We start from the raw sequence: 55091 nt of genomic DNA on the forward strand, positions 1-55091 counted from the left end.
CAAGTCTCCAATTTATGGGACAAGAATCCAGCTGCCCGAGGGCGGTACGATAAGCTGGTTTATTCACTGCGGTGAGCATTCGCCTGTAAGCGATTTTTACCAAGCATTTCACACAAGTCATTTAGTGGAAGAGTTGCCGGAAGTCGTGAAGTATCTATTTCTGCCCGAGGGGGCAAAGTTCATTATCGACAGGCAGGGTTATGAGGATGTCTGGATGGCGGAGTCGGAATGAACGACATCTGTTCGGTTTTTTGAAACTATTTCACTAACGGATATTGGTTGGGTATGAAAGACATCATTCGCCTTGGCGACTCCACCAGTCATGGTGGAGTGGTGCTAGAGGCCTTCTCTCAAACCGATCTCAATGGTAAACCCATTGCCGGTGTCGGCCATAAGGTCAGCTGTCCCCTCTGCAAGGGCGTTTTTCCCATCGCCGAAGGCAGTAGCACTTACACAGTGGATGGAGTCGCTGTAGCGTTGGACGGTATGAAAACCGCCTGTGGTGCCAGCCTGATTGCCAGTGGTCCAAAGGGGGCTGTGATTAGCTAGTCGAATGAGATCTCACCCAATAGCGGAGGCTGCTTTCGGCCGATTCTGTTGAAAAAGTCGGCCATGGTTTGCGTATCAGAAAAGTACGCGTCCGAGATTGAAATCTTTACTTTTTGCAGTGGCTTCCGGACTCAGATTTCACGTAGCAGCGTGCAAAAAAGGTGTTTTCACCAGTCAATGATCAGGCAGTTTGGGTAGACCGACTTTTTCAACAGAATCGGCCAATAGCAGACGTTGAAGTGCTGTCTCCCACGCAGATGAATCAGGTCCGGGAAGCAAGCAAATCAATAAATGTACATGTCGATAGCTATCACAATGTCATTTTAGCTGCTCTATCAGTGTCGCTGAAACTTAGCGGTGCCCTTCTATATCACACGATTGAAAACCGTCTCCGATAATCACTCGGCCCCACCCCGAGACGCCGTATGAATGCCCTTCTGAATCCATCGGTATTGGCATAGCCGACGGTATCGGCCAGGCGCTTGAGTGATACATCTGAGTCTTCGATCAGGCGCTTGGCCGCGTCGATGCGGGCAAGCTCGACAAACTCGGCCGGGGTGGAGCCGGCTTCCGCCTTGAAGGTTCGGGCAAAGTTTCGTTCGCTCATGCCAGCACGACCAGCCAATACGGGTACGCTCAGGTCGGCCTTGAGGTGCTGTAATACATACTCCTGCACCTCTCTGATCACACTGCGTTCAACTGTCTGCGCGGCCAATTGCGCGCTGAATTGCGATTGCCCGCCAGGACGCTTTAAGAACATCACCATTTCACGGGCGACGCTTAGCGCCAGTTCCCTGCCGTGATCCTCTTCTACCAGCGCCAACGCCAGATCCATGCCTGCCGTGACCCCGGCCGAGGTGTAGATATTGCCGTCCTTGATGAAAATGCTGTCGGGTTCGACGCGGGTTTGCGGATGTTCCCTGGCGAGTTTTGCACTGGAGTTCCAGTGAGTCGTAACACGGCGCCCGTCGAGCAGGCCAGCGGCGGCCAGCACGAAAGCACCGCTGCAGACCGAGCCGATACGCCGCGCGGTTTTGGCCTGCTGGCGCAGCCACTCCTGCAACGCAGGGTTCAGGGCAATTTCGTCGATGTTCGGGCTGCCGGCCACGAGCAATGTGTCAATCCTGCCCTTATAGGTCTCGAAGGTCTTATCGATGCCAAGCTGCAAACCGCTTGAGCCTTTAATCATGCCCTTGTCGGTACCGATGACTTCGACCCGATAGGCCCGTTGATTACCCAGCTGTTTAGCCGCTTCGGCGAAGACGTCGGCTGGGCCGACGATGTCCAGTAGTTGCACGCGGGGGAATGCCAGGAGGGTTATGCGCATGATGTCTGTCCTCGTCGAATCATTGGCTGAATACGTCGTAACCTGCCTATTTCAGCCAAAACCCATTGGACCGAAAATAGCCCCAACAGCACATTCAGTCCAGCAGGAGACGACCATGAACACTGCATACATCCCCACCGTCGCTGCAGCTCAGTCGATACCAGCCAGCACGGCGTCCATTAAAAACCTGCCCATCAATCTGTTCGGTTCAGTGATGGGGTTGGCCGGCCTGGGACTGGCCTGGCGCTTGAGTGGTCAGTATTTCGGTATCGGCGGCATGTTGGGTGAAGCAATTGGCGCACTGGCCGGTCTGGTATTCGTTCTGCTGACCCTCGGTTACCTGGGCAAATGGCTGAAACACCCGGGTGCGGTGAAGACCGAGTTCAACCATCCAATTGCCAGCAACTTTTTTGGCACCGTCACCATCGCACTGTTACTGCTGTCGGCCGTCGCGGCGCCTCACAGTGAAATGCTCGGTCAGGCGCTCTGGATTCTGGGCAGCGCACTGACCGTGTTGCTTGCAGGCCTGGTGGTTTCCCGTCTGTTGTCGGGCAATCAGGACTCGTTGAATGCCGTACCTGCCTGGCTGATTCCAGGTGTTGCCACCCTCGATATCGCGGTCACCGGCGCGCACATGTCTATGCCATGGGTGGCGGAGTTCAACCTGTTTGCCCTCGCGGTGGGTGCGGTGTTGGCGCTGGTTTTCTTCACCCGGATTTTTTCGCGGTTGGTGCACGAGGCCCCCCTGGCCAAAGGTATGGTGCCTTCGTTGATGGTCCTCATTGCACCCTTTGAAGTAGGTTTTCTGGCGTATATCAACGTGTTCGGCGAGATCGACCGGTTTGCCAGCGTTTTGTTCTTCTTCGGCCTGTTTCTGTTCGTAGTGTTGAGCTTCAAAGTGTTCCGTCGCGATGTGCCTTTTGCCCCTTCGTGGTGGGCAATCAGCTTCCCCATCGCAGCCCTGAGCAATGCGGCGCTGAAATACGCACATGCTCAGGACAACATCCTGCTGATGATCATCGCTGCCGTGATTCTGCTGTTCCTCACTGTGGCACTGACCGTGCTGTTGGTGAAAACCCTGATCAGCCTGTTCAGCGGAAAACTGCTGGCCAACTGACCTTTTACCTCCCTTTGGCGAGCCTTCACCGGCTCGCTTTTTTTTTGCCCATACAGGTTTTATCGAATGACATACAACACATCGTGGCTACTGCTTATCGTTGCCGGATTCCTGGAGGTTTTCTTTGCAATCGGGTTGAAATCTGCAAATGGCCTTGAACGGCCCTGGCTGCTGGTCGGCACGGTCATCGTGTTGGCCGGCAGTTTGTGCTTGTTGACGATGGCGTTGCGGGTGTTGCCCGTAGGAACTGCCTATGCAGTCTGGACCGGAATCGGCGCCGCCGGCACAGCCATTGTCGGAATATATTGGTTGGGTGATGCGGTATCGCTCTGGAAGCTTGTCTGGATCGGCTTGATACTGTTGAGTGTCGCCGGCCTACGCTGGGCAGCCTAATCAGGGCGAGCCAACCCCCATGTTTTGAACTGTGAGAAATAGGAACATAGACGAAGATTGCTTTGAAATGTCAGCAACGGTTCATACTTTAAAAAGACAGCTTTGTGTCGATTTCTGCCTGTGGTGACCGGTAACTATGAGTCAGAAGTGGTCGGTCGCGAATAGCTGCTTTCGATAGCTGCCCGTCGCGACTGACAAAAATCGGCCAAGTGCGGACTGACGGATTCCGTCCATTAGCGCGAACCGACGAACCGCTCCGTAACAACCGCGGCACCTAACGACTTTCTTAGATAGGTTGCCGTTGCAGGACACAAATGCTTGAACTGGACGGTTTGACTGATAGCGACCGGCGCTTCACCCCTATTGAAAATTTCATACCCGTTGGCTGTAAAAAATCCAGTCGCGCTTTGAGTTAACAAGTGCAACCGATGCACCCCCAGGAAGGCAGCATATTGTTCCAGCTCTGACAGCACAGCTTTGCCAAGCCCTTTCCCACGATGCGAATCACTAACGACTAGTGAGCGAAGCAGCATGTCTTGACCAGAACCCTCCAGCCCGCCGTACGCGATCCATTTTCCGTCCATCTCAAAACGGAAAAACTGCCTACCCGGTTCGTTTAAATCATCAAAGGGCAATGCGGCTTGACTCAGAGCCTCACGGAGCTGACTCAATCCGTTCGCCTCGATTTTAAACATCTGCATTATCGGTGCCTTCTATAGCTCCCAAAGCACTCAACGTTAGCAGACTTAGCCGTTTTTGGCCTTGTCGCCGGTCGACACGGTATTGGACCCTTTGGGGTCGATTTCTGCCAGTCATGACAGGCAGAAATCGGTCGATTCTGTTGAAAAAGTCGGTCTGCCCAAACGGCCTGATCATTGACTGGTGAAAACGCCTTGTTTGCACGCTGCTACGTGAAATCCGAGTCCGGAAGCCTCTGCCAAAAGTAAAGATTTCAATCTCGGGCACGTACTTTTTTGATGCGCAAACCATGGCTGACTTTTTCAACAGAATCGGCCGAATGCGGTCGCCGCAACAGCGAGAGCTTCGTTCCGCAATTTTTTGAGAGGCCCTGATTTTATTGGCTTTCAACGGTGGCGAAATTCACAATATGCGGAAAAATAAACCCTGTAACTAGCTGATTTTAAATAAGAAGTACTTGGACTTAAAATCCCCCGCTCGTAAGGGCGTGCCGGTTCGATTCCGGCTTCGGCACCATCTAAAATCAAGGGTTTGCAGGCGAAAGCTAATGCAAGCCCTTGTTTGTTTCTGGTCCGCAATTCACTAAAAGTGATGGCCTTCACGATCAATTCAGTTGTGGTGCGATCACGCTCGAGCTTGGCGTACTCCATGATCACCGTAATCGCTGCCAGAGGGATTTCTTTTCGGTCCTTTCGTCAGTGTCGTAATAATAGAAGACCCGCCCGCTGGCTTTCTTACGCTCTCGCAGCCGGGCTTGAGCCGGATTTACTTGGTCGTCGTCCCATGTCAGCTGGCCTTACGTGTTTCATACGGTTTTTTCCGCTTCAAGCGTACCGACTGCGGTCACTGCCATCGCGGTAACACTTGGCCAGCCGTTCACTTTGGTCGTGTGTTGGACGTCATTCTTCTTCAAGTTGAGGATCTGATGACCTGCCTTCGTCCGCGCGCCGGTAAGCTCGCAAACCTCCTCGTGGGATAGAAACTGGATGTTCATGAGCTGCTCCGTACCGCGCGTGGCGGCAGAAGGCGGTTGTCATGCTGGCCAGCCAAGAGGAAGACTGTTCTCGCGTACCAGGTGGGGCGGCAGGTCCTCCTGCATGCCTGGCTTATGCTGTTCTTCTTCACGCGTTTCAGCACGTTGAGCCGCTCGACCTCTTTGTTGATGGCATCGATATCGCTTTCGATATTGCGGCGCAGCATGACGATGTTGTCGGCCTTCATCTCGAACTCACCCAGGATTGCATCTACGGTGTCTTGCAAGGCCTCTTTCAGGCCCTCGTCGTCGGTGTCGGCCATGGCTTGAAGTTCGGCCATCCGGTCGGTGAGCTTGCCCTCTTTGCCCATATACCAACGCTCAATCTTCACCGTGTGCAGCTTGGCGTTAATGAGCAGCGCGCCGGGCCATTCTTTTGTGGGGGCCTGGAGCGGTGCACCCTCGTCGAAGCGCTCCTCAATCAGGCATTGACAGATCCCGATCCGGCCTAACAAGGAGCTGGCCATGAGTAATATCGACTGGTCCCAACTGATTGCCGTCGAGATGAAGGCTGCTGCCGCCGCGCTGCACCTGGTGGAAGCCAAGGCCGAATTGGCTGCAAAGAACGCTGTCGCGGTAACGCAGATCACGCGAATTCAAGATCGCATCGACACGCCTGGTTACGGCATCGACGCCGGCGAGGCGACCGAAGAGGACGAGGCTGAGCAGGCCGCGCTACTGGTGAACCTTAAAGCCTGGAAGGCCTATAAGTTCGCCGTGGGCAAGGTAACCACGAAGCCAGGCTGGAATGCCTCGCCGGTTTGGCCGATTGTTCCAGCCGTACCGGTGATTGTTGCGGGCCCTGAGTCTCGATCAGCCGAATCCTTGTAGTGGCTTGCGCCGTTAATTCAGGATGGCTGGTGTCAGCTTCTCGGCAAACATCGCGGAGCCTTCTTCGGTAAGGTGGGCTATGTCGAAGGCTGCCGGAGTGCCGTCAGGTGTTGTCAGCGGGCACTTGTACCCCGGGCACATGATGTCCATGACCGATATAAATTTGACGTCCTGTCGATTTGAGAAGCGTGGACGCATCACGTTATTGGAGTTGTCGAGAAAGGCGTGCTCGAGTTCTTCGCTCGAAAGAAAGTCCTCACGGCCTGCCTTGATTCTTTCTGCAACCATTGCTGGCACGTTGAGCTTGTAAAGCGGAGCCTCGCCAAGGATTACCAGCTTTATGCCGGTGTCTGACAGCCTGCGAATGGTTAGCTCCAATAGATCCATGGTCACGTCATTGGCTACCCAGTTTGCAGCCATAATGATTATTTCCGGTTTCTCCTTGAGGATAACCGGCAAAGCCATTTCATTAAAAGCACCGCATCTTGGGTTTGATAGAACCGTGACGCCCATGATTGGCGGGCATGATTGGGCCGTAAGAAAGCCAAGAGAATAACCTTGCTGTTTTAAAGTTTTTGATAGTCCAGAAATATACTGTGCTGCGTGACTATCGCCCCATAGCATTACCTTTTTAGTGTTGCCGCTAGGTAGGCAAGAGCTTATATCAACAATTCCTGGGGCTTGATCTGCGGTTTGAAAGCAAGTGCCGGACTTATATAGGATCTTTGTGTTGTAATTGAGATATGAGAGTGCCTTTTTGACGCGGTGGTCAGCCCCTCCAGCAAACCCTCCCTTGTAAACGGTCAGCCCTGAGATAAGCACTACAGAAGCAAGCGCCACAAAAGATACGCCAAGGACTTTTTTCGGGCGCTGTATCGAGCTACGACCTCTAAACGGCCGCTCGATGTATCGGAAATTTAGGTAAGCAAGGAGCACCGAGACAGCAAATGCTGCCGCCGCGAATGTGTACTGATCAGCATACGGAAATGCCCTTTTGCCGAAAACGATAACAGGCCAATGGACCAAATAAAGCGAATAGGAAATTCTGCCTATGGACGCAAGAACTTCATTCCCCAGGACCCTTTGGGACAGGGTGTTTTTCTGCTCGCCGGCATAGATTATCAGCGCTGCTCCGATGCATGGGAGGAGCGCGGCAAGGCCTGGGAATAGGGTTGCCTTGTCATAGCCAAAAACTGCAACGCAAATGCAGATCAAGCCGAAAGCACAAGCCAAAACTGAGATGGTCTTGCTCGGCGTACTACGGCGTCCTGGCAGTGCAAGTGCGCTACCAATTAGCATCTCAAAAGCCCTGAATGGCAGAAGGTAGAACGCTGCGGATGGGTCTGTCGCCAGAAGCCATGCTGACGACGCCATGGATGCTAGCAGGAGCAAGAAAATAACGACTCGAAGGTTTCTAGACGATGCGGCCATGGTAATGGCGAGCAAAGGAAACAGGATGTAAAACTGCTCTTCCACGCCGAGCGACCAAAGATGCAGCAGCGGAATCTCAGCGGCCGAAGGGCCGAAATAATTCAATGTCGCATAGAAATATATATTTGCCGAAAACAATGCGGTTGAAATTACAGACTTCGCATAGCTGACAAGCTCACTCGGGTAAAGAAGATATCCTGCGCAAATCGAGCAAGCCACAAGCACCGATAACAGTCCCGGCAAAATTCTACGAGCGCGCCGCACATAGAAATTAGTTATCGAAAAAGACCCTGCGAATGTTTCCGTGTAGATGATCTTGCTGATTAAGAAGCCAGATATCACAAAGAACACATCCACGCCTACGAAACCGCCGGGGAATAAGCCAAGCCCAAGATGAAAAATCACAACGCTCAAAACTGCAATGGCGCGCAGACCGTCAATATCTGATCGGTACTTTAAGTGATGAGGCGTTTGTTTTAGCGAGCTTAGTTTTGAGTTGGCAATAGATGTCATCGCTGGAAATTCCATGTGTTCAGGTCTGTCTCCTGGGCGCGCACATCCTACCCGATCGAAGAATTACCGGCGACACCTTGCCGCACAACGTTTATTTATTTCGGAGAAAGCCATGCCCATCACCGCGCAGCAACTGCTGCAGATCCTCCCGAACGCCGGCAAACAAGCCGGCGTTTTTGCGTCTGCGTTGAATTTGGCGATGGACCGCTACCAGATCAACACCAGGTTGCGGATGGCAGCCTTCATTGCCCAGGTCGGGCATGAATCCGGCCAGTTCAACTGGGTGAAGGAGCTGGGCGGCGATCAGTACCTGAGCAAGTACGACACCGGGCCGCTGGCCAAGCGACTGGGCAATACGCCCGAGGCTGATGGCGACGGGCAGAAGTACCGCGGGCGCGGTCTGATCCAGATCACCGGGCACGACAACTACCTGGTGTGCAGCAAGGCGCTGTTCGGGGATGACCGGTTGTTGCGTACGCCTGAGCTGCTCGAGCAGGCCGAGTGGGCGTGCAAGTCGGCGGCCTGGTACTGGAATTCGCGAAACATCAACGCACCAGCCGATGCCGGGGATTTCGAACTGGTTACCCGGCGTATCAATGGCGGGCTGAACGGGCTGGATGAGCGCAAGGCCTTCTATGAGACTGCGCTGAAGGTGCTGGCATGACTTCCATCTGGCTGCGGCTCCTTCCTTATATAGCGGCGGTGCTGCTGGTGGCTGGCGCGCTGTTTGGCGCTTATCACCACGGGCTGACGGTGAAGGATGCCGAATGGCAATCGGCCTGGAATGAACGCAACACACAGGACGCCCAAGCCAAGGCATCAAACGAGGCCGCCGAGCGTGCCAAAGAGCAAGCCCGTCAACTCTCCATCAACAAGGCGATTCAAGATGGCCAACAGATCATTGACCAAGCAACTGCTGATGCTGCCGCTGCTCGCGCTTCTGCTGACAGCCTGCGCGGGGCAGCCGACGCCCTTGCCGCTCGACTCACAGCCAGTCAAGACCGCGGCAATTCCTGCACTGCCGCCGCAAGCCAGGCAGCTGCCCGCGCCGCAATGGTGCTTGCCGACGTGCTCAAGCGCGCTGACCAGCGAGCGGGCGAATTGGCTGAAGTTGCTGACCAAGCCAGAGCCCGGGGTGTGACATGCGAGCAGGCGTATGATGGCCTGGGTAAGTGATCGGGTGGCAGTCCAGCAATACCAAAAAAGTACACTGGATAGCACGTCAAGATCGCGCCACTGCACTTGTCGCCAATAAATATTGGGGATTTGTAGGTAAATTAGGTTCCGGCTTCGGGCACCATCTAAAATCAAGGGTTTGCAGGCGAAAGCTAATGCAAGCCCTTGTTTGTTTCTGGTCCGCTATTTTGGATTTGGTCCGCAATTCACTTGGTAGGAGTGGCTTTCTTGCCCATGCGGTTCCGGATGTACTTCTCTGTCATTACCACAGCCTTATGCCCAAGTTGATCTCTCGCCTGCAAGATATCACCGCTGGACTCGGCCTTATCTGTGCCTGCCTTGGCGCGTAAATCCCGCATCTGAAATTCAGATTTCTGGACACCGGCCGCTTCCCTGGCCAAATCAAACCTTCTCCGCAATATCGCCACTGTCATTGGTGTGCCATCCGCTATAGCGATCAGTCGTGTCGAGCGGACCTTGTGTTCTGACTTTCGGGACATGATTCGATCAATCAAAACCTTCTACCCGCAAGCGTTTCCGCGAAGAGACGGCAGAGATCCCGATCGCTAACAGGGCGTTCCGGCTGCGAACGCTTGGCCGCATGGCTGCTTGTCAGGCGTACGTCCTGCAGGTCACCGCTGGAAGATAAGTTGATAGATCTGCAATCGAGCAGAAGTCGGATGGAGGGTCAATGAACTGCCGAGGATCTAGGAACTGGAACGTGATCAAATTTGGAAATCTCTTTGATCCAGAAGCGACGATATTTAGTTTGGTCTGGCGGCAGCGGTTTGTGATTTGACCAGGGGTGCTCAGTTTTCAAGCTGGCGCGGTATGCCTCCCACTCCTTTTCCTCAGCCACTTCCTTGGCCCTTTTCTCATCATCGAACCAGCCAAGCACATAAACTTCGCCCTGATCCATACCATGTTCGATCAGTAGATAGATATCTTTCATAAGCTTGAGCCTGCTACTCCACATTCTAAAATCCCCTAATGCTGGGGCATCGTTTTGACTATCGGCAGACACTTTCGATTATTGAGTTTTATCGTTCAAAGGGGAGATTAGCTTCTGCTCCTGATTGCGCACGTTATCCACTCATGGTCAGGTTCTCCTGACCGTGCTCGGGACTTTAAATCGCCCGCTCGCAAGGGCGTGCGGTTCGACTCCGGCTTTGGGCACCTTGAATATCAAGGGTTTGCATGAGATACCTCACGCAAGCCCTTATTTTTTTGCGCCGCAAAAATCTATCTCTGCTCCCGCAATTCGCTATCACTGGTCATTTTTTGGGCGTGACTTTCATCCCTTTACGCATTCGAATGTACTTCTCTGTCATGCCTACGGTGGTGTGCCCAAGTTGATCGCGTGCAGCACGAATGTTGCGTGTCGATTCTTCCTTATCCGTCGCGGCCTTCGTCCGTACGCGCATTTGAAAATCAGCCTTGGGAATGCCGGCAAACTTCGGGGCATTATCAAACCACTTCCGGAGCATGCTCGGCGTCATCGGCTACACCGCCAAGGTCGGCATTGCTGGATGATCTCGGCCGTGGCGCGGATGATGCTGCAATGGCCATTGCTTCAATGAAGTGATGACTTTATCGAAGATTGTTTTTGTTAATGGGAATCAGTGTTAATTACGAATGGTTTTGTATAGCATGCGCCGCAGTTTTTGGCGGTTTCACTCCCTGCATTGGCCTATTCGTAAAGGTTTTTCTCTTCATGCGTCGAACCCTGCTTTCCATTTGTGTGCTGCAAGCATTGTCGTCTACCTCATGGGCTGAACAAACGGAGGTGTCACCCTCAACGCTTGAGCTGGACGCAACCGATGTTATCGGTACTGCGAATTACGAAAGGGCGGACGGCCCGGTGCAGGGTTATCTGGCTACGCGCTCGGCCAGCGCCACACGCACCGACACGTCGATCCACGAAACCCCGCAATCGATCAGTGTGGTCTCGAAAGATGCGGTCGAGGATCTGGGAGCCACCCGTTTGCAGGACGCGTTGGACTACGCTGGGGGCGTGGGGCGGGCGAACAATTTTGGTGGACAGGGTCTGACCACGTTTACCGTTCGTGGCTTTACCACTGGCGAGTTTTATCGCAACGGTTTTCCGATCAACCGCGGCTATCCGAACATGCCGGATGCCAACACTATCGAGCGACTCGAAGTGCTACGCGGTCCGGCAACCATGCTCTACGGTCGGGGTGATCCTGGTGGCACGTTCAACGTGATTTCCAAACAGCCATTGCCCGAGCGCACCGTCACCTTGGGCAGTCAACTGAACGATCAGGGCATGAAGCGTGGCACGCTGGATGCTTCCGGCCCGCTCGACGAAGAAGGGCGCCTGGCCTATCGACTGAACGTGGTGGGCGAGGGCGGCGACACCTTCCGCGATCACGTCGAAACCGAGCGCTACGGTATCACGCCGGTGCTCACGTGGCAGGCAACCGACGCGACCAAGCTGATTTTCGAAGGCGATTTCATGCGTAACAACGCGCCTCTGGATCGAGGTGTTACACGTTACCCGAGGCAGACGGGTACCGCCTCTCGCGACAGTTTTTTCGGCGAAAAAGACGCTGGCAAACTGCATAACGACAACGACATGGCGCAGCTGCGTTTCGAGCACATGCTCAATGACGACTGGACGCTGGGTGGTGGCTTCCAGTGGCTCGATGGTTCGCTCAAGGGCAACGCAGTCGAGGCCAACGGTATTGCCGCTGACGGCCGCACCTTGGGGCGCAACTTCAACTATCGCAAGCTGGAGTGGACCGACAAGGATACCCAGCTCAATCTGACCGGCCATTTCGATACCGCTGGTTTGCAGCACACGTTGCTCACCGGTATCGAGTACGAAGATTATGACTACAAGTCGATCATTCAACGCTCCAGCGGTGCTGTCGATGCGTATCCGATCGACATCTTCGATCCGGTGTACGGCCAGTCGCGTCCAGCACTGACTCGCACGCCGACCCACGACAAGGAAAACCTCAAAACTTATGCCGCGTTTGTGCAGGATCAATTGGCACTGACCGACAAACTGAAGGTGCTGGCAGGGGCGCGTTTCGAACGCTTCGAACATGACTACGAAACCTTTGTCCCGGGTGGCAAGAGTTGGCAGGCGAGTGACAACGCAGTAACTCCGCGCATCGGCGTGACCTACGATTTGACCGAGACATTAGCGGTTTATGCCGACACCGCGCGCTCGTTCAAGCCCAACACCGGCGCAAGCCGCCTCGGCGGAGGGTTTGCGCCGGAGAAGGGCAAGTCGTACGAAATGGGTATCAAGTGGGAAGCACTGGATCAGCGGTTGAGTGTCGATGCGGCGATCTATCAGATCGAGAAGCGTAACGTGCTGACCACCGACCCTGTCGATTCCACCTTCAGCGTTGCTGCCGGTGAAGTGCGAAGCCGTGGTTTTGACATCAACGTTGCCGGCAACCTCACTCCCGAATGGCGCGTGATTGGCGGCTACGCCTATGTCGATGCCGAAGTGACCAAAGACAACGTACTGCGCTCTGGCACGCGGCTGCTGAACATCCCGAAAAACAGCTTCAGCCTGCTGAATATGTACGAGTTCCAGGACGGCACCCTCAAGGGATTGGGCTTGGGCACCGGATTCAAGTACGTCGACGAGCGCGCCGGACAAACCGCCAACACTGCGTTTTCGATGGGCAGCTACACCGTTGTCGACTTGCTTGGCTTCTACAAGATCAATGACAAGGTGCGGCTCAATCTTGACGTGAAAAACCTGTTTGATCGCGATTATGAAGAAGGCGCGTTCGGCAATGTTTACGCTTATCCGGGTGCGCCACGAACCGTGCAAGTCGGTATTTCCTACACGTTGTAGTGCGTTCTGCTGGTGCACACTGAGCAAGCTCGATAACGCTGGAAGTGAGGCGATGTGCGTCAGCAGTAGAGTCTGTGGATCCTGCAAAGGCGACAGTTGCAGATTTGAGCTACAGACAGGTCAGCCGTCAGCTTATCTCAGGTCGCTCGTGCCTGGTGCTGGACCGTGGGCGGATCGTGGAGCAGGGCGAGGTGTGGCAGATTTTTGGTGACCCGCAACACGAGGTGTCACCGGCCGTGGCGACCGATCTGCTGGGCATCGCCCAAGGCACTGGGTGGGCAGGTCAGCTTGCTGCATGGCGGTATCGAGCGTATCCAGAGCCGCGCCCAGGGACGTCGATTTCTGGGCGTAGCGACGAGCCAGGGGCCAGGCGCGTTGCTGGCCCGTGCTTCGTCGCTGGCCGATCAGGTGCCGGGGTATCTGGCACCCGCGTGATGTCGACTTACTTCGATCCTCCACCGATCTGCCAGACGTAGGGCGGTTCGGTGCCGTTGATTTCCCAGTCGCCGATGATGCGTTCCTTGTAGATCAGCGGGTTGTGCGAGGCCGCGGTGCGAGCGTTGCGCCAGTGACGATCGAGGGCTTTGCCGGTGCTGGTGGCCGAGGCGCTGAGGGCGTTGAACAGGTCGCTGGTGGCGCGCAGCACCAGGTCGGCGATCACCACTTGGGCCTGGGCGGATTCCAGTTCGGCGGCGATGTTGGCATCGCGTTCGGCTTCGTCGTTATGGGCGAAACGGCTTTCGTAGGCCACCTGCAAGGCGGCCGCGGCGCGCAGGGTGGTGGCATGTGCGGCGTAGACCTGCGCCGAAGCCTTGCCCACCACTTGCTGCACCTGGGCATCCTGGCTGACGTGGCTGGCGTTGCCGGTGCTGAAGATGCGCGTGCGCTTGCGTACTTCTTCCGTGATGTCGCGCACCGCGGCACGGCCGGCACCGGTCTGGACCGCCAACAGCACCAGTTGATAGAAGGCCGTCTGGTATTTGAAGCGGGTGGTGAAGTCCAGCAGGTTTTCGGGCTCCACCACGGCGTTCTCGAATACCGAGGTGCCGCTGCCGGTGGTGCGCTGACCAAAGCCATCCCAGTCGTCGCTCTGCACAATACCCGGTTGCTGCACGCGAACGGCGGCAATCACATCGGCGCCGTTGTCATCGCGCTGGGCATAGAGGTCGATCCAGTCGGCGAAGATACTGCCGGTGCTGTAGTACTTGGTGCCGTTGACCACCCATTGTTCACCCAGACGCGAGACACGGGTGCCAACCTGGCCGATCTTGATGCTGCCGACTTCGGTCCAGGCGTTGCCCACCAGATCGCCGTCGACAAAACGCTTGAACCAGGTGTCCTGGGGCGCATCGGCATGGGCGTTGAGGCGGTCTTCGACAAAGGCAAAGTGACCGCGCAACGCCTGCGGCAGATTGGAATCGGCTTCGGCCAGTTCGATCAGCAACTCAAACAACTGGGGCAGGGAAGCGCCGGCGCCACCGTACTGCACCGGCACGCGCACGGCGCCAAAGCCGGCTTCCTTCAGCCACTTCACTTGTTCAAAGGGCAGGCTGCGAGTTTGCTCGCGCTCCAGTGCGCCGGCGGCGATGCGTGCAAAGATCGGCCGGAAGCGCTCGGCCAGGGCCTGGTAGTCGGTACCGCTGGAGAGGGGGTGTGGCAGGTGCTGTTGCTGGACAGTCATGGTGCAGCTCCTTATGGAAGGCAAGAAAAGCAACAGTGCAGTCGATCTGTTGCGTACTACTGCCAGTGCACAGGTCGTGCCTGGCACTGCAAAAGCCGTTTAATCGGGCGCGCAGGGCTGTTCGCCAGGGTGGTTGCTGTCGTCTGCCGGGCAACTTGCTGAAGCGCTGACTGCCCGGCAACAGCGGCCTGGGCGCGCTGCACGGCATGGGCAGAGAGGCAGCTGTTGTGAGCGCAACAGTTGATCAACAGCCTGCCCGGTGGACGACACTGCGGCGTTTTGCGAAAAACCGTATAACTTATTGATTTTTATTGAATTATAGAGATGGCACGGTTGCTGCTCTAGTCCTTGTGCAGGTGCCGCGGTGGCCTCTGCCACCATGAGGACGGGCAATGAGCAACACACTGAAAGTGGTCGCGGTATCCGGGAGCGTGCAGCGGCCTACGCGCACCCTGGTGCTGCTCAAGGCTCTGGTCGCCGGTCTTGCGCAACAGCTGCCGATCGCGCTGCACCTCATCGAGTTGTCCGAGGTCGGCCCGCAGTTTGCCGGGGTGCTGTGCCGTGAAGACTTGCCCGCTGCGGTAGAGGCCGATCTGCAGGCCATTGAAACGGCCGACCTGCTGATTGCTGCCAGCCCGGTGTACCGCGCCTCGTACACCGGACTGTTCAAGCACCTGTTCGATTTCGTCCATCACCAGGCGTTGAACAACGTGCCGGTGTTACTGGCCGCCACCGGTGGCTCGGACCGCCACGCCCTGATCATTGATCACCAGTTGCGCCCGCTGTTTGGTTTCTTCCAGGCCCTGAGCTTGCCCATCGGTGTGTATGCCGCCGAAGCCGATTTCACCGACTACCAGATCACCAGTCCGCAGTTGCTCGAACGCATCGAGCGCGCTGTCGAGTCGGCGGTCCTGAGCCTCAATCCGAAAGTTCACCGGGATGCCAGCGCTGCCTGACGTCCCGGGTCAACCCTCATTTCAACGAGTCAATGGAGTACGTACAATGAGCCAGGACAACATCAAGTTTGCCTATTGGGTTCCCAACGTCAGCGGTGGCCTTGTGGTCAGCAAGATCGAACAGCGCACCAGCTGGGACATCGATTACAACCGCAAGCTGGCGCAAATCGCCGAAAAGGCCGGCTTCGAATACGCCTTGTCACAGATCCGCTTTACCGCCGGTTATGGCGCCGAAAACCAGCACGAGTCGGTGACCATAAGCCACGCGCTGTTGGCCGCCACCGAGAAGCTCAAGGTGATCGCCGCCATCCTGCCTGGGCCCTGGAGTCCGGTGCTGGCGGCCAAACAGCTGGCCACCATCGACCAATTCACCAACGGTCGGGTCGCGGTGAATATCGTGTCGGGCTGGTTCAAGGGCGAGTTCCGGGCCATTGGCGAGCCGTGGCTGGACCACGATGAGCGCTATCGTCGCTCGGAAGAATTCATCCAGGCGCTCAAGGGCATTTGGACCCAGGACAACTTCAGTTTTCATGGCGATTTCTACCGCTTCCATGACTACACCCTCAAACCCAAGCCACTGCAGCAACCGCACCCGGAAATCTTCCAGGGTGGCAGCTCGCGCGCGGCGCGGGACATGGCTTCGCGGGTTTCCGATTGGTACTTCACCAACGGCAACAGCGTCGAAGGCATCAAGGCCCAGGTCGACGACATTCGGGCCAAGGCCGCGATCAATGGCCACTCAGTGAAAGTTGGGGTGAACGCCTTTGTCATTGCCCGCAAAACCGAGGCTGAAGCCCGAGCGGTATTGCAGGAAATTATCGCCAAGGCCGATCCGGAGGCCGTCAACGGTTTCGGCAGCGAGGTGAAGAACGCCGGCGCCTCCAGCCCTGAAGGCGAAGGCAACTGGGCCAAGTCCACCTTCGAAGACCTGGTGCAGTACAACGATGGCTTCAAGACCAACCTGATCGGTACGCCGCAGCAGATTGCCGAACGCATCGTCGCCCTCAAGGCGGTGGGCGTGGACCTGGTGCTCACTGGCTTCCTGCACTTTCATGAAGAAGTGGAGTACTTCGGCCGCAAGGTGTTGCCGTTGGTGCGTGAGCTGGAGCGCGAGGCGGTCGCGGCCAAGGCTGCGGCGCTCGCCTAAAGGACGGGAAAGGTCATGGCGACATTCACTGATAACACGCAATCCGACACCTTGCCGCAGTGGCTGCAACAGCAGGCACGTCAGCAAGGGACGGGCATTGCCCTGCGACATAAGCGCCTGGGGGTGTGGCAGGTGCGAACCTGGCGCCAACTGGCCGCTGAGGTTGAACACCTGGCAATGGCCTTGCAGGTGCGTGGTTTTGTGCCTGGCGCGAGCTTGGTGATTGTCAGCCGCCCGCGGCCGGAGGCGTTGATCGCTGTACTGGCGGCACAGTGGTTGGGCGGGGTGGCCGCGCTGTTGGATCCGCTGGAGGCTGCGGCTGCACAGGTGCCGCTGTTGCGTGAGCTGCACAGTGAATGGGTGTTCGCCGAAGGCCATGAGGAGATTCAGCGCCTGCGCGCCGCCGGACTGGCGCCCAGGCTGCTGATTTACGCCGACGGCCGCGGCATGGCTGAGGTGAGTCAGGCCGGTGATACCCTGGCGCTCGCACAACTGCTGCTGGGCAGCGATCACCGGCTGGAACCCCAGGCCCGAGCCGAGCGCACAGCTTTTACCTTCTACCGTTTGGGTGCGGGGCAGCGCATCGAGCAGCAGCGCATTAGCCACGCCGAGTTGCTAAAGGAAGGCCGGCGCCTGGTGCACAGCGAGCAGCTGGGGCGGCAGGAAGAAGCCCTGGCGGCGCGAGCGTTTGCCGCGGGTAGTCAAGCGCGTTACTTGCTGGCGCCTTGGTTGATTGCCGGCTTTCGAATGAATTTTCCGGAGAACCTGGCGACTCGCGACCGGGACCGTCGCGAGTTGGGCCCGACGCTGGTGGCCGGCACCCGGGAAACCTACGAGCGCCTGCATGCCCAGGTCCTGGCCCGCTTGCCGGAGCCAGGCAGCTGGCGTCGGCGTCTGGTGGACTGGGCGCTGGTGGCGCACCCCGGTGCGCTGCAACGGCATCTGGGGTACTGGCTGATCCGCCGGCCGTTGCGCGACATCCTCGGCTTTTCCCGCACCCGCGCGCCGTTGGTGGTGGGCGAGGCGCTGGCGCCACACACCCAGGCGTTTTTCCAGGCCTTGGCGATTGAAGTACGCACCTGGCCTGACCCGGCACAGTGGCACCGGCCCGCGCGCTGGCCAGCCCCGTTGGTCAACGGCTGGATCGAAGACAGCACGCAACCGGCCTGACAAGGACATGACTCATGGCACAGACACAGGCGACAAAGGTTGAACATCTGCTGGTGTTGGAAAATATTGGCTTGTCGTTCAAGGGCGTCAAGGCGGTGACCGACATCAGCTTTGCCGTGGCCGCCGGCGAGATTTGCGCCTTGATCGGCCCCAATGGCGCGGGTAAAAGCTCACTGCTGAATGTGATCAACGGCGTGTACCAGGCCCAGCAGGGGCGCATCCGCTTTGCCGGAGAAGGGCGCCGGCGCATGAGCCCGCATGATGCGGCGGTGCGCGGCATTGCCCGCACCTTTCAGAACATCGCCTTGTTCAAAGGCATGAGTGTGCTCGACAACGTGCTCACCGGACGCACCCTCAAGCGTCGCAGCAGCTGGATCGAGCAGGCTCTGCGCATCGGCCGCGCCGCTGGCGAGGACGACCGCCAACGTGAGGCCGCCGAGCGGATAATCGACTTTCTGCACATCCAGCCCTGGCGCGACACCCTTGTCGGCAAGCTGCCCTATGGCTTGCAGAAACGGGTGGAACTCGCCCGTGCCCTGGCCGCCGAACCGCGTTTGCTGTTGCTGGACGAACCGATGGCCGGGATGAACGCCGAAGAGAAGCAGCAGATGAGCCGCTTCATCGTCGACATCAACCGTGAGTTGGGCACTACGGTGGTGTTGATCGAGCACGACATCGGCGTGGTCATGGGCATTTGCGATCACGTGGTGGTGCTCGACTACGGCCGCAAGATCGGCGACGGCCCACCCGAAGAAGTGCGACAAAACCCCGAGGTGATCGCCGCCTACCTCGGCACGCGCCACTAACCCCTGGGTCGATAGCGCCGCCAGCCGCCAGCCGCCTGGTGGCCAGGAACCCTTTGCCCGCAAAACAGGAAGGCTCATGGAATTTTTCTTAGAGGTGTTGATCGGTGGGCTGCTGGCCGGGGTGATGTACGCCCTGGTGGCCATCGGTTTTGTCCTGATCTACAAGGCCTCCGGCGTCTTCAACTTCGCCCAGGGGGCGATGGTGCTGTTTTCGGCGCTGACCTTTGTCAGCCTCTTGGAGCGCGGGGTGCCGTTCTGGCTGGCGTTTGTCATTAGCCTGGCGGCGATGGTGCTGCTGGCGTTGGCGGTGGAGCGGGTGGTATTGCGTCCGCTGGTCAACCGCTCGCCAATCACCTTGTTCATGGCCACCCTCGGCTTGTCCTACGTGATCGAAGGGGGCGCCCAGGCGCTGTGGGGCGCCCAGGTGCATGGCCTGGAACTGGGCATCAGTGACGAGCCACTGGAACTGGGCGGCATGCTGTTGTCGCAGTTCGACATTTTTGCCGCCGTGGCCGCCGCGCTGCTGGTGTTGGCGCTGTCGCTGCTGTTCAACAAGACCCGTATTGGTTTGTCGTTGCGTGCCGTGGCCGATGACCCGCTGGCGGCGTTGGCCGTGGGCATCCGCCTGCAACGGGTGTGGGTGCTGGTGTGGGCGGTGGCCGGGTTTGTCGGTCTGGTGGCCGGCCTGCTCTGGGGCGCGCGGCTGGGGGTGCAGTTTTCGCTGTCGCTGGTGGTACTCAAGGCATTGCCGGTGCTGATCATCGGCGGTTTTACCTCGATCAGTGGGGCGATTGTCGGCGGCTTGATCGTCGGCGCCTCGGAGAAGCTGGCCGAGGTGTACCTGGGCCCCGTCATCGGCGGCGGTATCGAGAACTGGTTTCCCTATGTGCTGGCGTTGCTGTTCCTGCTGGTGCGGCCGGCCGGGCTATTTGGTGAACGCGCGATCGAGCGGGTTTAAGGAGAGGCGTGATGTTTTATCAGGAAGCCGGTCAGTTCAGTACTCGCTATGCCCAGGACCGCCGGGTGTTTCGCCTGCGGCAGGACCGTTACGGCTTGGTTGCCTTGCTGCTGTTGGCCTTTGTAGGTGTGCCGTATCTGGGTAACGACTATTGGTTCAGCGCCATTCTGATTCCGTTTCTGGTGCTATCACTGGCCGGGCTGGGGCTGAACCTGCTGACCGGCTATGCCGGGCAGTTGTCGCTGGGCTCGGCGGCCTTCATGGCTGTGGGCGCCTTTGCCACTTACAACGTTGAACTGCGGGTGCCGGGCTCGCCGTTATTGCTCAGCATGGCCCTGGGCGGGGGAGTGGCAGCGCTGGTGGCGGTGCTGTTCGGCCTGCCGAGCCTGCGGATCAAGGGCTTCTATCTGCTGGTGTCGACCCTGGCGGCACAGTTCTTTGTGACCTGGGCGCTGACCCGCTTCAGCTGGTTCTCCAATAACAGCGCCTCGGGGGTGATCAGTGCACCGCGCCTGGAGATACTCGGGGTGGATTTGAACTCACCGGTGGGCCGTTACCTGCTGACGTTGGGGGTGGTGGTGGCGTTGTTCTGGCTGGGCAAGAACCTGGTGCGCAGTGAACTGGGACGCAACTGGATGGCCGTGCGTGACATGGACACGGCCGCTGCAGTGATGGGAATTGCGTTGCTCAAGACCAAGCTGCTGGCGTTTGCAATCAGCGGCTTCTTTCTCGGGGTGGCCGGAGCGCTGTGGGCCTTCACTTACCTGGGCACCGTGGAGCCCCACGGTTTCGATCTGAATCGGTCCTTCCAGATCCTGTTCATCATCATTATCGGTGGCCTGGGCAGCATCCTCGGCAACTTCCTGGGCGCGGCGTTCATCGTGCTGTTTCCGGTGCTGCTGTCGAACCTGGTGGCCTTGTTGCCGGCCGGGCTGATCGATGCCGGGCAGATAGAAAACCTGCAGAAGATGGCATTTGGCGCCCTGATCATTGTGTTCCTGGTCAAGGAGCCGGAGGGCCTGGCGCGCCTCTGGCAGAAGTTCCGCGAGCGCGCTCGGTTGTGGCCCCTGCGCTACTGAGCAAACCGGCGCAGGCATGGACTGCGCTTCGATCCTCCTGCGGCAAACGTGCGATTGAATCATTGATAAGGAAAATACCGATGTTGAAACGATCTCTACTCAGTAGCCTCGCCCTGGCCGTCAGCCTGAGCGTTGCCACATTGACTGCGCAGGCGGATAACGAACAGTACTTCCCGCTGCAGAGCTATCGGGTCGGTCCTTATGCCGCCGGTGGTACCGGGTTTTTTGGTGGTTTTATCGACTACCTCAAGTACGTCAATGCCAATGGCGGGGTCAACGGCGTCAAGCTGACCTGGAGCGAGTGCGAAACCGAATACGTGGTCGAGAAGGGCGTGGAGTGCTACGAGCGTCTGAAAAAAGGCCTCAATGGTGCGCCGGCTGCCGCCACTAACCCGCTGTCGGTGGGCATCGCCTATGCCACCCTGGAGCGCTCGACCGCGGACAAACTGCCGCTAATCACCATCAACCACGGCCGCACTGACTCCACTGACGGCAGCGTTTTCCCCTATGTCTTCCCGTTGCAGCTGAACCCGTACTCCGAAGTCTCGGCGATCATCAACTACATCGGCCAGCAGGCCGGGGGGCTGGACCAGCTCAAAGGCAAGAAGATAGTCACCCTGTATCATGGCTCGCCCTACGGCAAGGAAACCAATGAGGTGTTGCAGACCCTGGCCGACAAGTACGGGTTCAAACTGACCCTGCTGGAAGTGCCCCATCCGGGTAACGAACAGCAGTCGCAATGGCTCAACATTCGCCGGGAAAAACCCGACTGGGTGATTCTGCGAGGCTGGGGCGTGATGAACCCGGTGGCGTTGAAAACCGCGCAGAAAGTCGGCTTCCCGGCGGATCACATCATCGGCAACATCTGGAGTAACTCCGAGGACGATGCCGCACCGGCCGGTGCCGCCGCCAAAGGCTTTATCGCGATCACCACGCACCCCACGGGCACCGATTTCCCGGTCCTGCAAGGCATCCAGCAGCAGGTGGTGGCCAGGGGCAATGGTGACCTGGCCGATCCGAAACGCTTCGGCACCGTGTATTACAACCTCGGTGTGGTGAACGGCATTCTCAATGTCGAAGCGGTGCGCATTGCCCAGGAGAAATTCGGCAAGCAACCGCTCACCGGCGAGCAGGTGCGCTGGGGCTTCGAGCACCTCAAACTGGACGATGCCCGCCTCAAGGAGCTGGGTGCACTGGGCTTGGTGCAACCATTGCAGCTGTCGTGCTCGGACCATGAAGGGGGCGGTGCCGTGCGCTTCCAGCAGTGGGATGGCAGCCAGTGGAAACTGATCAGTGACTGGGTACAGGCCGACCGTGCCTTGCTCAGGCCGATCATCGAAGCCTCGTCGCACCAGTACGCCAAGGAAAAAGGCATCACGCCGCGCGATTGCAGCCAGGACAGCTGAGATGTGAATCGGGTCGGGGAGGCGTCCCCAATGCTTTTCCGTTAAGGCAATGTCTGCTCAATACACATCCCGTGGCGAGGGAGCAAGTCACTCGCCACAAGTCACTTGTTTCAAGCTTTTATTAATTGAAGAGCATGGGGATAGGCGTATGAACCAAGTACCGATCTTGCGGATCGACGCGATTGAAGTCCTGTACGAACAGGCCATCCTCGCGGTGTGCGGGGTATCGCTGGCGGTACCGCAAGGGCAGATCGTGGTGTTGCTGGGGGCCAACGGTGCCGGCAAGAGCACCACCTTGAAGGCCGCCTCCAATCTGGTGCGCGCCGAGCGGGGCGAGGTAGTGCAGGGGCGGATCCTCTATCGAGGCGAGGATGTCACCCGTAGCACGCCCCATAGCCTGGTGGCCAGCGGCCTGGTGCAGGTACTGGAAGGCCGGCATTGCTTTGCCCAACTGACAGTGGAAGAAAACTTGCTGACGGGTGCCTTTGCGCGTCAGGTGTCCCGCGGGCAACTGAAGGCCGATCTTGAGCGTATCTACAGCCAGTTTCCGCGCCTCAAGCTGCGGCGCAAAAGCCTGGCCGGCTACACCTCCGGCGGTGAACAGCAGATGGTTGCGCTCGGGCGGGCGCTGATGGCCCGGCCGCAGCTGGTATTGCTGGACGAACCTTCGATGGGCCTGGCACCGCAGATCGTCGAGGAGATCTTCGAGATCATCCAGCAGCTCAATCAGCGCGACGGCGTGAGCTTCCTGATTGCCGAGCAGAACATCAACCTGGCCCTGCGTTACGCCCAGTACGGCTACGTGCTGGAAAGCGGCCGGGTTGTCAGCGAAGGCACGACCGGGCAGTTGGCCGCGCGCAGTGATATTCAGGACTTCTACCTGGGGGGCGGGACAGCGGGTAAAGGAGCTGCTGCTTGACCGCCACCAGTCAGATCGACAGGTTGACCACTTTGACCGTCTGGGCGTCCTGTACCGGGCGGCGTTTGTTCACCACCAGTTCACCGACCTTGATCAGCATCGCGCGGGTGATGTTGCGACTCAGCCCCAGCAAGCCGGCGGTGTGCACCTGGTTGTAGTGGCAGAAGCGATAGGCCGCGCGCAACAGCGCTTCCTCGACCCGCTCGTGGAGGGCGCCGCTTTCTTCCTCGAACAGCTTCTTGAAGGCTTGCTGCAACAGGGCGTCGGCACTGTCGTCCTGGACGGTATTGCTGGCTTCCAGGCGTTCGATACGCAGGTTGGACAGGTGCAAGTCCTGGACGCGGATCAGATTGTTACGGCAGATCAGTAAGGTGTGGTGAATGACGTTTTCCAGCTCGCGAATATTGCCCGGCCATGAGTAATTCACCAGCTTCTGTTCGGCTTCGGTATCCAGCACCACTTCGCCATAGCCCAGCCGACGACTGTACTCGGCGATGAAGTGGCGGATCAGCGGCAGGATGTCGCCCGGTCGCTCGCGCAGCGGGCTGAGTTCCAGGCTGACCACGTTTAGCCGGTAATAGAGGTCTTCGCGAAAGTGCCCGGCGTTGATGGCTTTTTCCAGCTGCACGTTGGTCGCAGCCAGCACCCGTACATCGATTGGGATGCTTTTGCGTGAACCCAGGCGAACCACTTCACGCTCCTGCAGCACCCGCAGCAACTTGACCTGGATTGGCATCGGCAAGTCGCCGATTTCGTCGAGGAACAGCGTGCCGCCGTTGGCTTCCTCGAACCAGCCGGCTTTGGCGCTCAGGGCGCCGGTGAAGGCGCCTTTTTCGTGGCCGAACAGTTCGGCCTCCACCAAACTTTCGGAAAACGCGCCGCAGTTGACCGCGATAAACGGTTTGTTGCGACGAGCGCTGAGGTTGTGCAGGTGACGGGCCACCAGCTCCTTGCCGGTCCCGGTTTCGCCGATGATCAACACGCTGGCATCACTGGGCGCAACCTGTTGCAGGTGCGCCAGCAGCGCCTGTGATTTCGGGTCTTCGAAGACTTGCGCGGTGGCGCGTATCGAGGTGGCCAAGGCTGGTGAGGGCGGCAGCGTGAGTAGTTGCATGGTCGGGCCTATGAGTAAAAGGACGGAGTGGGCAGCGCCGTGTTGAGCGCCCAGTCACCCAGTTCATGGAGCTTGTAGTCCACGGGGTCGTGCAGGGTCTGGGTGCGCAGGTTGCGCCAGTGACGATCAAGGCGCAGCGCGGCATGGGTGGCGCGGGCGCCGGTCACTTCAAACAGGCTGCTGGTCAGGTCCAGGCCGGTGCGGGTGGCGGCGACCTTGGCGGTGGCAATGGCCAGGGCCAGTTGGCCACGTTCCTCGGCGGCGAGCTGGTGCTCCTTGCACCAGGCTTGGTCGAGCAGGGCGTTGGCTCGTTCAGTGAGCAGGCGCACGCTTTCCAGCCCGACCCAGAATTCGCCGTAATGGCGCAGGACATAGGGGTCCTGATTGGCCTGGCTGACGTTGGCCTTGAACCAGGGGCGCGTTTCCTTGAGGGTGTAATCGCGGGCCTCTTCGAACGCGCCCTCGGCAATGCCGAGGAAGATATTGACGAAGGTCAGTTGGGCGATCAGCGGGCGCAGGCAGGCAAAGGGCGTGCTCAGCGGGCCGGGATCGAGCAGCAGCTCATTCTCTTCCACGCGCACCCGTTCGAAGGTGGCGCTGCCGCTGTCGGTCTGCCGTTGGCCGATGTTGTCCCAGTCGCCGTGCAAGGTGATGCCGGTGCGGTGGCTGGGAATGGCGGCGATCAACAGCTTGCCGCTGGTGGATTCATCCAGCGCCGAGGCAATCAGCATTTCCGAATCGGCGGAGCCGGAGCAGAAACTCTTGCGCCCGGAAAACTCGCGATAGCCGGCAAACTTTTTCGACAGGGTGCGGGTGTCCAGCGGGTTAAGGGCATTACCCCAGAACCAGTTGTTGCGCGCGGTCTGTTCGAACCAGGGCTGCCACTGTTCGGGCCGGGAAAACAGCCGCACCGTGGCCAGCATCAAGTGCTGGAAGCCGAACACGTGGGCGATCGAGCTGTCGATCCTGGCGAATTCGCGCACCACTTCCAGGGTGTCGCTCCAGCTGGCGCCAAGGCCACCGTATTGCTGGTCAATTTTCATCGCCAGCAGACCGCTACGGCGCAACTCGTCGCGCTCGGCTTTCGGCGTGCCGCCCAGATGGTCGCGTTCGGCGGCGGTTCGGGAAAACTCGGCGGCGAGCGTCCGAGCGATCTGCAGCGGGGTTTCAAGTTTGGACGTATGGATAGCGGTCACAGGCTGTTCCTCAGGCTGTTTTCCGCAGGTCGGCGGCATTGGCGGTGAACAGCGGTGCGGCCCGTTCGACTGCCAGGCGGATGCGTGTTTTCAGCGCTTCGCTGCTGATCTGGTAATTCGTGAAATCGGCCTCCGAGGCATACACGCCCAAGGGTAGGGTCACCGACTGGAAGAAGCTGAACAGCGGGCGCAACTGGTGATCGATTACCAGCGCATGCCGGTCGCTGCCACCGGTGGCGGCCAGCAACACCGGGGTATCGATCAATGCGTCCTGGCCAATCAGGTCGAACAGGTGCTTGAACTGGCCCGGGTAGGCACCACGGTAGACCGGTGCGGCCACCACCAACAGGTCCGCCGACTCAATCGCATTCAACTCGTACTCAACAGTTTCCGGCAGCTCCCGACGGGATATGGCGCTGCCCAGCGGGCGGACAATGTCACCCAGCTCGATGATGCGGCTTTCGATTGGCAGGTACTGGCTCAGCTCAGCAACGATGGCTTGGACCAGTACCAGGGTGCGCGACGGACGATAGGTTCCACCGGAAACGGCGACGACTTTAAGTGGAGTGCTCATGGGGTCTGTTCCTGTTCGAGTTGCGGGATGTGCAGCCATCAGAGCAAGAGTTGTTCCATGGTTAAAAGAGCTATGAAAAACAATAAGTTAGTCTGTTTCTTGGTCTCGACTGCTGTTGTCTGGGCAGCTAACTGTTGAGCGACTGTTGCGTGAGCAGCAATGGCGCTGCTGTTTGTCGGGCAACACTGTGGTATCCATGAATTGAATGTAAGTGATCTAAAAAACATCTAATAAATACTTTTTGGTTATTAGCTTAAGGCTTTGTCGGGCTGTCAGTGCCAGGCGAGCAGCTTTTGGCTGGCTTTAGCCGGCCGAAATCAGTAGGTAATGCCTCTCGGATCGGCCAAGTGTTGCTCAGACAATAGCGGTTCAACATCACTGTTGGGTGGGCAACAGTGGGTGGACCAAAGCGCATGGCATTCACCTTCCACCGTCGCCGCTCAGGTGGTTGTGCACGCTGCCTGCAGCCCGCAACGCAAGGTTTCAGGGCTTCTGGTATGGCTCTTGCTCAGGCACCTGACTCTCCAGCAACAGTGCTGATCAGGGCGCCACAGAGTGCTCGCTTCCTATATCTGCCGGCCGATGTGCCGTGCGCCTTGTGATCCAGCCCTGTATCACTCCCTGAGGCCCGTACCATGAATTTGGATATTTTCTGGTTTCTCCCCACCTCCGGTGACACCCGCTACCTGGGTAAGTCCGAGTCCGGCCGCCCGGCCACCAACCAGTACATGCGGCAGATTGCTGTGGCTGCGGAAAGCCTTGGCTACGACGGCCTGTTGATTCCCACCGGCAGCAGTTGTCTTGATCCCTGGGTCACCGCTGCCAGTCTGGTACCAGTGACCAGCCGGATTAAATTGTTGGTGGCCTTGCGCACGTCAATCAGCAGCCCGACCGTAACGGCACGTCAGGCTGCCAGCCTCGACCAGGCCCTGGGTGGGCGCCTGCTGCTCAACGTGGTCCCCGGTGGCGATGCGGCCGAGCTGGCCGCCGAGGGCGTGTACCTCAAGCACGATGAGCGCTATGAGGCCGCCGATGAGTTCCTCACCGTCTGGCGTCGGGTATTGCAGGGTGAAACGGTCGACTTCGAGGGCAAGCACATCCATGTGAAGCGGGCGCAGAATTTCTTCCCGCCGGTGCAGAAGCCCTATCCGCCGCTGTACTTCGGTGGCTCTTCGCCGGCTGCCCACGAGCTGGCCGCCAAACACGTGGACACCTACCTGACCTGGGGCGAGCCACCGGCCGCGGTGGCCGAGAAGATCGGCGATGTACGTGCCCGCGCCGCGAAGCACGGCCGCACAGTGCGTTTTGGCGTACGTCTGCACGTGATCGTGCGTGAAACCAACGAGCAAGCCTGGGCCGCTGCCAACGAACTGATCCAGTACCTGGACGACGAGACCATCGCCCAGGCCCAGGCCAACTACGCGACCATGGACTCCGAAGGCCAGCGCCGCATGGCTGCGCTGCACGGTGGCTGTCGCGATCAGCTGGAAGTCAGTCCCAACCTGTGGGCCGGTGTCGGCCTGGTGCGCGGCGGTGCCGGTACTGCCTTGGTCGGTGACCCGCAGACCGTCGCCGCCCGGCTGCAGGAATACGTCGACCTCGGCGTCGACAGCTTCGTGCTCTCAGGTTATCCGCACCTGGAAGAGGCCTACCGCTTCGCCGAACTGGTGTTCCCGTCGTTGCCCGGTAAACAGGCGGTGACCGTCAATGAGGTGCTCACGGGCGGAGCCTTCGATGTGCGAGCCAAGACCAAACAAGAGGAAACCGCGGTATGAAAGTGATCGACATGCGCTGCCGGCCGGCCTATCTGCACGATTTCTTTGGCGCCAACCCGGGCTCGGCGGGCTACGCCACCGCGCGCTGGCTGAATCGCCGCGTCGGAGCTCGCGGCAGCGACGAGCATTTTGCCCGCTCGCTGACGCCAGAGGGCTTTATTGCCGAAGTCCGAGAAGCCGGTTTGAGCCAGGCGGTGGTGGTGGGGCGACACACCCCTGGGCAACACCTGCCGAATGATTTCATCCACGAAATCACCCATCCCCATCAGGAGCTGCTGGGTATCGCCGGGGTTGACCCGACGCTTCAGGGTATCGATGGCGCTATTGCCGAAATCGACCGGGTGATTGATCAACTCGGTCTGGTCGGTATCGGCCTGGAGCCGGGTTTCGCCGCGCCGGCACGGCATCCGGATGACCCGCTGTACTTTCCCCTCTACGAACACTTGTCGCGCCGTGGCATTGCGCTGTTCCTGATGAGCGGACCGACCACGCCGGATCCGGCCTTCAACGACCCTGGCCGCCTGGCAGCGGTGGCACGAGCGTTTCCCGAACTGAAAATAGTCTGTTACCACGGCTACTGGCCGAACGTGGCGCAACTGCTGGGCGTAGCTTTTCGCTATGAAAACATCTTCGCCGTGCCAGACATGTACCTGTTCCTGCCGGGCAGCGAGGCCTTTGTCGCAGCAGCCAATGGCTTTCTGGGCGACCAACTGTTGTTTGGCTCGTCCTACCCGTTCCGGCCGATCCGCCAGTCGATCGAGGATTTTCAGGCGCTGGGGTTCAAGGATCAGGTGCTGGATAAGTTGCTTTATGGGAATGCGGCGCGGTTGTTAGGGTTGAGGAGGTAGCCTTGAATCGACGCCTGCCGTTTCGACGGACGCCCAATCGGGCTATAGAAGTCGGCGAGGTAATGGCGCGGGTCGCCCAGCAGCGCGTTGACGCCGACGGCAATTGGCTGTGTCAAACCGATGGAAAGATCCAGGACAAGGCGCCTTGAACAATAAGCTGTTGGCGAGCCTCCCATTGGCGCAACAGCCTGTCGCGGCAGGCCAGGCGCTCGTTCAGTTCGGCGACTTCCAGGCTCAGTGCGCGCACCTCGTCTTTCTGCATCCGACGCTCTTGCAGCAATTGCTCGACGCTGGTCAGGATGCGTCGCAACAACGGGTTGTTCGACGACAACGGCGTGCTCGCCTGGTCAGGCTGGTCCAGTCTGTCGGCGAGCGGAGCCAATACCCAGTGGGTTGTCCGGCTGAAAAAAACATGGAGCACCTCTACCTGAGTGAAGTGATGTCAGCCGCCAGGGGCTGCGGTGGACGTACCGACAACGACTGCGAATCAAACACTGTCGCCCCCGGCAGGGCTTGCCAGGCCAGTGGGCCGGCGGCGATTTCCCGGGTACTGAGCAGGCAGTGGTCAAGCTCGCGCTGTAAAACCTCGGTGTCGAGGCCCTGGCCGATGAACACCAATTCCTGGCGACAATCACCGACCACGTTGTCCCACTTGGCCATGATGCTCTGGAGCCGGTATTCATCCCGTGGCCATTGCGACGGATCGATAAAGTTCCACCAGTGGCCGACATAGTCCCACTGGAACTGCCCGCCGCTCTGCACCAGCATGCCGGTTTCCAGGTGCCGGCTGGCGAGCCAGAAATAGCCTTTGCTGCGCAACAGCCGTCCGTTGCGCCAGGGGCGCTGGAGAAAGTCGAGCAAGCGCTGTGGGTGAAAGGGTGTCCGCTCACGGTAGACCCAGGATGTCACACCGTAGGTGTCCGCTTCGGAGGCTGGCGCGTCGGTCACCTCCATTTTCCTCATCCAGCCCGGCGACGCGGCAAGGCTGGGTAAATCAAACAGATGGGTGCCGAGGATGCTCGACAGCGCGACTTGACCGTGGGTCATCGGCAGGATCCGCGCGCCGGGGTTCAGGCCGGCGAGAATGGCGTGCAGTGCCTGGTAACCGGCGTCATCGATCAGGTCCAGTTTGTTGACGAGAATAACGTTGGCGTACTCCACCTGCTCGATCAGAAGGTCGGCCAGATGGCGCTCCGGCGCGTCTTCCATGGCATCCGCACGGGCCACGGTATCCGGCGACTCGAGCAGCGCCTGAAACTGGCTGCCATCGACCACCGTCACCAAGGTGTCCAGGCGTGCCAGTTCGCTGAGGCTGAAGCCTTCGGTGTCAAGGAAGGCGAACGTCTCCGCCACCGGCATCGGCTCGGAGATCCCGGTGGATTCAATGAGCAGGTAGTCGAAACGCTGCTGACGTGCCAGATCACTGATCTGCTCCAGCAAATCGGCGCGCAGTGTGCAGCAAATACAGCCGTTGCTCATCTCGATTAACTCATCGCGACCACGGTGCAGCGACACGTCGCGCTGCACCGCTTCGGCATCGATGTTGACTTCGCTCATATCGTTGACGATGACCGCGACTCTCAGGCCTTCGCGATTGCGCAGGATATGGTTCAGCAGGGTGGTTTTGCCGGCACCGAGGAAGCCCGAAAGGACCGTCACCGGCAGTCGGCCCGCCTGGGCGCCGTCAATCATGCGTTCACCGCTTTTGCGCTGGGCGCCTTGTCGAGGTAGCTTTCAAAAAGATCGACCACCACGAAACCATCGTCCGCCGCGTCGCCCCAAAGGTCTTTCACACGAAATTCGACGTGGTAGGTCGGCTGATGCGCCGCGCTCACATCGCCATGGCCGATGGCATCCGGGAAGGGCCACTGTTCTGACGTGCGGTGCAGGATCACGCCTTCCTTGCCGCGTACGTAGGCCGGCATGCGGATATGCCCGGCCACATATTCGTCGCGAACGACCACCCGATCGCCCACCTCGAAGGGGGGCCGACCGGTGATCGCCTGGCGCCCGCCCGCGTGGGCGGGGTTCGCCAGCTTGAAGTGAGAGCCTAGGGCCTCATCAAGTTCTGCCTGGGTAATCACGCCTGTTTCTACCAGCAGGGTCGCGGTGGCGATGATGTAGCGCTCGTAGTATTGCGTGCCGACATGTTGGCGAACATCCAGGCGTTCGACGGCGTGGCGCACTTCGTCGACGCTGAATTTTTTCAGGTGATCGACGCCGATGAACATCAAGCTGTAGGCCAGGTGTTCCCAGTCCTGCTTGAACACCTGTTTGTAGCTCAGGCTATTGATGGTGTGCGGGACTTTGCCAAAGCCTTGAAAACCGCCGAGATCGTGAAAGCCATCCATTGTGAATACCTCTGAAAAGTGAAAGAAACCCAGCGCCCTGGCTACGCTACCTGCGGCAGCGCCACGCCGATCAGGACGTCCTTGGTGATCAGGGCCCGCAGGGCCTCTTCATCCATGCCCTCACTGCCCTCGGGTCGTACCGGCAGCACCAGATAGCGGCTTTCGGCACTGGTGTCCCACACTTTGATGGTGGCTCCCTCTGGCAGCTCGGTGCCCAGTTCCCGCAGAACGGTGCGCCCTTCGCGGACCAGGCGGGCACGGAATTCGAAGCCCTTGTACCACTCCGGCGGCAGGCCGAGGACGGGCCAGTTGGTGCAGGAGCACAGGCTGCAGACGATCACGTTTTTCAGCGTGGAAGTGTCTTCCAGGGCGACGATGTATTCACCTTGTGGGCCGGTATAGCCGAATTGCGCGCAGGCAGCGGTACCGTCCTTGAGCAGCAGTTCACGAAACTGCGGGTCGACCCAGGCCTTGGCCACCACTCGAGCGCCATTCTCCGGGCTCCAGTCGTGGGCCATGAGTTGGGTCAGCTGTTCGATATAGCCGTCGGGAATCAGCTCCTTTTGCTTGAGCACCTGGAATAGGGCGCGGGCTCGCTCGCCTGGGGTCGAGGTGGTTTTTTCATCGGTGTTCATCAGTTAACTCCTCATCGTTGAGCGTTTAAGCAGCGCCTGGGGTGTTTGTTTTTGTGCGCTGCGCGGGGACCGACCGGTTAATTGTTTTTCCAGTCAACGGACGCTTCGAACGCTGCGGCCGCCTGGTAAATCGTGCCTTCGGCATAGTGCTTGCCCACCAGCATGAGCCCGACCGGCAGGCCGTCCACCAGCCCGCAGGGAATCGACATGGCCGGATGGCCGGTGATGTCCTGGGCTGAGGCGTTGCCGATCATTTCCAGCGCCCGGGCCACGTATTCCGTGATCGAGCAACCAGGTTCCGGATGAGGCTGGGCGATGATCGGCACGGTCGGCATCACCAGCAGGTCGTAGCGCGCCAGCGCCGCGTCGTAACCGGCCCGGGCCATGCGTGTGAGATTCTGCGCCTTGGCGTAGAAACGGCCGTTGTAGTGCTTGATGCCGTATTCACCGACAAACATGCACAGCTTGAGAGACGCGGACAGCTGATCCGCCTGCTCGCGCCACCCGGCTTGCTTGTCCAGCAACGTGAGGTCGTACAGGCCTTTCCAGTTAAAACCGGCGCCATTGCCGTGCATCATCTGCATTGTCAGGCCTTCACAGCCGATGGGGAGCCACAGCGAGCCGGCGATCTTGTGCTCCGGCACGGAGACTTCCTCGACATGCGCGCCGAGCCGCTCCAACTGGGCGATGGCGTTACGCACCGATGCAGTTACGCGCGGGTCCTGGTTGGCCAGCTGGAAACCTTCCTGCAGGATGCCGATCCTGAGCCCTTGCACGCCACGGTCCAGGTAATCGCTGTAGGTGTCGACCCGGGGCGCGGCCTGGCGTGGGTCGAGGCCGTCGGCGCCGGCCATGACTTCCAGCATCAACGCGTTGTCGCGCACGTTGGCCGTGATGGGCCCGGCATGGTCGATGGTCGCTTCGATCGCCATGATCCCGGTGTAGGGCACCAGGCCGTGGGTCGGCTTCATCCCGTAAGTACCGCAGAATGCCGAAGGAATCCGAATGGAGCCGCCCTGATCGCCGCCGACCGCGAGATCCACTTCGCCGGCGGCCACCAGTGCCGCGCTGCCGGAAGAGGAACCACCGGAGGCGAAACCCTGACGATAGGGGTTGTGTACCGGTGCGGGGTCAGAGGTGTGACTGCCACCGGACAGGCAGTAGTGCTCGCACGTGGCCTTGCCGAGAATGGTCGCCCCCGCATCCAGTAAGCGCGTGACCACGGTGGCATCGAACGACGGGACGAAACCTTCGAGTGGCGCGGCACCGTTCATCATGGGGACGCCGGCCAGGGCGATATTGTCCTTGAGCGCGACGGTTTTGCCCGCCAGCTTGCCTTGCGGTGCGCCGTTGACTTCGGTGCGGTAATACCAGGCGTTCAAGGGGTTGTGGGCCGCCGAAGGGCGGTAGCCGGAACTGCGCTCGTAACGGACGGGCGGCACGCAATCGGGCAGCTCGTCGATCAGGTCGTAGGCGTCGAAGCTCGACTGCATCAGGGCCAGGTATTCACTGGCTTGTTCACGGCTGAGCTGCATGTGCAGGCCGTTCGCGATGTCCAGTAAGTGTTCAAGGGTGGGACGAACGATTGCCATGGTGGGGCTGTCCTTATCGTGGTGGCCTGGGGTTCAAGATAATCCGTGCCTCTGCGCGGTGGCTTGGTTGAAAAAGACACCGACTTGGTTGAGCCGGACATCCTTGCGCCAGGCGCAGGAAGGGTGTCCGGCGGCTGTCTGCTGGACGGTTGGCTAGAACACGTGCGCGTAACGCAGGTTCATGCGGAAGTCCTCTTTGGCGCCGTTATCCACTGAAAGGTCCTTGCCCAGCTGCAGCTGGAGCTGGTCCTGGGGGGTGACGAATTTGGTGGCTGTCAGGCGGAAGTTGGTGGTGCCCATTTCGTCGTCCTGGTTGACACGCGCGACGCTGGTTTCACCGCCCCAGGTACGCCCGAAGCCGACGCCAAATGCCGTGGTGGGGTCTGGCATGTAACGGCCCATCACCTGGGCAGCGTAGGACACGTCCTGCTTGAGGCGGTCACCATTGGCGCCGTAATCGGTGTTATCGCCATACCAGGTGGCACCGCCGACCAGGTCCATTGCCCACTTCTCCGTGAAGTGCTTGACGTAGGCGCTCTGCAGCTCGAATTTCCAGCGGTTCTCACCGAGGTTGAGCGCGTCGTTCTTGTCGTAGGTACCGGAAGGGACATACACATAGGGGGCGATACTGAGGGTGTCGCGGGCTTCATTGAGCCGCCACTTGACCGGCGCGGTGAGGATCAAGTCGCCGACGCCCCGGGTACTGCCGAGTGTCGAGGCATCGCCGCCAGTGGAAACGTGCCCGAAGGGCAGGAGGAATTGCGGGTCGATGGTGACCGTTTCACTCAGCGCGTACACATGGAGCAGACGCAGGATGCCGACGTCCGAGCTCAACCTGAAGTCCGAGCTGGCCTTATGGCCATTGGCGTAGGCCGAGTCTGTGGTGGAGTGCTGGTAGTAAATCGCGCCGATGGTAGCGCCGACCGGGTATTGCTCGTAATCGCCAGGGGCCACCTCGCCAGCGTTCGCGTGGAGTACGGGCAACAGCGTGGAGAGTGTCAGCAGAAGGATCTTATTCATCTTTTATTCCTTGCACGGCAAGGCCGTGCCACCCGGGCAGGGCGGCAAAACGGCAGAAATTGGGGGGGTTAGACGCCGACCAGATTCAGGATGCAGGCGATTGCGCGTCGCGCAGCATTCCGGTCTGCGGGTGACAGTTGATGTACTCGAACACCTGGCTCTTGGCGTCCGACACCGACACTTCGTGGTACAGCCGCAATTTCTTCAGGCCCGCCGCGACACGGAAGAAGGTCACGAAAATTCGCAGATGGGTGGGGTGGGATTCCGCCCAGCGTTCGAGCTTCTCGATCGAGCGCCAGTGACCGATGTTGTAGCTCACGTCGAGGAAGTTGCCGTCCAGGTCGATATTGCGCACGAAGCGGTTGCTGTAGCAGCCCAGGGATTGGCCGTTGTCACGCAGGAAGTCCATGCCGTCCTGCAGGGTCGGCAGGATCTCGTCGAGGTACAGTGAACGTTCTTCAGCCTCGGCGTCCGCCCAGTCCTGGCCTGAGCGAATCAAGGCGAGGTTGTCATGCCCCATGATCACCACCCGGCCACCCTTGGCGGGATCACCCGCGACCACTTGCAGCTCGCTGGTGGGCATCATCCAGTCTGTCTGGGAGATCGGGAAGCGGTCGCGCATCGAGCCCCAGTAGCCGTGTTCTTCGATTTCACCACTGGTCGTATCCATTACCGCGCCGACGCCGGGCAGGTTGTCCTGGAAGGCATACAGGGTCTCAAACTGCTCGGCGCGCGGGGCGCTGATTTCACGGAAATAGCCAAGGCCATCACTCAGCCGATCCGACGAAGCCCACCAGTCATTCACCTCCGGTGAACGCAACCAGCGACAGTGGGCCGCCGGGTCTTTCCAATACCCGACGACAATCAGATTGTCGAAGCCGCTGTTGTCGGTGTGGTGGGTCAAGTCGTGGTTCTGCGGGCCATTGGCCAGGCTGAAACTGCCGACGATATGACGCATCGCCTGCAACGCGGCCTCGCGCTGTGCATCGCCTTGATACTGCACGCCGAAGTACCCCATCACTACTTGTTGCAGTTGCTCGTCAGCGCGTGCCACCCACATCGGAAACGGCGGCTGATACTCATCGGGCACGCGGCGGGACAGGGTGCGTGGGCATTTGAGATGTTTGTCGATTGCAGATTCCATCTTGAGCTCCTCGTTTTTTTTTTCAGGCAAGCGGTTTGGATTCACGCTTCGGCGGCGGGGTGCGCTTGGCGACCTGCCGTCGATGCAGCAGCTTCATGGCTCCCCATTCAATCAACCAGTAAGCCGACTCCTCAGGCACGAGATCGCGCATGTGCAGAAGCCAGGATGAGTCAGGCAATTGTTTTGAATATTGTCGGTCCATGGGAGGCCTCATCAGCAGGGGGATGAGCTGCTGTGAGGTGAAAATTAGGCTGGACGGCGATAGGCCGCTTTGTTCGTCAGGACAACCGTTTGGTTGTAAAAGACAACGCCGACACACGCGGCGCGGCCATGATCGGCATTGGTGCACCCACGCCGAATACGTCAGGCACTCTGCCTCTAAGTGGGGATTTTGAGGTGTTCTCGCGTCACGTTGGCCGGGCGAAAACCTCGATGGCAGTCACTTCGCAGAGCCCTTCAGGATCGGCATGAATGCGCTTGGCCTGTTAATTGCTGCGATAAAGCCGTTAGAACTTCTCGCGCTCTTACTGCAAGGTTGTACTGAGGTCCGTGGCATGAACCCAAGCACTCAATATTCGACCCTCGCTGTCGCGGCCCCGCGCCGCTTTGATTATTGGAAGGAAGTGGTCTGCCGCCATTGCCTGGCGGCCGATAGCAAACCTTTGTCCCAGAGCAGTTTTGATGGCTCGCTTGCAGTCAATACCGTGGGTGATCTGGACATTTGTTCGCTGTCTGCACCCCTGCATTACTGGGAACGCTCCGAGCAGCATCTGCGCAGTGGTCCTTCCGAAGATTTATGGTTGGGGTTCTCTCGAAATGGCCACGGCCAGATTGAACAAGGCGGCAGAAAAGCCAACCTGGCGGCGGGCAATTTGTTTCTTTATGACGCAACTCAGGCGTTTCGATTCAGCTTCGGTGGCACTGAAAACCACCTGGTGCGCATTCCGCGAGCCTTGCTCGTCGAACGCCTGCCACGTATCGCCGATTACACCGCGATGGTTCTCGACGAGCGGCGTCCGGGAGTCATTCCATTGCGTGAAATGTTGCGTCAGGCCGCGAGTGCGCCGGCATCGTTGCAGGATGAGGCCATCTCGAACCGTTACTCCAGCGCTTTGCTCGACCTCCTTGTCATCAGCCTGGAACTCCAGGACTTGAAGATCAGTCACGATGAGCTGGATCTCTACGGCCGCATCATGAAGTACATTCAACGGCACTTGACCGAGCCGGACTTGTCGATTGAAGTCATCGCGCAGGCCCACAATGTGTCCACCCGCACCGTCACCCGAGCCTTCGCCCGCTACCAGAAGACCCCCGTGGCAGAAATTTGGAAAGAGCGCCTGAATGCCAGCCGTGAAGCGATCGAGCGCGGTCAGGTGCGCAGTGTGTCCCAGGCGGCGCTGGACTTCGGGTTTTCTGACTTCTCCCATTTCAGCCATGCGTTTCGCAAAGCATTTGGCGTTGCGCCCAATACCCTGTTGCATCGAAATTGAGTGATGCCCCGAAGGACAGTGCCCTTGCGCTTGAACGCTCTTCTGTGAAAGCGCAGGGCGTTTCCTGCGGGGCGTTCTGTTTGGACCGGGGGACATGGTGGACACATGTTCGGAGACATAGTGGACAGTTAACGAAGCCGTTTACCTGATATTACGGATCGGGCGTTCATCTCAATTTGTGCAACGCGATGCCTACCCAGTAGACATCGTGCTTGCCGTCCTCCAAGGTCCTGCGCAAGCCCACACGCTCACCGGTAAACGCCCGGGCCCAGCTTGAGCTCCTACCCTCACCAGTTGAGCTCCCCGTTGGCTTGCACTGTTCGCACTTCGTCATCATCGCCGTACTCCAGTTCCGCCGGTACCTCCTGATAGCACAGCTCACTTTGCCGGTACCGGGAGGCAGGAACGTTAAAATCCGGAGCTTGGTGTGGACGTTGGTGATTATAGATTTCCCGCCATTGGTCTGTTACGGTCGACGTATATCTAATACTTTCAATCATGTTCAGACCACTTTGCACGTCAACCACGCCCCCCAGAAAAGGCTGCTGAAGAAACGGGTAGCGTCTCCAAATCCGGCGTCATGCAAGAGTTTTTGAACCGCCGCCTCGGAATGTGGAGGATCAGCACCTTGAAGGATTTTCCCAAGCTTGACCTTCACTTCATCCGGGCTGGCTCCATGCTGCCGCCACCGCTGCCCCCAAGCCGCAAGCAGTAGCGGCTGGCTGGCATAAGCGTATTGATTCCCCGCGACAATCAACGGCGCCCCCGGTTTTAGATGAGCCCGAATGGATCGTAAAATTTGTCGCTTGGTTTCATCTCCATCGAGATGATGGAGTACCCCGATCAAGGTCGCTGCGTCGTATGACTCGTCTGCTGCCAGGTCTTCAACATGCCCAAGATGCATGGCCGTTCTTTCAAGCAAGTTGTTTGCCTCTAATTGCTGCTTTGCAGCCTCCAACATCGGCTCGGACGGATCAACGGCCGTGAAGCGCCAACCCGGCTCAAGCTTGGCCATAGCAACAATTTCCTGCGCCGTACCGCCAGCGCCAACTACAAGTATTTTTGCCGAACGTGCAGTGCCCAGGCTTGCCGCCAGCATGCACGCCGCCAAGTCTTGGCAGGCGTCATATCCTGCTAGCGCAATACGGCTCTGTCGTCCGTACTCATTGGCTCGTGAGGTATCAAATTTTTCTGAGTTGAGAGGGGATGATTTCAAGGCGGTTCTCCATGTCCTGAAATCAAGCTACGCTAGACACAGCAATAATAAAAATTCATTAATTTTATGTGAAGCATTCCTGAAGGGAATGCATACCTCAAAAAATTGTATCGTCGGATCAAGTCCAATGGCTGTTACCCATGTTTTGACTATTCGAGCGTATTGCCTGATGGAGAGATGATCCGGGTCATCCACAGCGATCGGCAGTGCGCGTGGGTCGGGCGCAAGTCAAGGGGGAGGAACCCTTTGGTCTGGTCGTGCGGCGTTAGGAAGGTATGTATGATGACGCATCTATTGTTACCGATGGTCCCCATCCGCCGCTCAGAACCGCCCCGACGAGGCTATTGCAGCGGTGCACTTGTATTAAGGGGTCTATTTTATGGCCTACATGTCGTCCAAGCTCAGTGGTCAGTCGCCCGAAGTGTTTCACTTGGAGACTAGCGACACCAGTGGCTACGCCGTGGATTGGCACGCCCATGACTGTCATATGCTGCTGTTACCACGCCAGGGTGGGCTATTCCTGTCGACCGAAAGCAGCCAGACTTCTCACGTTTCGCCCCGGTTGTTTTCCTTTGTGCCGGCAGACTTTGCACACGCAACCCAAGCGGCTCCGGGGCGGGAGAAACATATGACCTTGTATGTCGATCCCTCTTATATCAAGCATCAAGGACAGATGAACGGTTACAGCGGTTTCGCCAAACAGGTAAATCGATCGGGGATCTGGCAAGGAACAGAGACGCTGGAAAGTATCTTGCGCCTGTACGACCAACTGCAAGGCAGTGCATCTGCGGAGGCCTTTCAGCGCCAATTACCCCATCTCAATCATCTGCTCTTCGAGGAGTGCGCTCGGGTTATCGCTTGTCAGCAGACTCAGCCGCAGCCGAGTGAACATCAGCAGCAGGCGACGCTGGTTCGCGACATACAGCGCTACATTCAGGAGAATCTGGAAACAGATTTGGATATTGAGTCGATTGGGCATGAGTTCCACCTGTCACGGCGTCACCTTACTCGTATCTTCAAAGACATTACGGGCGAAACCCTGCTGGATTTCACCAACCGCACCCGAGTGGAAACGGCCGCCCGGCTTGTTTCATGCACTTCACTATCGATCCTCGAAGTCAGCCTCGCGGTAGGCCTGGACTCCCCCTCATACCTTGCTCGACTGTTCAAGCGCCACCTGGGTCTAACCCCAAGCGGGCTACGCAAACCCCGCTAACGATCTGGCCCAAACGGGCGCATGGACGGCCCGATCAAGCGCTTCCGCCAAAATGATGCTGGCCACAATAGACCTCGTCTCCAACATTGAGAGGTCACAATGAACGACGTGGACGTTGTAGAAGTCTTCAAGTCCAGCCAGGGAGGCGACAAACGGGTATCCATCGCAATCGGTGCCGCCGGGCTTGGCGCTGAGCCGATCATGACGATGGCATGCGCCAATCTGCGACTCATAGCGACCAATAACGGGCCGGGCAGACTGAGTTATTGGCAGGAGCGAAAAGCAAAAGAAGTCATGATGGAAAACCTTGATTGCGGCATTCAGGTTTCGGCCGTAGCCAAGGAGTGTTCCTTGTCACGAAGTCACTTCTCCCGAGCTTTCAAGAATGCTACGGGCCACTCCCCACGTGATTGGCTTCAGCTTGCAAGATTAACCCGAGCGAAAGAATTCCTTGAGCAAACTGATTTTTCTATTTCTCAAGTGGGGTTGGAGTGCGGGTTTGCTGATCAAGCCCATTTCACCCGAATGTTCTCCAGTAAATTCAATATGCCCCCAGGAAAGTGGCGGACACAAAAAAAGTCCCAGCTGTAGGGGTGGATCCCCCCTGGAGAATCCATCAAGGCCACCACACCCGTCCGATTGTCAGTTGGACGGGTGTGGTGGGGGCTGCCATTGATAGCAGGCACTCCTTGTTGGTTTTCGGTCCGCTATTCTTGATGGCTTGAGCAGGCAAAATCCGAAGGGTCGAACCGATCGGTCGTGTCCATCCGGATACTGCGCAGGCTCACCGTTTCCAGGTGTGACGCGTATAAAGGCTCCGAAAAATAGCTGATCAGGATGGAGCGTCGGCGTGCGCCGATCGAGTTCAGACTGCCCGCATGCACTAAATCGGCATCAAACACCAGGATGTCACCCGCGGAGCCTGAAAGCTGCACGGACCGGGACTCGTCATTGAAGTCGTATGGCGGCGCTTCCTGGTCAGGGCGATGGCTGCCGGGAACGATACGTGTTGCGCCGTTCTCGGGGCCATAATCGTCGAAGTAAGCAATAGCGTTCACAATGTCGCCTGGCCGTTGGGCCGACAAGTCGCGGTGCAGCCGCTGATGACCGCCACCTGCAAGGGGCTCGCGACCCTCCACCTGCGAGAGGAAAAACCGCTCTCCGATCAGCTCACCAACCACCGTCAGCAGCTCCGGCAGACGACACACCGCCTGAATCTTCGTATCAGAATCCAGCAGCGAATGGCGCCAGTCCATGCCACGCGGCACTGGCCATTGGTCCGCCGGCTTCACGCCCGCATCGAACACGGCACGAAGGTCACCCAGCCACTCGGCCGGGATCGCTCGACGGAGCAGCGCAAAGCCATCTCGATGGAGTTGTTCGCGGTCAGTCATGGATTCCTCTATTCCCTTGCCACCAAAGCATCAAAAATCCTGCAGTTGCACGCGCAACTGATGGACATCATAGAAGAACAAAGTGGACAGCCTGTTCTTCGCGCTCGTTCAGATCTGTTCCAGCAACCAGGTACGGAACGCGATAAGCGATGGCAGCATTTCGTTACGCGGCGGGTAGGTCAGGTAGTAGCTGCGCTGGCTGGCGAACGGCTGGTCGAGGCTGATCAGCTCTGCGCTGGCCAACTCGTCGGCCACTAGAATACGTGGCACCAAACCGATGCCGATGCCAGCCCTGACGGCCTGGATCAAGTGCGAGGTGAGTTCGAAACTCGGCCCCAGCCGCATCATTCGATGGGGCAGGCCGTGATGGCTGAACCACTCGCCCCAGACGTTGGCGTTGTTTGCGACGTTGAGCAGTGTCTGTGCGCCAATGCGCTCCGGCGTCCAGGCGTCGTGGAGCTCGGCCACTTCTGGAGAAATGATCACCATCAGTTCTTCGGTGTGCAGGCGATGGCTGATCAGACCCGGCAAATCGGCATTGCCGACGACGATCGCGGCATCGATACCGCTGGTTTCGAAGTCGATGGCGTCGATCCGGGAATTGATGTGCACCAGCATGCCGGGATGGGTTTTGTAGAAGTCATGTAGGCGCGGCAATAACCACTTCGAGCCGAAGGTCGGCAAGGTGGCCAGGCGCAGGGTGCCGCTGCCGGATTGATAAGCCATGGCTTGCAGCGTGGCGCTGCGGATGCGTCCGAGGGCTTCGCTCATTTCCCGCTGGTAGAGACGACCGACATCGGTCAACTGCACTTGCCGGCCTTCACGGCGAAACAGCGTCAGGCCCAGTTGCTGTTCCAGCGCCTGGACTTGCCGGCTCACGGCGCTTTGGGTCAGTGACAGTTCCATCGCGGCGCGGGTGTAGCTTTCATGGCGGGCGGCGGCCTCAAAGGCCAGCAGCAACGACATCGAGGGCGTGAGGTGACGGTAATTCATTCGTAAAAGTCATCGATAGCGGCAGGATTATCCGTTTGTCCGGCGCCAGAGCCTACAGGATCATTGGCGTAGCCGACGACCTGAGGCTGACCCATTAATGCTCAGGCGACAAGTGTTTTGATTTTTCCCATGATTAGACCGACAAGAGAACAGCCTGCGATGATCGCTCAGTTGCCCACCGTTGCACTCGCGGCACACTACCCGGAATTTCTTCAGGCCCTGCGCGCCAGCGGCTTTCGTGGCCAGCTCAGCGCCGACTACGCCACTCGCACCGTGCTGGCGACCGATAACTCGATTTACCAGCGCCTGCCGCAAGCGGCGGTGTTCCCCATGGACGCGGACGACATCGCACGCATCGCGACCTTGATGGCCGAACCACGCTTTCGCCAGATCAAGCTGACCCCGCGAGGCGGCGGCACCGGCACCAACGGCCAGTCATTGACCGATGGCATCGTGGTCGACTTGTCGCGGCACATGAACACCATCCTGGAAATCAACGTCGCCGAGCGTTGGGTGCGGGTGCAGGCGGGCGTGGTCAAGGACCAGCTGAATGCCGCGCTCAAACCCCATGGGCTGTTCTTCGCCCCGGAGCTGTCGACGTCCAACCGCGCCACCGTCGGCGGCATGATCAACACCGACGCCAGCGGCCAGGGGAGTTGCACCTATGGCAAGACCCGCGATCACGTGCTGGAGCTGCACAGTGTGCTGCTCGGTGGCGAGCGCTTGCACAGCCGGCCTCTGTCCGACGCGGAGCTGGAAGTAGCATGCACGCAATCCGGCCGCATCGGCGAGGTGTACCGGACGGCGCGGCACATTCAGGAAACCCAGGCCGACCTGATCGAGTCGGTATTCCCGAAACTCAACCGCTGCCTGACCGGTTACGACCTGGCGCACCTGCGCGACGAGCACGGGCGTTTCAACCTCAACAGTGTGCTGTGCGGGGCGGAAGGTTCGTTGGGCTACATCGTCGAAGCCAAGCTCAACGTGCTGCCGATTCCCAAGTATTCGGTGTTGGTGAACGTGCGCTACAGCAGCTTCATGGATGCGTTGCGCGACGCTAATGCGTTATTGGCGCACAAGCCGTTGTCCATCGAAACCGTGGACTCCAAAGTGTTGATGCTGGCGATGAAAGACATTGTCTGGCACAGCGTCGCCGAGTACTTCCCGACGGACGCCGGGCGCGCGACGCTGGGCATCAACCTGGTGGAGTTCAGCGGGGAAGACCTGGCGGACGTAAATGCTCGCGTGGCGTCGTTCGTGGAGCATCTGCAGGCCGACACGACGATTGAGCGACTGGGCCACACCCTGGCCGAGGGGGCCGAAGCCGTGACTCGCGTATACACCATGCGCAAACGCTCGGTCGGGCTGCTGGGTAACGTTGACGGCGAGGTTCGCCCGCAGCCTTTCGTCGAAGACACCGCCGTGCCGCCGGAGAAACTGGCTGACTACATCGCTGAGTTCCGCGCCTTGCTGGATAGCCATGGCCTGGCCTATGGCATGTTCGGTCACGTCGATGCCGGTGTGTTGCATGTACGTCCGGCGCTGGATATGAAAGATCCGGCCCAGGCCGCTCTGGTCAAGCCGATTTCCGATGCCGTGGCCGAGCTGACCCGGCGTTATGGGGGGCTGCTGTGGGGGGAGCACGGCAAAGGTTTGCGTTCGGAATATGTCCCCGAGTTTTTTGGCGAGCTGTACCCGGCGCTGCAATCGCTCAAGGGCGCGTTCGACCCGCACAATCAGCTCAATCCCGGCAAAATCTGCACTCCGCCGGACGCCGCCCAAGGCTTGCTCAAGGTCAACGAAGTCACGCTGCGTGGTGACCTGGACCGGCAAATCGACGAGCGCGTCTGGCAAAGCTTCGGCTCCGCCGTGCACTGCAACGGTAATGGCGCCTGCTACAACTACGATCCCAACGATGCGATGTGCCCGTCGTGGAAAGCCACCCGTGAACGCCAGCATTCGCCAAAAGGCAGGGCCTCATTGATTCGCGAATGGTTGCGTCTGCAAGGCGCGGCCAATATCGATGTACTGCAAGCGGCCCGAGGCAAATTGTCGTGGCTGAGCGGGTTGCCAACGCGGTTGCGCAACAACCTGGCGCGCTCGCGTGGCGAGGCGGATTTCTCCCATGAGGTCTACGACGCGATGGCGGGGTGTCTGGCCTGTAAATCCTGTGCGGGACAATGCCCGGTCAAGGTCAACGTGCCGGAATTCCGTTCGCGATTTCTGGAGCTGTACCACGGTCGTTATCAACGCCCGCTGCGCGACTATTTGATCGGCTCGCTGGAGTTCACCCTGCCTTACATGGCCTACGCGCCAGGTGTGTACAACGCGGTGATGAGCTCGAAATGGGTGAGCCGTCTGCTAGAGCGACAGGTCGGTATGCTCGACAGTCCGTTGATCAATCGCCATAACCTGCAGGCCACGCTGACCCGCTGCAAGGTCGCTGTCGCCAGTGTGCCAGCCTTGCGCGAGCTCACTGTCGCGCAACGCGAGCGCAGCGTGGTGCTGGTGCAGGACGCCTTCACCCGGTACTTCGAAACCCCGTTGCTGGCGAGCTTCATCCAGTTGGCGCATCAGCTGGGTTATCGGGTGTTTCTGGCGCCCTATAGCGCCAACGGCAAGCCTTTGCATGTGCAGGGTTTCCTCGGTGCCTTCGCCAAGGCGGCGATCCGCAACGCCCATCAGCTCAAGACGCTCGCCGACTGTGGAGTGCCGCTGGTGGGGCTGGACCCGGCGATGACCCTGGTCTACCGCCAGGAATATCAGAAAGTACCGGGGCTCAACGATTGCCCAAAGGTCCTGCTACCCCAGGAATGGCTCTGCGATGCGTTGCCGGAAAATCCGCATCCGGCGACTGATACCTTCCGTTTGTTGGCGCACTGCACCGAGAAAACCAATGTCCCGGCCAGCACTTCGCAATGGGAAACCGTTTTTGCCCGGCTCGGGCTCAAGTTGACGACTGAGGCGACCGGCTGCTGCGGCATGTCTGGAACCTACGGTCATGAAGCCCGGAACCAGGACACCTCTCGGACCATTTTCGAGCAGTCATGGGCCGGCAAGCTGGACAAAAAGGGTGAGGCGCTGGCGACGGGATACTCCTGCCGCAGTCAGGTGAAGCGCTTCGCCAACACGCAATTGCGCCATCCACTGGAGGTTGTGCTAGAGCGCATTGTTCAGCCAGTTCGCTGATGCAAACGCTGCGGCTGATTGCACGCAGCATCAGTTCCTTGGCGCGGCGCTCCTGCCCGTCGGACGAGGCGCCCACGGGCGCGCCAAGGTGCATTGATGGTCTGGATTCACCTGTCAGGAGTGAGCCGGGTAATCCACGTATCCACGCTGATCGCCACCGAAGAAGGTGCTCGGATCCGGCGCATTGAGCGACAACCCGTCGCGAATTCGTCGTGGCAGATCAGGGTTGGCCAGAAACGGTCTGCCGAACGCGATGATGTCCGCGCGGCCGTCGATCAAGGCCTGTTCCGCCGTCTCGGGGTCGTAGCCACCGGCGATCATCAGCACGCCGTCCCACGCTGCACGCAGTTGGCCGATGATTGCATCCCAGCGCGGATCGAAGTTCTCGTCCTTGACGGTGCCAACGACGGCAGGCTCGACGAGGTGCAGGTAGGCCAGATTCCACTGGTTCAACGAACGCACGATGTGGCCGAACGTAGCTTGCGGCGTCTCATCGCCCATGCCCATGAAGCGTCCCATCGGCGTGAGGCGTACGCCCACGCGCTGCGCACCGACTTCGTCGACGACGGCCGCAACCACTTCCAATAACAGGCGCGCACGGTTTTCCAGGCTGCCGCCGTAGCTATCCTCGCGCTGGTTACTGTTGCTGTTGATGAACTGATCCAACAGATAGCCGTTGCCTGCGTGAATTTCCACGCCATCCATCCCGGCGTTCAGCGCATTGCGCGCGGCCCGGCGGTAGTCGTTGATGATGTCAGCGATCTCCGAGGTTTCCAGTGCCCGCGGAACCGGCACATCGCCCCACACACCGTTGCCATCCACGTCGACGATGAACGTCTTGCCCGGCACGGGTAATGCGCTCGGGGCCACCGGGAGGGCGTTGTCGGGCTGAAAGCTTGGGTGCGACACGCGGCCCACGTGCCAGAGTTGCATGAAGATCAAACCGCCGGCCTCGTGCACCTGGCTGCTGACTTCGCGCCAGGCCTGTACCTGCTCATCGCTGTAGATGCCCGGGGTCCAGGCATAGCCCTGGCCCTGTCGGGAGATTTGCGTCGCCTCGGTGATGATCAATGCGGCACTCGCACGCTGACGGTAATACTCGGCGTTCATGGCCGTCGGGACATCGCCCGGTTGCCCGGCGCGTGAGCGGGTCAGCGGCGCCATCGCCACTCGGTGCGGGAGTGTGTATGGCCCCAATGCGATGGGTTGGAACAGTTGCTGCGTCATAGAATTTCTCCGGGTTTCGAAAAGAGGGAGCAGGGCGGCGATGGACGTTTGGGCAGGCACCGTATGGCCGTAAGTTAATCCGCTGCATGCCGCTTGATAATCCGCATCAGCCTCTACGCTGCATTGCGTGAAACGCAACGCTGCGCAGGGTCAGGACGGTTGCTCTGAGCGGGTCAAAGGAAGGTTCAGCCAGCGTCGGCCGGTAGCGTTCGCCACGGCATTGCCGAGGGCGGCGGCCATCGGTCCCTGGACGATTTCGGCGGCGCCGAGAAACGGTTGTCCCGGCTGGTCGAGCAGATGAACGTCGACCTTTCTGGGTAGTTGCGAAAAGCGCAGGATCGGGTAGCCACTCCAGTCGTAGCTGCGAATTCCCCCGGCGTCATAGGCGACTTTTTCATACAGCGTCCAACTGGTGGACTGCACGATCCCGCCTTCCACCTGGTTGCGCAGGCCATCGGGATTGACGATTTGCCCGACGTCTACCGCCGTGACGACGTGATCGACCTGCACCTCGCCGGTCTGCGGATGTACGCGCAAGCGCACCGCGATCGCGCAATAGCCCATGATGTTTTTATAGCGGGCAAACGCGAAGCCGATGCCCGCGCCGGGTTCGCTGCTTTTTTGCGACCAGCCGATGGCTTCGCGCACGCGCTCCACCACGGCCCGCGCCCGGGGATCTGCCAGATGCGCAAGGCGCAAGGCCACCGGATCGCTCCCGGCCCTGGCGGCAAGCTCATCGATGCACGCCTCGATTGCGAAGATGTTGATGTGCGCGCCCAGCGAGCGCATGGCAGAGGTGCGAAACGGCATCTCAGTGACGAAGTTCATGTTGATGCGCGTGGATGCCAGCGTGTACAGCGGCACGGCATTGCGATCGCCGTCGCCTTCAGGTTGAGCGATGGGCACCGAAGGCGCGGAGGTGAACGGTCGGGCCAGCAGTCGCGCCGGCAGCAACCGGCCCGCGTTGACGATGCGTTCGTTATGCGGCGTGGTCCACAGTTCATAGTTCCAGTCCTGCAGTCGACCTTGCGCATCAAGATTGGCCTGCACTTCAGTCACCATCGCCGAGCTGTAGGGTTCCCAGAGATTTTCCTGCTCGCGCATCCACTGCACTCGCACCGGCGTGCCCGGTATTCGCATGGCAATCAACGCCGCGTCGGCCGCTGCATCGTCTGCGCCGTTGTGGCCGTAACAACCGGACCCTTCGGTGTGGATACAGCGAACGCGCTCGGGCGGTAGCCGCACCATTTCGGCGATCCCGGCGCGCAGCGGATACACGCCTTGGGTGTGGGTCCAGACGGTGAGGGTGCCGTCCTTGAACCAGGCCACGGCGCAGGACGGGCCGATGGATCCGTGCATCAGGTATTGCTTGGTCACGCGCGCTCGATAGCTCTTGTCGGTCGCCACCTGTGGGGTGCCCTCATGGCTGATCGGGTAGCGGCGTGAAGGCAGGCGCTCGAGCAATGTGTGGATGTCCCGTGACTCGGGTATCGCTTGTCCACCGCTCCAGCGTGCCGATTCATATCCGCTGCGCATGGCCTTGATCGCTTGCCATTCATCACGCGCCACCACGGCAAGGTAATTGCCGTCGCGAATCACCTGCACAACCCCGGACAACGTTTTCATCGACTCCGCGTCGAAGGCTTCCAGCGTGCAGCCGGGACGAGGAGGGCGAATGACCCGAGCGTGCAGCATGCCCGGCAGACGAATGTCCTGAACAAATGCAGGACCGCCGCTGACTTTTGCCGGAATATCCAGCCGTTGCAGCGAATGCCCGATCAGCTTGAAGCCCGTCGCGGGCATTGCCGGCGATTCGGACTTGGCATAGAGGTGCAGATCGACGTTTTTGACGGCGTCAGCGTAGGACATTCGTTGTCCGGCAGGGCCGTGAATGACGCCTTCCTGTGTCGTCAACAGTGGCGGTGCCACCTCCCAGCTGCGCCCGGCCGACTGCAGCAATAACTCACGCACCTGCGCCGCCGCGTTGAACAGCGCGGTGCCGCTGTCGAAAATGCTATGGCTGCCGGCGGTGTAGCCTTCGTTGGGCGTCAGGGCAGTGTCGGCCGTCAGCAGGTTGATCGCCGTCGGCGAAACCTCCAGACGTTCGGCGGCAATTTGCAGCAAGGCTGTTTTGACGCCAGTGCCCAATTCGACCTTGCCGGTGTAGACGGTGATGCCTTCAGGGCCCACGCGAATCCACGCATCGAGGTAGGGATTGGTGCGCAGGCTGCCGGGCAGATCAGGCGCCAGCACCACCGTGCCGAGGGTATCCACTTCGGTGTCGGCCCATGCACGACGCGCCGCCGGCACCAGGGTAAACGCCACCAGCAAGGCGCCTCCACGCAAGAAAGCCCGGCGACTGTGGTCGACTTTTTTCTCCACGGTCATGTCGCGCTCCCGTTTTGCCCGGCCACCAGGCTGATTGCCTCGATAATCCGCAGGTGGGTGCCGCAACGACACAGGTTGCCTGCCATGTGCTCGCGAATGGTCTGCTCGTCCGGGTGCGGATTGCTCTCCAGCAATGACTGCGCGCGCATCAGCATGCCGGCGATGCAGTAGCCGCATTGAGCCGCCTGTTTGTCGATAAAGGCTTTCTGCAAAGGGCCGGGACGTTCGGCAGAACCGAGGCTTTCAACCGTTCGAACCTTCTTGCCCTCAAGGCCCGCGCAGGGCGTCACGCAAGAAAAGACCGGTTTGTCATCGACGATGACCGTACAGGCGCCGCACTGCCCCAAGCCACACCCGTACTTGGCACCGTTCAGCCCCAGATGATTGCGCAGCGCATAGAGCAGCGGCATGTCAGGTTCCAGCTCCAAGGCTTGGGCCGAGCCGTTGACGTTGAGCGTGACTTGGGTCATTTCGTCTCCTGACGGATCGCTTCAATAGTGGAAGAAAGCTCTGTCCAGGGTTGGTCAGGCCTGGCTTGCTGGCGCAGGTATGACGCCAGGGCGATGAGTTGAACGTTGTCCAGGCTGGCGGCAAACGGCGGCATGACCGGTCCGGGCACGCCCGGCATTGCCGGCACGCCTTCGAGCACGGTTTTCAGGAAGTTGCGTGCGCTTGGGGCTTGCAGTGCCGAGGTGCGATTCAGCGCCGGACGCCCGTCGATCTCGCGCATCGGCGCCGCAGGGGCATGACAACCGGCGCAGGCACTGGCGAACAGCAGGGCGCCGCTGGTCTGGTCCAAGGTCTCAACGTTCCCGGCGCCGGGTTGGATTTCGGTGATCGCAGCCCTGGTTTGCAGGCTCAGCAAATACTCGGCAATCGCCTCGGCGTCACTGACCGGCAAGCGAGCCAGACTGAGGCTGACCGGGCGCATCGGGCCCGCGGCTGTGCCGTGCCCGTCCACCACTTCTGCCCGCAGATAGTGGACCAACTGCTCAGTGCTCCACGGGTTTGTGCGACGGGCCATGCCGAGCAGCGAAGGCGCCTCCCAGCCATCCACCTCTCCGCCCGCGAGGCTTTCGCCGGACTTCTCGGCACCGATCAGGTTCAACGGTGAATGGCAGCCCGCACAGTGGCCGGGGCCTTCAACCAGATAACGTCCGCGATTCCACGCTTCAGATTGCTGCGCCACCGGCGTCAGCGGCTTTGCATGCAGGAACAGCAGATTCCAGAACGACACCAGCGGCCGGATGTTCATCGGGAAATTCATGCGGTTTTGCATGGCCGGTGAGTTCACGGCAGGACCGCTCATCAAGTACGCATACGCGTCGGCAATGTCGCCTTCGCTCATGCGCCGGTAGTGCACGTACGGAAAGGCGGGGTACAGGAAGTGGCCGTCGCGGGAGATCCCTTCACGCATCGCCCGCTCGAACGCCGGCAGTGACCATTGGCCGATACCGGTCTGCGGATCGGGTGTGATGTTGGTGCTGTAGAGCGTACCGAACGGCGTCACCAGCGGCAGCCCGCCCGCCAGGTATTGACCGCCCGGACGCGTATGGCACACCGCACAATCGCCTGCTTCGACCACCCGCGCACCGCGCTGCAATTGCGCGGCATCGAACGTTCGCGGGCGCTCAATCGGTGCTATCGCCGGGCGCCATATCAGCATCGCTGCGCCGATTGCACCTATCGAAGCGAGGACGGCCGCGCTGATCCAGAGGGGGCTGGATCTCAGGAAATTGCCCTTCATGAGGGTTTGCAACGCGAGAGGCGCGCAATGCGCATCGATGAGGGATTCGGGATCATGAACAGCTCCTTGAGCATCCGGGGGAAGGGCGCTGATGGAGAGCCCTGCGCCAAGTGCCCAAGGTTAGAGAAAGCGCAAGCGCCGGAGTATTGCCAGGTCGCGCAATAGCGCTTTGCGCCAACGGCAACGCCGGGGTCGTTGCGGATGGCGCATCACTCCATTGCCCGGATGATGGATTCTCTGTGTCGGCCCATGCCCTTAGCCTTGGCATCACTTTCCCGAACTCAACGAGGTGTCATCATGCTCACGGGTAACCCCGCAGCAGCGGCCAAGGCCGAACAGCCTGCTTCACTCTCCGGCCTGATGGTCGCGTTCCTGGCATTTTGCTGCGGCGCGGTCGTGGCCAACCTCTATTACGCCCAGCCGATTGTCGAATTGATCGCGCCGCAGATCGGCCTGTCCAGCGCCAATGCCAGTCTGATCGTTTCACTCACACAGTTTGGTTATGCGCTGGGTCTGCTGTTGCTGGTGCCGCTGGCCGACCTGATGGAAAACCGGCGCCTGGTCGTAGGTTTCACCCTCGCGGCGAGCGTTACGCTGTTGTGTGCCGGGCTGACGCACTCGCCGTCGATGTTCCTCGTGTTTTCATTGCTGATCGGCCTTACTTCGGTTGCGGTGCAGATTCTGGTGCCACTGGCGGCGCATCTGGCACCCGAAGCCACGCGAGGTCGTGTGGTGGGAAATATCATGAGCGGGCTGCTGTTGGGCATTCTGTTGTCGCGTCCGCTGTCCAGCCTGTTGGTGGAAGTGTTCGGCTGGCGCGGGGTGTTTTACAGCGCGGCGGCACTGATGGCCGTCATCGCCCTGATCACCGCGGCTGCGCTGCCGCGCCGTGTGCCGACGCATCAGGCGACTTATGCCGCGCTGATCGGCTCGGTGTTTACACTGGCTCGTCGCCATCCGGTGCTGCGTCAACGTTCGTTGTATCAGGGATTGTTGTTCGCCAGCTTCAGCCTGTTCTGGACGCTTGCACCGATTGAGCTGATGCGTCACCACGGTTTCAGCCAGGCGCAGGTGGCGATTTTTGCCCTGGTCGGAGCGGTAGGTGCAGTCGCTGCGCCGATTGCCGGGCGCTTGGCCGATGCCGGCCACGGCCACCGCGGAACACGGGTCGCACTGCTGCTGGCACCGGTTTCATTGTTGATCGCTGCGCTGCCCGGCAGCAGCTACCTGTGGCTGGTGGTGTGTGCGGTGCTGCTGGATTTCGCCGTGCAACTGAACATGGTGCTGGGCCAGCGCGAGGTGTACGCCATCGACCCGCACAGCCGGGCACGACTCAACGCCGTGTACATGACCAGTATCTTCGTTGGCGGTGCCTTGGGATCGCTGGTGGCGAGCCCGCTCTACGAGCACTTCGGCTGGAACCTGTCTGCCGCGTCGGTGGCATTGCTCCCGACCCTGGCTTTGGTGATGTTCCTCGGCCGCAAGGCCAATGCCTGAGCGCCGGGTGTGGGGGAGTCCGGTGAAGCACGGTCATACAAGACGGCTGGCGAACGGTGATGCACTATCATCACCGTTTCTTTTTGACCGGATTCCGCTTATGGACAAGTTGCTGGCACTGAAGATGTTTGTTGAAACCGTGCGTTGCGGCGGTTATTCCTCCGCAGCGCGCAAGCTCGGCATCTCGACGTCTTCGGTCACTCGCCAGGTGGCGGGGCTGGAAAACGAGCTCGGCGCCAGCCTGCTCAACCGCACGACACGCAACACCAGCGTGACCGTCGCCGGGCAAACCTATTTCGAAAAGGCTGTGGCGATTCTTGACGCCATCGACGAAGCCGATGCCGTGGTTGCCGACCGTGGCAGCGAGGCGCAAGGACGCCTGCGGATCAGCGTGCCCGTCGAGTTTGGTCGGCGGATCATCGCGCCGCATCTGGGCCGATTGCTCGAGCGCCATCCGGGACTGGAAATAAGCGTGTCGTTGAGCGATCAGGTCAGCGACCTGCTGAGCGAACAGATCGACGTGTCGGTGCGTCTGGGATCGTCGGTGGTCAGTGAAGACATCGTCAGTAAACGGGTAGGGGCCTTCCAGCGCTGGGTGGTGGCCAGCCCGGATTACCTGAGCCGCCACACGGCGCCGTGTCATCCTCGCGACTTGCTCGAGCACCAATGCCTGCGCTTTGATTACGCTGGTTCGCACCAGTGCTGGACGTTCCAGGGCGACAAGGAAACCATCCAGCTCAATGTGCACGGCCGCCTGCAAAGCAACAACGCCGACATCCTGCGCGAAGCGGCAATCGCCGGCGGCGGGGTGACCCTGTTGGCCGACTGGCTGGTGCGCGACGATGTCGCCGCAGGCCGGCTGACGCGGTTGCTGGAACACTACGAAGTCAATCCCGGCAGTGCGAGCAGCTGCATCAACGCGCTGTATTTGCCCAACCACCGGGGATCCAGCCGGATCAATGTGTTTATCGATTTTCTAGAGGAAATCCTCACGCCTGGCGTGTCAGCTATACAAATGGCTGGCCAGTAAAGCCACGCGGTAGCCGTTGCAGTCCGGGCATCTCGATCAGCCGTTGGGTCCACTCTGAGCGCCAATCATTGGCGGTGTGGGTGGCTTTGGCCTTGCGTGCGGCCCGACGGGCGGCGTTGCGTTCGGTTTTGCGCGCTTCCTTGTACGCATCGGTGTTGCGGCAGCTTCTGCATTTCACCCGGTTCAATATGCTGCTGGAAGTGAGGTTGCTGCCTTTGTGCCCGCAGGCCAGGTGCCCGCCGACTTTGAAGTGAGTGACCATGGGACATACTCCTTCGTGATGTGTAAGCGTTCGACACCTGGCGGGTGAGGGCGTTCGTTCGCGTTACGGCAGGCAAAAAAATGGCCCGCATGCGGGCGGGCCAGGGGATGTTTTCAAAGGAGCAAGTGAACTGTAGGAGTTCGGTTGTGAAGACGGTGTGAAATGGCCGAAGGCACGAATAAAAAAAGCCCGGCAACTGGGCCGGGTTGGGATGTAGCGCGAGTCTGGCAGGCAGGCATAACCACGGTGACGAAGAGGTCACCGCTCAGGTGTGCTGGATTGGACTCTGTCCCTGGCTCAAATAACGCGGTCGCCTGATTTGAACCGAGGCAGTGGCGGCTCGACATGTTTGAGTGCAGACAACGCGCTGCGAATCTGCGGCGTGTCCTTCTCGATGTCGTTCAAGCGGTCACGAATCCTGAGCGCTGTCGGATGCCCCCCTTGATGATCGACCCAGTCGGCGATCTCCTTGCACGCAGCAGCAAGGCGGGCCTGACGGGAGTCAAGCAGGGTGAGCAGGGTGGCGATAGACTCTTTCTCGGACATGACAATCACCTCCGTTCAAGGAAATCGGCTAAAGGGCAACAAAAAGCCCGCGGGGGAGCGAGCTTTCTGCCGATGGGTCGCTGGTCCTTCAGCTCCTTCAAGTATAGACCCGGAAAATGAAAGTGGCCGGCGTCAAGCCAACCCGTGCGACACCGGCGAACTGGCCTCGTTAAGCCTGCGACATTCGCGCCTGGCGTCCTCTTCAAGATCGTAACCGTCACCGATAAAGCCGCGAGTACGGGTATCGATGATGCGATACCAGACGGCGGCGTCGGGCGGTGGGTGACCGGTTTCTCCGGCCCGGCGGCCATGAACGATGATCTTGTTGCAGCGTTTCACAACGAAAATGTCTTCCATGGCGTCCACCGAAGCTGTTCGTGTTCAGATCAAGCATAGAAGCGCTTTGCGATCATGCAAAAAACTGGTGGGTCGTTCGTCGGTTCAGTGCCCCCTTGAATACGTCTCGGCGACGGGTTCAGGCCAGCACCGCCACCGCTTTGATCTGCGCCCAGAGTTGCTGGCCGGGGTGCACGCCCAGTTGATCCCGGGAGTAGCGGGTGATTCGCGCCAGCAGCGGTGTGCCGGCGGCATTCAGGCGGATCAGTACGTGAGCAGCGTTGTCGGCGCCGACTTCACTGATCACCGTGACCGGCAGGCGATTGAGGATGCTGCTCTGTTCGACGCCTTGCAGGCTCAGGCTGACATCCCGCGCCTGAACCTTGCAGCGCAATGCCTGGCCCTTGGTCATCGGCGCGTGGGCGACCCGAATGCTCAGGTCGGTGTCGGGCAGTTGCAAGGTCAGCAGCTGGTAGTCGGCGTCATAGGCGCTGACGCGCCCTTCGATCACCACGCCGGCGTCATCGCCCAGCGCCAGCGGCAGATCGAGCCGGGCCAGGGTTTCGCCGATGGCGCCGCTGGCCAAAGCCTTGCCGTTGCTGAGCAGGACGAGGTGATCGGCAAGCCGCGCGACTTCATCCTGGGAATGGCTGACGTACAGCACGGGGATGTCGAGCTCATCGTGCAACCGTTGCAGGTACGGCAGGATTTCGTTTTTACGCTGGGTATCGAGCGCCGCCAGTGGCTCGTCCATCAACAACAGTTTGGGGCTGGTGAGCAGGGCACGGGCGATGCCGATACGCTGGCGCTCACCGCCTGAAAGATTCTGCGGATTGCGGTCGAGTAAATGGCCAATCCCCAGTAACTCCGTGGCATGCGCCATGTCGACCCGCCGCTGTTGGCGAGGGATGCGCTTGAGGCCGAATTCTAGATTGGCCCGCACCGACAGATGGTGAAACAGGCTGGCTTCCTGGAAAACATAACCCAGGGCGCGTTTATGCGGCGGGACGAAAATCCGCTTGTCGCTGTCCTGCCAGACTTCATCGTTGATCTGGATAAAACCCTGCCCGGCCTGTTCCAGACCGGCGATGCAGCGCAGGCAGGTGGTTTTGCCCGAACCGGAATGACCATAGAGCGCAGTCACTCCACGGCCGGGCAATTGCAGGTCGATATCCAGGGCAAATCCCGAATAGCTCAGTTTCAAGCGCGTTTGAATCATGGGTCAGCTCCAGGCCGCTTTGGTTTTACGGCTGGAGTAGAGCGCCAGCAACACTGCAAA

55 protein-coding genes and 5 pseudogenes (2 of these 60 cut by a window edge) are annotated in these 55091 nt (G+C 59.6%); 26 read left to right on the forward strand and 34 right to left on the reverse strand.

What is annotated here, in order from left to right:
• Together LOY28_RS13300 and LOY28_RS13305 are read left to right on the forward strand one after the other, a co-directional pair.
• A protein-coding gene (locus LOY28_RS13300) for a hypothetical protein (RefSeq protein ID WP_309475745.1) crosses the window boundary here: on the forward strand, nucleotides 1–232 show its 3' portion. 164 nt of this gene lie to the left of the window's left edge; the window shows 232 of its 396 coding nt (coding positions 165–396); its start codon lies beyond the left edge, outside the window; its stop codon occupies nucleotides 230–232.
• 53 nt (nucleotides 233–285) lie between these two features.
• Nucleotides 286–549 carry a PAAR domain-containing protein gene (locus LOY28_RS13305; RefSeq protein ID WP_258614170.1) on the forward strand — a complete coding sequence of 88 codons (264 nt, stop codon included), beginning with the start codon at nucleotides 286–288 and terminating at the stop codon, nucleotides 547–549.
• Nucleotides 550–919: 370 nt separating this feature from the next.
• Here the strand turns inward: LOY28_RS13305 and LOY28_RS13310 are convergent, their stop codons facing one another.
• The gene (locus tag LOY28_RS13310; RefSeq protein ID WP_028940213.1) at nucleotides 920–1876 is read right to left on the reverse strand and encodes a GlxA family transcriptional regulator; all 957 of its coding nucleotides are present in this window, start codon (nucleotides 1874–1876) and stop codon (nucleotides 920–922) included.
• Between the two features lie 115 nt (nucleotides 1877–1991).
• On the opposite strand from LOY28_RS13310, the gene LOY28_RS13315 reads away from it, so the two are divergent.
• Complete coding sequence (locus LOY28_RS13315; protein ID WP_258614172.1) at nucleotides 1992–2993, forward strand: SLAC1 anion channel family protein; 1002 nt, start codon at nucleotides 1992–1994, stop codon at nucleotides 2991–2993.
• A gap of 66 nt (nucleotides 2994–3059) precedes the next feature.
• Complete coding sequence (locus LOY28_RS13320) at nucleotides 3060–3386, forward strand: multidrug efflux SMR transporter (RefSeq protein ID WP_258614173.1); 327 nt, start codon at nucleotides 3060–3062, stop codon at nucleotides 3384–3386.
• 233 nt (nucleotides 3387–3619) lie between these two features.
• Here LOY28_RS13320 and arsN2 read toward each other — a convergent pair whose 3' ends face one another.
• From arsN2 to LOY28_RS13340, 4 genes and pseudogenes are all read right to left on the reverse strand, one after another.
• Nucleotides 3620–4087 carry an arsenic resistance N-acetyltransferase ArsN2 gene (arsN2, locus tag LOY28_RS13325; RefSeq protein WP_258614176.1) on the reverse strand — a complete coding sequence of 156 codons (468 nt, stop codon included), beginning with the start codon at nucleotides 4085–4087 and terminating at the stop codon, nucleotides 3620–3622.
• Nucleotides 4088–4471: 384 nt separating this feature from the next.
• Nucleotides 4472–4735, reverse strand: a complete 264-nt coding sequence (locus LOY28_RS13330; protein WP_258614178.1) for a hypothetical protein — start codon at nucleotides 4733–4735, stop codon at nucleotides 4472–4474.
• Nucleotides 4736–4890: 155 nt separating this feature from the next.
• Nucleotides 4891–5079 (reverse strand): DUF4224 domain-containing protein, encoded by a 189-nt coding sequence (locus LOY28_RS13335; protein WP_258614180.1) that lies wholly within the window; start codon nucleotides 5077–5079, stop codon nucleotides 4891–4893.
• Nucleotides 5080–5189: 110 nt separating this feature from the next.
• Nucleotides 5190–5429 (reverse strand): annotated as a pseudogene (locus LOY28_RS13340) (siphovirus Gp157 family protein); the annotation flags it as partial.
• 154 nt (nucleotides 5430–5583) lie between these two features.
• Between LOY28_RS13340 and LOY28_RS13345 the strand changes: the two are divergent.
• Entirely contained in the window at nucleotides 5584–5949 is a 366-nt protein-coding gene (locus LOY28_RS13345; protein WP_258614182.1) for a phage tail protein, read from the forward strand.
• 12 nt (nucleotides 5950–5961) lie between these two features.
• Here LOY28_RS13345 and LOY28_RS13350 read toward each other — a convergent pair whose 3' ends face one another.
• Complete coding sequence (locus LOY28_RS13350) at nucleotides 5962–7908, reverse strand: acyltransferase family protein (protein ID WP_258614183.1); 1947 nt, start codon at nucleotides 7906–7908, stop codon at nucleotides 5962–5964.
• 97 nt (nucleotides 7909–8005) lie between these two features.
• Between LOY28_RS13350 and LOY28_RS13355 the strand changes: the two genes are divergently transcribed.
• Both LOY28_RS13355 and LOY28_RS13360 read left to right on the forward strand, forming a co-directional pair.
• Nucleotides 8006–8557 (forward strand): glycoside hydrolase family 19 protein, encoded by a 552-nt coding sequence (locus tag LOY28_RS13355; protein ID WP_258614185.1) that lies wholly within the window; start codon nucleotides 8006–8008, stop codon nucleotides 8555–8557.
• Nucleotides 8554–9069, forward strand: a complete 516-nt coding sequence (locus tag LOY28_RS13360; protein ID WP_258614187.1) for a DUF2514 domain-containing protein — start codon at nucleotides 8554–8556, stop codon at nucleotides 9067–9069. The genes LOY28_RS13355 and LOY28_RS13360 overlap by 4 nt, the downstream gene beginning before the upstream one ends.
• 206 nt (nucleotides 9070–9275) lie before the next feature.
• On the opposite strand, the pseudogene LOY28_RS13365 reads toward LOY28_RS13360, so the two are convergent.
• A pseudogene (locus LOY28_RS13365) lies at nucleotides 9276–9590 on the reverse strand (tyrosine-type recombinase/integrase); the annotation flags it as partial.
• Between the two features lie 2 nt (nucleotides 9591–9592).
• On the opposite strand from LOY28_RS13365, the pseudogene LOY28_RS13370 reads away from it, so the two are divergent.
• Nucleotides 9593–9676 (forward strand): annotated as a pseudogene (locus LOY28_RS13370) (DUF2280 domain-containing protein); the annotation flags it as partial.
• An 81-nt stretch (nucleotides 9677–9757) separates the two neighbouring features.
• Here the strand turns inward: LOY28_RS13370 and LOY28_RS13375 are convergent.
• Together LOY28_RS13375 and LOY28_RS13380 are read right to left on the reverse strand one after the other, a co-directional pair.
• Nucleotides 9758–10021 (reverse strand): hypothetical protein, encoded by a 264-nt coding sequence (locus LOY28_RS13375; RefSeq protein WP_026286635.1) that lies wholly within the window; start codon nucleotides 10019–10021, stop codon nucleotides 9758–9760.
• Between the two features lie 322 nt (nucleotides 10022–10343).
• Nucleotides 10344–10571 (reverse strand): annotated as a pseudogene (locus LOY28_RS13380) (integrase); the annotation flags it as partial.
• Nucleotides 10572–10783: 212 nt separating this feature from the next.
• Between LOY28_RS13380 and LOY28_RS13385 the strand changes: the two are divergent.
• Nucleotides 10784–12910, forward strand: a complete 2127-nt coding sequence (locus LOY28_RS13385) for a TonB-dependent siderophore receptor (RefSeq protein ID WP_258614195.1) — start codon at nucleotides 10784–10786, stop codon at nucleotides 12908–12910.
• 207 nt (nucleotides 12911–13117) lie between these two features.
• A complete protein-coding gene (locus LOY28_RS13390; protein ID WP_309475746.1) occupies nucleotides 13118–13345 on the forward strand; it encodes an NIL domain-containing protein in 228 nt (75 codons plus the stop codon).
• Between the two features lie 7 nt (nucleotides 13346–13352).
• Here LOY28_RS13390 and LOY28_RS13395 read toward each other — a convergent pair whose 3' ends face one another.
• Nucleotides 13353–14591 (reverse strand): acyl-CoA dehydrogenase family protein, encoded by a 1239-nt coding sequence (locus tag LOY28_RS13395; RefSeq protein WP_258614199.1) that lies wholly within the window; start codon nucleotides 14589–14591, stop codon nucleotides 13353–13355.
• 392 nt (nucleotides 14592–14983) lie between these two features.
• Here LOY28_RS13395 and msuE (LOY28_RS13400) point away from each other — a divergent pair, with 392 nt between their 5' ends.
• The 8 genes from msuE (LOY28_RS13400) (at nucleotide 14984) to LOY28_RS13435 (ending at nucleotide 23032) form a co-directional block, all read left to right on the forward strand.
• Nucleotides 14984–15547 (forward strand): FMN reductase, encoded by a 564-nt coding sequence (msuE, locus tag LOY28_RS13400; RefSeq protein WP_018929019.1) that lies wholly within the window; start codon nucleotides 14984–14986, stop codon nucleotides 15545–15547.
• Nucleotides 15548–15593: 46 nt separating this feature from the next.
• Nucleotides 15594–16694: a dimethylsulfone monooxygenase SfnG gene (gene sfnG, locus LOY28_RS13405; RefSeq protein WP_258614206.1), complete on the forward strand. Its 1101-nt coding sequence runs from the start codon at nucleotides 15594–15596 to the stop codon at nucleotides 16692–16694.
• Nucleotides 16695–16709: 15 nt separating this feature from the next.
• A complete protein-coding gene (locus LOY28_RS13410; protein WP_258614214.1) occupies nucleotides 16710–17864 on the forward strand; it encodes an AMP-binding protein in 1155 nt (384 codons plus the stop codon).
• 14 nt (nucleotides 17865–17878) lie between these two features.
• Nucleotides 17879–18670: an ABC transporter ATP-binding protein gene (locus tag LOY28_RS13415; protein WP_258614217.1), complete on the forward strand. Its 792-nt coding sequence runs from the start codon at nucleotides 17879–17881 to the stop codon at nucleotides 18668–18670.
• A 76-nt stretch (nucleotides 18671–18746) separates the two neighbouring features.
• Nucleotides 18747–19628 (forward strand): branched-chain amino acid ABC transporter permease, encoded by an 882-nt coding sequence (locus LOY28_RS13420; protein ID WP_258614218.1) that lies wholly within the window; start codon nucleotides 18747–18749, stop codon nucleotides 19626–19628.
• Nucleotides 19629–19639: 11 nt separating this feature from the next.
• Nucleotides 19640–20707 (forward strand): branched-chain amino acid ABC transporter permease, encoded by a 1068-nt coding sequence (locus LOY28_RS13425; protein WP_064617655.1) that lies wholly within the window; start codon nucleotides 19640–19642, stop codon nucleotides 20705–20707.
• An 80-nt stretch (nucleotides 20708–20787) separates the two neighbouring features.
• Nucleotides 20788–22113 (forward strand): ABC transporter substrate-binding protein, encoded by a 1326-nt coding sequence (locus LOY28_RS13430; protein ID WP_018929025.1) that lies wholly within the window; start codon nucleotides 20788–20790, stop codon nucleotides 22111–22113.
• Nucleotides 22114–22261: 148 nt separating this feature from the next.
• The gene (locus LOY28_RS13435) at nucleotides 22262–23032 is read left to right on the forward strand and encodes an ABC transporter ATP-binding protein (RefSeq protein WP_018929026.1); all 771 of its coding nucleotides are present in this window, start codon (nucleotides 22262–22264) and stop codon (nucleotides 23030–23032) included.
• A 10-nt stretch (nucleotides 23033–23042) separates the two neighbouring features.
• Here LOY28_RS13435 and LOY28_RS13440 read toward each other — a convergent pair whose 3' ends face one another.
• The 3 genes from LOY28_RS13440 to msuE (LOY28_RS13450) are packed head-to-tail and all read right to left on the reverse strand — an operon-like array spanning nucleotide 23043 to nucleotide 25916.
• Nucleotides 23043–24146, reverse strand: coding sequence for a sigma-54-dependent Fis family transcriptional regulator (locus tag LOY28_RS13440; RefSeq protein ID WP_258614219.1), 1104 nt, complete (start codon nucleotides 24144–24146; stop codon nucleotides 23043–23045).
• A gap of 8 nt (nucleotides 24147–24154) precedes the next feature.
• Nucleotides 24155–25342 carry an acyl-CoA dehydrogenase family protein gene (locus tag LOY28_RS13445; protein WP_258614222.1) on the reverse strand — a complete coding sequence of 396 codons (1188 nt, stop codon included), beginning with the start codon at nucleotides 25340–25342 and terminating at the stop codon, nucleotides 24155–24157.
• A gap of 10 nt (nucleotides 25343–25352) precedes the next feature.
• Entirely contained in the window at nucleotides 25353–25916 is a 564-nt protein-coding gene (msuE, locus tag LOY28_RS13450; protein ID WP_018929029.1) for an FMN reductase, read from the reverse strand.
• A gap of 635 nt (nucleotides 25917–26551) precedes the next feature.
• On the opposite strand from msuE (LOY28_RS13450), the gene ssuD reads away from it, so the two are divergent.
• Together ssuD and LOY28_RS13460 are read left to right on the forward strand one after the other, a co-directional pair.
• Nucleotides 26552–27691: an FMNH2-dependent alkanesulfonate monooxygenase gene (gene ssuD / locus LOY28_RS13455; RefSeq protein ID WP_018929030.1), complete on the forward strand. Its 1140-nt coding sequence runs from the start codon at nucleotides 26552–26554 to the stop codon at nucleotides 27689–27691.
• A complete protein-coding gene (locus LOY28_RS13460; RefSeq protein ID WP_018929031.1) occupies nucleotides 27688–28539 on the forward strand; it encodes an amidohydrolase family protein in 852 nt (283 codons plus the stop codon). Before ssuD ends, LOY28_RS13460 begins: the two co-directional genes overlap by 4 nt.
• A gap of 112 nt (nucleotides 28540–28651) precedes the next feature.
• On the opposite strand, the gene LOY28_RS13465 is transcribed toward LOY28_RS13460, so the two are convergent.
• The 8 genes from LOY28_RS13465 to LOY28_RS13500 form a co-directional block, all read right to left on the reverse strand.
• Nucleotides 28652–28870 (reverse strand): hypothetical protein, encoded by a 219-nt coding sequence (locus LOY28_RS13465; protein WP_258614228.1) that lies wholly within the window; start codon nucleotides 28868–28870, stop codon nucleotides 28652–28654.
• Nucleotides 28871–28962: 92 nt separating this feature from the next.
• Nucleotides 28963–30231, reverse strand: a complete 1269-nt coding sequence (locus LOY28_RS13470; RefSeq protein ID WP_258614231.1) for a GTP-binding protein — start codon at nucleotides 30229–30231, stop codon at nucleotides 28963–28965.
• The gene (gene nthB, locus LOY28_RS13475) at nucleotides 30228–30890 is read right to left on the reverse strand and encodes a nitrile hydratase subunit beta (RefSeq protein ID WP_018929034.1); all 663 of its coding nucleotides are present in this window, start codon (nucleotides 30888–30890) and stop codon (nucleotides 30228–30230) included. The genes LOY28_RS13470 and nthB overlap by 4 nt, the downstream gene beginning before the upstream one ends.
• A gap of 41 nt (nucleotides 30891–30931) precedes the next feature.
• Nucleotides 30932–31525, reverse strand: a complete 594-nt coding sequence (gene nthA / locus LOY28_RS13480; protein ID WP_086945566.1) for a nitrile hydratase subunit alpha — start codon at nucleotides 31523–31525, stop codon at nucleotides 30932–30934.
• 77 nt (nucleotides 31526–31602) lie between these two features.
• A complete protein-coding gene (locus LOY28_RS13485; RefSeq protein WP_018929036.1) occupies nucleotides 31603–33117 on the reverse strand; it encodes an amidase in 1515 nt (504 codons plus the stop codon).
• Nucleotides 33118–33270: 153 nt separating this feature from the next.
• Complete coding sequence (locus LOY28_RS13490; RefSeq protein ID WP_258614237.1) at nucleotides 33271–34137, reverse strand: transporter; 867 nt, start codon at nucleotides 34135–34137, stop codon at nucleotides 33271–33273.
• Nucleotides 34138–34222: 85 nt separating this feature from the next.
• Nucleotides 34223–35281, reverse strand: a complete 1059-nt coding sequence (locus tag LOY28_RS13495) for a phenylacetaldoxime dehydratase family protein (protein ID WP_018929038.1) — start codon at nucleotides 35279–35281, stop codon at nucleotides 34223–34225.
• A gap of 22 nt (nucleotides 35282–35303) precedes the next feature.
• The gene (locus LOY28_RS13500) at nucleotides 35304–35483 is read right to left on the reverse strand and encodes a hypothetical protein (protein ID WP_018929039.1); all 180 of its coding nucleotides are present in this window, start codon (nucleotides 35481–35483) and stop codon (nucleotides 35304–35306) included.
• A 352-nt stretch (nucleotides 35484–35835) separates the two neighbouring features.
• On the opposite strand from LOY28_RS13500, the gene LOY28_RS13505 reads away from it, so the two are divergent.
• Complete coding sequence (locus LOY28_RS13505) at nucleotides 35836–36771, forward strand: helix-turn-helix domain-containing protein (RefSeq protein WP_018929040.1); 936 nt, start codon at nucleotides 35836–35838, stop codon at nucleotides 36769–36771.
• 502 nt (nucleotides 36772–37273) lie between these two features.
• On the opposite strand, the gene LOY28_RS13510 is transcribed toward LOY28_RS13505, so the two are convergent.
• Together LOY28_RS13510 and LOY28_RS13515 are read right to left on the reverse strand one after the other, a co-directional pair.
• A complete protein-coding gene (locus LOY28_RS13510; protein WP_064617671.1) occupies nucleotides 37274–37987 on the reverse strand; it encodes a class I SAM-dependent methyltransferase in 714 nt (237 codons plus the stop codon).
• Nucleotides 37988–38095: 108 nt separating this feature from the next.
• Nucleotides 38096–38173, reverse strand: a pseudogene (locus tag LOY28_RS13515) (integrase); the annotation flags it as partial.
• A 193-nt stretch (nucleotides 38174–38366) separates the two neighbouring features.
• Here LOY28_RS13515 and LOY28_RS13520 point away from each other — a divergent pair.
• Nucleotides 38367–39203, forward strand: a complete 837-nt coding sequence (locus LOY28_RS13520; protein WP_086945561.1) for an AraC family transcriptional regulator — start codon at nucleotides 38367–38369, stop codon at nucleotides 39201–39203.
• Between the two features lie 99 nt (nucleotides 39204–39302).
• Nucleotides 39303–39794, forward strand: a complete 492-nt coding sequence (locus tag LOY28_RS13525) for an AraC family transcriptional regulator (RefSeq protein ID WP_064617675.1) — start codon at nucleotides 39303–39305, stop codon at nucleotides 39792–39794.
• 116 nt (nucleotides 39795–39910) lie between these two features.
• Here LOY28_RS13525 and LOY28_RS13530 read toward each other — a convergent pair whose 3' ends face one another.
• A complete protein-coding gene (locus LOY28_RS13530) occupies nucleotides 39911–40597 on the reverse strand; it encodes a phytanoyl-CoA dioxygenase family protein (protein WP_258614241.1) in 687 nt (228 codons plus the stop codon).
• A gap of 108 nt (nucleotides 40598–40705) precedes the next feature.
• Entirely contained in the window at nucleotides 40706–41590 is an 885-nt protein-coding gene (locus LOY28_RS13535) for a LysR substrate-binding domain-containing protein (RefSeq protein ID WP_258614242.1), read from the reverse strand.
• Between the two features lie 159 nt (nucleotides 41591–41749).
• On the opposite strand from LOY28_RS13535, the gene LOY28_RS13540 reads away from it, so the two are divergent.
• The gene (locus tag LOY28_RS13540) at nucleotides 41750–44779 is read left to right on the forward strand and encodes an FAD-binding and (Fe-S)-binding domain-containing protein (RefSeq protein ID WP_258614245.1); all 3030 of its coding nucleotides are present in this window, start codon (nucleotides 41750–41752) and stop codon (nucleotides 44777–44779) included.
• Nucleotides 44780–44893: 114 nt separating this feature from the next.
• On the opposite strand, the gene LOY28_RS13545 is transcribed toward LOY28_RS13540, so the two are convergent.
• The 4 genes from LOY28_RS13545 to LOY28_RS13560 form a co-directional block, all read right to left on the reverse strand.
• The gene (locus tag LOY28_RS13545; RefSeq protein ID WP_258614246.1) at nucleotides 44894–46006 is read right to left on the reverse strand and encodes an alkene reductase; all 1113 of its coding nucleotides are present in this window, start codon (nucleotides 46004–46006) and stop codon (nucleotides 44894–44896) included.
• Nucleotides 46007–46156: 150 nt separating this feature from the next.
• On the reverse strand, nucleotides 46157–48394 hold the full coding sequence (locus LOY28_RS13550; RefSeq protein WP_258614247.1) for a molybdopterin cofactor-binding domain-containing protein: 2238 nt from the start codon (nucleotides 48392–48394) through the stop codon (nucleotides 46157–46159).
• The gene (locus tag LOY28_RS13555) at nucleotides 48391–48864 is read right to left on the reverse strand and encodes a (2Fe-2S)-binding protein (RefSeq protein WP_105345943.1); all 474 of its coding nucleotides are present in this window, start codon (nucleotides 48862–48864) and stop codon (nucleotides 48391–48393) included. Before LOY28_RS13555 ends, LOY28_RS13550 begins: the two co-directional genes overlap by 4 nt.
• Nucleotides 48861–50060 (reverse strand): cytochrome c, encoded by a 1200-nt coding sequence (locus LOY28_RS13560; RefSeq protein ID WP_258614248.1) that lies wholly within the window; start codon nucleotides 50058–50060, stop codon nucleotides 48861–48863. The genes LOY28_RS13555 and LOY28_RS13560 overlap by 4 nt, the downstream gene beginning before the upstream one ends.
• Nucleotides 50061–50438: 378 nt before the next feature.
• Here LOY28_RS13560 and LOY28_RS13565 point away from each other — a divergent pair, with 378 nt between their 5' ends.
• Nucleotides 50439–51638: an MFS transporter gene (locus tag LOY28_RS13565; protein ID WP_138867477.1), complete on the forward strand. Its 1200-nt coding sequence runs from the start codon at nucleotides 50439–50441 to the stop codon at nucleotides 51636–51638.
• 100 nt (nucleotides 51639–51738) lie between these two features.
• The gene (locus LOY28_RS13570; protein WP_018929053.1) at nucleotides 51739–52668 is read left to right on the forward strand and encodes a LysR family transcriptional regulator; all 930 of its coding nucleotides are present in this window, start codon (nucleotides 51739–51741) and stop codon (nucleotides 52666–52668) included.
• On the opposite strand, the gene LOY28_RS13575 is transcribed toward LOY28_RS13570, so the two are convergent.
• The 5 genes from LOY28_RS13575 to modB all read right to left on the reverse strand — a co-directional run.
• Entirely contained in the window at nucleotides 52646–52930 is a 285-nt protein-coding gene (locus LOY28_RS13575) for a hypothetical protein (protein WP_111453258.1), read from the reverse strand. The genes LOY28_RS13570 and LOY28_RS13575 overlap by 23 nt on opposite strands.
• Nucleotides 52931–53227: 297 nt before the next feature.
• Nucleotides 53228–53476 (reverse strand): hypothetical protein, encoded by a 249-nt coding sequence (locus LOY28_RS13580; protein WP_018929055.1) that lies wholly within the window; start codon nucleotides 53474–53476, stop codon nucleotides 53228–53230.
• Between the two features lie 132 nt (nucleotides 53477–53608).
• Nucleotides 53609–53833: a hypothetical protein gene (locus LOY28_RS13585; protein WP_192350416.1), complete on the reverse strand. Its 225-nt coding sequence runs from the start codon at nucleotides 53831–53833 to the stop codon at nucleotides 53609–53611.
• Between the two features lie 118 nt (nucleotides 53834–53951).
• On the reverse strand, nucleotides 53952–55031 hold the full coding sequence (gene modC, locus LOY28_RS13590) for a molybdenum ABC transporter ATP-binding protein (RefSeq protein WP_258614249.1): 1080 nt from the start codon (nucleotides 55029–55031) through the stop codon (nucleotides 53952–53954).
• A 3-nt stretch (nucleotides 55032–55034) separates the two neighbouring features.
• On the reverse strand, nucleotides 55035–55091 hold the final stretch of the coding sequence (modB, locus tag LOY28_RS13595; RefSeq protein WP_018929058.1) for a molybdate ABC transporter permease subunit. 624 nt of this gene lie beyond the right edge of the window; only the last 57 of its 681 coding nucleotides appear in the window; the start codon falls outside the window, past its right edge — the gene reads right to left on this strand; it ends in the stop codon at nucleotides 55035–55037.

It is taken from the genome of Pseudomonas sp. B21-017, from assembly GCF_024749245.1.
Lineage (GTDB): Bacteria > Pseudomonadota > Gammaproteobacteria > Pseudomonadales > Pseudomonadaceae > Aquipseudomonas.

What these genes read in the sequence shown, in the direction of transcription:
- LOY28_RS13305 (WP_258614170.1), top strand. Translation starts at nt 286, where the DNA reads ATGAAAGACATCATTCGCCTTGGCGACTCCACCAGTCATGGTGGAGTG.
- LOY28_RS13310 (WP_028940213.1), bottom strand. Translation starts at nt 1,876, where the DNA reads ATGCGCATAACCCTCCTGGCATTCCCCCGCGTGCAACTACTGGACATC.
- LOY28_RS13315 (WP_258614172.1), top strand. Translation starts at nt 1,992, where the DNA reads ATGAACACTGCATACATCCCCACCGTCGCTGCAGCTCAGTCGATACCA.
- LOY28_RS13320 (WP_258614173.1), top strand. Translation starts at nt 3,060, where the DNA reads ATGACATACAACACATCGTGGCTACTGCTTATCGTTGCCGGATTCCTG.
- arsN2 (WP_258614176.1), bottom strand. Translation starts at nt 4,087, where the DNA reads ATGCAGATGTTTAAAATCGAGGCGAACGGATTGAGTCAGCTCCGTGAG.
- LOY28_RS13330 (WP_258614178.1), bottom strand. Translation starts at nt 4,735, where the DNA reads ATGGAGTACGCCAAGCTCGAGCGTGATCGCACCACAACTGAATTGATC.
- LOY28_RS13335 (WP_258614180.1), bottom strand. Translation starts at nt 5,079, where the DNA reads ATGAACATCCAGTTTCTATCCCACGAGGAGGTTTGCGAGCTTACCGGC.
- LOY28_RS13345 (WP_258614182.1), top strand. Translation starts at nt 5,584, where the DNA reads ATGAGTAATATCGACTGGTCCCAACTGATTGCCGTCGAGATGAAGGCT.
- LOY28_RS13350 (WP_258614183.1), bottom strand. Translation starts at nt 7,908, where the DNA reads ATGGAATTTCCAGCGATGACATCTATTGCCAACTCAAAACTAAGCTCG.
- LOY28_RS13355 (WP_258614185.1), top strand. Translation starts at nt 8,006, where the DNA reads ATGCCCATCACCGCGCAGCAACTGCTGCAGATCCTCCCGAACGCCGGC.
- LOY28_RS13360 (WP_258614187.1), top strand. Translation starts at nt 8,554, where the DNA reads ATGACTTCCATCTGGCTGCGGCTCCTTCCTTATATAGCGGCGGTGCTG.
- LOY28_RS13375 (WP_026286635.1), bottom strand. Translation starts at nt 10,021, where the DNA reads ATGAAAGATATCTATCTACTGATCGAACATGGTATGGATCAGGGCGAA.
- LOY28_RS13385 (WP_258614195.1), top strand. Translation starts at nt 10,784, where the DNA reads ATGCGTCGAACCCTGCTTTCCATTTGTGTGCTGCAAGCATTGTCGTCT.
- LOY28_RS13395 (WP_258614199.1), bottom strand. Translation starts at nt 14,591, where the DNA reads ATGACTGTCCAGCAACAGCACCTGCCACACCCCCTCTCCAGCGGTACC.
- msuE (WP_018929019.1), top strand. Translation starts at nt 14,984, where the DNA reads ATGAGCAACACACTGAAAGTGGTCGCGGTATCCGGGAGCGTGCAGCGG.
- sfnG (WP_258614206.1), top strand. Translation starts at nt 15,594, where the DNA reads ATGAGCCAGGACAACATCAAGTTTGCCTATTGGGTTCCCAACGTCAGC.
- LOY28_RS13410 (WP_258614214.1), top strand. Translation starts at nt 16,710, where the DNA reads ATGGCGACATTCACTGATAACACGCAATCCGACACCTTGCCGCAGTGG.
- LOY28_RS13415 (WP_258614217.1), top strand. Translation starts at nt 17,879, where the DNA reads ATGGCACAGACACAGGCGACAAAGGTTGAACATCTGCTGGTGTTGGAA.
- LOY28_RS13420 (WP_258614218.1), top strand. Translation starts at nt 18,747, where the DNA reads ATGGAATTTTTCTTAGAGGTGTTGATCGGTGGGCTGCTGGCCGGGGTG.
- LOY28_RS13425 (WP_064617655.1), top strand. Translation starts at nt 19,640, where the DNA reads ATGTTTTATCAGGAAGCCGGTCAGTTCAGTACTCGCTATGCCCAGGAC.
- LOY28_RS13430 (WP_018929025.1), top strand. Translation starts at nt 20,788, where the DNA reads ATGTTGAAACGATCTCTACTCAGTAGCCTCGCCCTGGCCGTCAGCCTG.
- LOY28_RS13435 (WP_018929026.1), top strand. Translation starts at nt 22,262, where the DNA reads ATGAACCAAGTACCGATCTTGCGGATCGACGCGATTGAAGTCCTGTAC.
- LOY28_RS13440 (WP_258614219.1), bottom strand. Translation starts at nt 24,146, where the DNA reads ATGCAACTACTCACGCTGCCGCCCTCACCAGCCTTGGCCACCTCGATA.
- msuE (WP_018929029.1), bottom strand. Translation starts at nt 25,916, where the DNA reads ATGAGCACTCCACTTAAAGTCGTCGCCGTTTCCGGTGGAACCTATCGT.
- ssuD (WP_018929030.1), top strand. Translation starts at nt 26,552, where the DNA reads ATGAATTTGGATATTTTCTGGTTTCTCCCCACCTCCGGTGACACCCGC.
- LOY28_RS13460 (WP_018929031.1), top strand. Translation starts at nt 27,688, where the DNA reads ATGAAAGTGATCGACATGCGCTGCCGGCCGGCCTATCTGCACGATTTC.
- LOY28_RS13470 (WP_258614231.1), bottom strand. Translation starts at nt 30,231, where the DNA reads ATGATTGACGGCGCCCAGGCGGGCCGACTGCCGGTGACGGTCCTTTCG.
- nthB (WP_018929034.1), bottom strand. Translation starts at nt 30,890, where the DNA reads ATGGATGGCTTTCACGATCTCGGCGGTTTTCAAGGCTTTGGCAAAGTC.
- nthA (WP_086945566.1), bottom strand. Translation starts at nt 31,525, where the DNA reads ATGAACACCGATGAAAAAACCACCTCGACCCCAGGCGAGCGAGCCCGC.
- LOY28_RS13485 (WP_018929036.1), bottom strand. Translation starts at nt 33,117, where the DNA reads ATGGCAATCGTTCGTCCCACCCTTGAACACTTACTGGACATCGCGAAC.
- LOY28_RS13490 (WP_258614237.1), bottom strand. Translation starts at nt 34,137, where the DNA reads ATGAATAAGATCCTTCTGCTGACACTCTCCACGCTGTTGCCCGTACTC.
- LOY28_RS13495 (WP_018929038.1), bottom strand. Translation starts at nt 35,281, where the DNA reads ATGGAATCTGCAATCGACAAACATCTCAAATGCCCACGCACCCTGTCC.
- LOY28_RS13500 (WP_018929039.1), bottom strand. Translation starts at nt 35,483, where the DNA reads ATGGACCGACAATATTCAAAACAATTGCCTGACTCATCCTGGCTTCTG.
- LOY28_RS13505 (WP_018929040.1), top strand. Translation starts at nt 35,836, where the DNA reads ATGAACCCAAGCACTCAATATTCGACCCTCGCTGTCGCGGCCCCGCGC.
- LOY28_RS13520 (WP_086945561.1), top strand. Translation starts at nt 38,367, where the DNA reads ATGGCCTACATGTCGTCCAAGCTCAGTGGTCAGTCGCCCGAAGTGTTT.
- LOY28_RS13525 (WP_064617675.1), top strand. Translation starts at nt 39,303, where the DNA reads ATGAACGACGTGGACGTTGTAGAAGTCTTCAAGTCCAGCCAGGGAGGC.
- LOY28_RS13530 (WP_258614241.1), bottom strand. Translation starts at nt 40,597, where the DNA reads ATGACTGACCGCGAACAACTCCATCGAGATGGCTTTGCGCTGCTCCGT.
- LOY28_RS13535 (WP_258614242.1), bottom strand. Translation starts at nt 41,590, where the DNA reads ATGAATTACCGTCACCTCACGCCCTCGATGTCGTTGCTGCTGGCCTTT.
- LOY28_RS13540 (WP_258614245.1), top strand. Translation starts at nt 41,750, where the DNA reads ATGATCGCTCAGTTGCCCACCGTTGCACTCGCGGCACACTACCCGGAA.
- LOY28_RS13545 (WP_258614246.1), bottom strand. Translation starts at nt 46,006, where the DNA reads ATGACGCAGCAACTGTTCCAACCCATCGCATTGGGGCCATACACACTC.
- LOY28_RS13550 (WP_258614247.1), bottom strand. Translation starts at nt 48,394, where the DNA reads ATGACCGTGGAGAAAAAAGTCGACCACAGTCGCCGGGCTTTCTTGCGT.
- LOY28_RS13555 (WP_105345943.1), bottom strand. Translation starts at nt 48,864, where the DNA reads ATGACCCAAGTCACGCTCAACGTCAACGGCTCGGCCCAAGCCTTGGAG.
- LOY28_RS13560 (WP_258614248.1), bottom strand. Translation starts at nt 50,060, where the DNA reads ATGCTGATATGGCGCCCGGCGATAGCACCGATTGAGCGCCCGCGAACG.
- LOY28_RS13565 (WP_138867477.1), top strand. Translation starts at nt 50,439, where the DNA reads ATGCTCACGGGTAACCCCGCAGCAGCGGCCAAGGCCGAACAGCCTGCT.
- LOY28_RS13570 (WP_018929053.1), top strand. Translation starts at nt 51,739, where the DNA reads ATGGACAAGTTGCTGGCACTGAAGATGTTTGTTGAAACCGTGCGTTGC.
- LOY28_RS13575 (WP_111453258.1), bottom strand. Translation starts at nt 52,930, where the DNA reads ATGGTCACTCACTTCAAAGTCGGCGGGCACCTGGCCTGCGGGCACAAA.
- LOY28_RS13580 (WP_018929055.1), bottom strand. Translation starts at nt 53,476, where the DNA reads ATGTCCGAGAAAGAGTCTATCGCCACCCTGCTCACCCTGCTTGACTCC.
- LOY28_RS13585 (WP_192350416.1), bottom strand. Translation starts at nt 53,833, where the DNA reads ATGGAAGACATTTTCGTTGTGAAACGCTGCAACAAGATCATCGTTCAT.
- modC (WP_258614249.1), bottom strand. Translation starts at nt 55,031, where the DNA reads ATGATTCAAACGCGCTTGAAACTGAGCTATTCGGGATTTGCCCTGGAT.